The sequence below is a fragment of the Gordonia sp. BP-119 genome, assembly GCF_016924115.1.
GTDB classification, from domain to species: domain Bacteria; phylum Actinomycetota; class Actinomycetes; order Mycobacteriales; family Mycobacteriaceae; genus Gordonia; species Gordonia hongkongensis.
Genome location: NZ_JAFFZF010000033.1, coordinates 1 through 54,900 on the forward strand (window position 1 = coordinate 1; position 54,900 = coordinate 54,900).

The following is a 54,900-nucleotide window of genomic DNA, read 5'->3' on the forward strand; positions in this document are numbered from 1 at the left end:
ACCGAGCGGCTGCACTCATCGATCGGCTACTGCCCGCCCATTGAGTACGAGAGGCGCTACCGTGAGACAGCCACCTCCGAGATGGCGGTGGCCTAAACGAGGTCTCCATCCGATCCAGGACGGTTCATACACCCTGACCACCGGATGATTAACCGGTTGGCGCCGGTGAGGGTGGTGGCGGGTTGCGGTCGCCGGGTTGGGGTATCGGAAAGGTCATCGACGGGCTCGGTGGGGCCGGTGGTGCGAGCCGGTTTTGGGGGTTGGCGCGCAACGCGGCCTCAGCTGCGGCTAGGGGCGCGGAGGCTCTGTCGCGGGCTTGTTGTTCAGTCACAGGCTTGCGGCCGTCGACAGGGACGAGGGTGTACCACTTCTCTGACTCGAGGTAGCGGGTGGCGAACAGGTACCACTGGCCGACCTTGAGAGGTCTGTCGCCGTTGACGGAAATGTAGACACCGTCTTTGACTCCGCCTTGCTGGTTGACTACCACGCTCTCGGGGACTTCACCTTTGATCGCCGTTTTGGTGAGCACGCTGTACTGAGTTTCGGGGAGTGGCCCGAGTGCCTTGGTGCCGGCGGCTGATTCGACGCGGCCGGTGAAGACGTGCGTCGAGATCGCCATCAGGTTGCGTAGGTCAGAGGTGTCGGTGATCGAGTCCGCATGGGCGGTCGAGGTGGCCGTGGCCGATTCGAGGGGAGGGATGCCCTCATTGACGGTTTGTTCGCCGCACGCGGCCAGGGTGGCAGCGGCGAAGATGCCGACGATGCCGAGCGTGAGGGCCGCCGGTCGTGTTGCTCGGTGGTTGGTGGTCATCAGAATCCCCACTTGTTGTGGTAGAGGTCGCGGGTGAGCCCAGTGGGCGTGTAGGACGTTCCGCGGGCCCCGTCATTATCTGCCATCAGGTCGTTGGAGCAGGTGTGGAACAGTCCCAGTGCGTGCCCAATCTCGTGGGCGATCACCCCCGCTCTCCTCGCCGATGAGTAGCCCTGCACGTAGTGCATGTTGATCTGGATAGTGCTGGTCAGCGGCGCGTTGTAGCGCGTGTGCAGCCCAGACCAGCTCACATCGGATCGGTTTTCCGTCGAGATCGCCACATCGGCAACCTCGAACACACCTACCGGCGCGACCGTGATAGGACTGAGTTGGTTCCAGGAGTTCACCGCAGATTGCAGCTCGGCGCCGTAGAGGAAACCGCCGCCGGTGCTGTAGGCGAGGCGCTGCCCATCGACGTCGTTGTTGGGTAGGAAGTAGCCGCCGACGCCCGTGTCCTTGTAGAGCACAGTGCCGCCCTGGAAGTCTTGCGCCCAGACCGAGCAGGTGGTGGTGCGGGTGTCTTCAGTGGGAAACTTGAATCGCCCGTTCTCCCAGCCTGAATCGGCCCAGACGTCGCGGATTCCCAGCCACACGTTTTTAGCTCCGGTCGTGGCCGAGTAGTAGATCGACCCGGCCACCATGTGATTCGCGCGCCCGCCGTTGACGCCGAACTCGCGGGTGATCGGATAGCCCAGATACCCAGTCTCCCAACCTACTCGGCCCCACGCATCGCGAATAAGTCCACCGATCTGGTTGGCATGCCCGCCGGCCACGGCGGAGTGCCAGTAGATCGAGCTGTTCTTGACGAACTTCTGAAACTTGCCGCCGTTCTGGGTGTTTGACTCGGGGATGGTGGCGTTGCCGAAGAAGTTGTAACCACCGGCTTGTTCGTATTCCTCGTGGATCTTCCCGTAGATCCAGTAACCATGGAAGACGTCCGCGCGTACCGCGCCTGCGCCGATCCACATTAATGCGGCAATTACTAACGAGGCCAGGGCAATACCAAACCTACGCACCGTCACCACCTTCACTCGCCCCCCAAGACCAGCAAGTGGTGGACACGCTATCTGCAATGTGTGATCTACGTCAACGAAAATCGGGTACCGCAGATCACTTCGGCACTCCTGCCTCGCACCTACCTGCCCGACTGATGTAGCGGGACGCTGTGGTGACTTTGTCGGCCTCGAGGGCCCGGCCCGTCCAGGTGACCTGACGTGTGAGCGGGAGAGTGTGTCGAGGTTGAAGCTCATTTGCGCGCGGCAATATACGCAGTGGATACTTGTTAGAGTTGTATAATGTTGTATAGTTTTAATCATGGCTGAACAAGGTTTTCTGCGAGTCGCGGAGGCGGCTGCTTATCTCGGGGTGTCCGCCCAGACGCTGCGGCGATGGGATCGTGACGGCACCTTGCCTGCGCTGCGGCGCCCCGGCAGTGATTACCGGTATTACCGGCGCGCCGACCTGGAGCCGTTCCGGCTGGAGTATCGCCGTGCCCAGGAGGCCGCCGCGGCTGGCGCCAACAGCAGTGTGTTCGTCACCGCCAACGCGGACGTCGAGGCCAACGCGGCGTTGCGGGAGCCACAGCGCGAGGCCCACCGTGCTGTGCGCGAGCACTTCGCTGAGAACGCCACCCCGGCGATCGTGCAGATTCCAGTCGGGTGCGGCAAGACCGGCATCATGGCGACTCTGCCCTTCGGCATCGCCCGTGGTCGCACGCTGGTGATCACGCCGAACTTGACGATCCGTAAGGGGGTCGCCGATGCCGTGGACATCACCAGCCCGCAGTGTTTCTGGACCAAGTGTCGGGTGTTGTCGGATTTCACCGCAGGGCCGTGGATGGCCGTCCTGGACGGGCCAAACGCCAACGTCCACGACGCGATCGAAAGTGACTTCGTGGTCTGCAACATCCAGCAGCTGGCCAGCCAGGCCGACCGGTGGCTTCCGCAGTTCCCGGAGGACTTTTTTGACATGATCCTGGTCGATGAGGGCCATCACGCTGCCGCCGAAAGCTGGCAGAAGGTGTTCCGGCGCTTCCCCAATGCCAAGGTCGTCAGCCTGACCGCCACCCCGTTTCGCTCCGACCAGCAGCAGCTGCACGGCGACATCGTCTACCGGTACCCGTTCACCCGGGCGATGATCACCGGCTACATCAAGCAGATCCACTCCCGCAACGTCGCCCCCGCCGAGCTGTACTTCACCTACCGTGACGACACCCGCCGCCACACCCTCGACGAAGTCCTGGAACTGCGCGAGGAGGCCTGGTTCCGCCGCGGCGTGGCGCTGAGTACCGAGTGCAACCGCCACATCGTGGAGGCCAGCATCCAGGCGTGTGACCGGATGCGCGCCCAGACCGGTATCCAGCACCAGATCATCGCCGCGGCCTGCTCGGTCGACCATGCCCGCCAGGTCGCCGCGATCTACAACGAATGCGGATACCGCGCGGCCGAGATCCATTCCGACATGGACGAAAACGACCAGGACGCCGTCATCGCACGGCTGCGCCAAGGGCAGCTCGACTGCGTCGTGCAGGTGCAGATGCTCGGTGAGGGCTTCGACCACCCGCGCCTGAGTGTCGCGGCGATCTTCCGGCCCTTCCGCAGCCTGGCGCCCTACATCCAGTTTGTCGGCCGGGTGATGCGCGTGGTGCAGGAGGCGGCCCCCGAGCACCCCGACAACCAGGGCCACATCGTGTCCCACATCGGACTCAACAACGACGCCCGCTGGTCAGAATTCCGCGAACTCGACCTCGATGACCAAGCCTTGGTGCACGGATGGGTTGCCGGCACCACCGACGATGACGGCGATGGCAACGGTGATGGCGAACCGCGTGCCCGCCGATTCGACGAGGGCATGCTCGTCGACAACGAGATCCTCACCGACTTCGTCGAGCAGACCTACCTTGATCCCACCGACGACCGGGTCCTCGACGAGATCTTGAACCGCGAAGTCGCCCCCGGCATTCGTGTCGGCGACGTCGTTGACCGCGAGCAGCTACGCCAACGCCTGCTGGCGCAGCAGGCAGCAGCCGCACCCCCTGCGCCGCAGCCGATCCCGGTCTCCCCGCAGCGGGCACGACAATCGGCCAAGACCCGGGTCAACCAGCGCACCAAGGCGGTCGCCAACCGAATTCTGGCCGACCTCGACCTCCCGACCCGGGGTCACCAGCTGATGGCCGTCACGGGCGGCCCGCGTCAGCACAACACGGTCATCGCAATCCGCCGTCTGGCCGCGGCGATCAACGAGGCGGTGGGCATGCCCAACGGCACCCGCGGCGAGTGGTCGGGCGAGCAGTTGACCACCATCTTCGAACGCATCGACAAGATCGCCGACACCGTCCGCGACACGTTGAGATCCCAACTGTCCCAACGCGGGTAAAACCTCACCCGTACCGTGCCCCAAAGGAGTCAGCATGCCCACCACCAAAGCGATCCTGCGCCACGTCCGTGTCGAGACGCCCCGCACGAATCACGAGCGTCCGTGCGCCGCCCACCGCAAAGGCAAGAAGGCCCACTTCATCCTGGCCGGTGACACCCACCTGGTCATCACGGAAAACGACAAGGCGATCAGATACTGCCCGCCGGCGGCCGCCGAGATCCTCGACGTCGCTCAACAGGACCTCGCCACGCTGCGCCAGCAGCTCGGCCTGTGACGCCGACGGGCCTATGTCTATCTGGCTAGCTAAAGCCCTGTCCCCCAGCATTTTTCAACTGGTAACGGGACGTGTTGAACTAGGGCGAGTTGCAAGAAGCAGTCCTGATCGACAAGGTCTATCCCAAGCCCCAATCGGTCCATGCCCCGAGTAGCGCGATCACTCCGGCCGTTACGCCAGCCGCGAGCGAGTACGCCCAGCCAGCCCAACGGGTGCGTGCCGGGAGCATAACCGCGATCCCGGGAAGGAGTAGCACCGCCCATGCCAGCAACCACGGAACCCAGTACGTGGCGATGAGCGGCCTGTCCACCGGTGCATCCAGGGGCGCGGCGGTGGGTTCCGACAAGCCCAGCCAGCTCCGTGTCAGATGGGCGAGCGGGATCACGACGAACATCCCGACTACGAAGCCGATGATAGCGGCGGCGACGACCTGGGCCTTGCCTGCACGCGATACGGCGAAAGTGGCTACCATCGACCCACCTTACGGTGAGTCCCGGCTCAATCTATGGCACCGAGGGCCGGTTCGTAAGAGAACTTGTTTAGCGCGAAAATCTCATCCGCAACGGCGGGTTCGTCTCGCGGGAGTCGGTGTACCGGCTGGGCGACTACGGTCCCGATCGCCGCCTGAACAACTGGATCGCTCCGTTCAACTCGATCTACGAGGAGCTGGTCGAGGACCGCGGTCTGGAGTCGGAGACCCTTCCGGTCGCGGCGGTGTACGACCGAGCGGTGAGCGGGTACCAGCGGGCACGCGGGTACCGCGTGTTCCAGGGGATCGTGCGACTGGTCCGCGAGCGCGAGGACCGCCTCACGCAGGCATAACCACGTATGAGCGAAAGCCTCCCGCTGCCTGGGATGTCCGGGCAGCGGGAGGCTTCGTTCCTACTTACCGCTTGGTGAGGCTGTAGCCGAGGGTGTCGGCGAGCATCGTCAGGAGCTGGTGGGCGTTAGGCAGGTGGGCCTCGGCCATTCGTGCTGCAGCTCGTTCGCAGTCGGAGTCGTCGCCGCACAGGCATTCTTCGCTAAGAGGGTGCTCTGAACGACGCGTTGCTGTCGCTAAGCAAGACCAACCCTGGAGCTTTCGATGACGTGGCTTCCAGGTTGTGGAAGTCTTCAGGACTGGATATGGCCATTCGCAATGGCGGTTTCGGGCTCGGCGATGCCTTCGGTGGTGATCGCAGCTTGCTGCCCGACCCTTCCAACTGGCCGGACCGTCGCTCGGGACCCCCGGATAGCACCGATGGCGAGGCTGACAGCTCGCACAGCGGTGATGGATAGTGCGTGTTCCGCTTACGATCACTCCATCGTCACCACTACAAGTGGTCTTGAGGCGGCGATGATCATGCTGACCTGGCGTTGCAGCGCGATGATGAGGTCTTAGAGCTGGTCGACAGCCCAGGAATGCGGGTACTGACGACGAGCAGTGATTCAAACTGGTTTCCGTCAACCAATGTTGACGGATCGCGGAGACACGGGCACGCTGGTCTGCATGAGGACTGGACTGGACCGCGGCGACGACGACGAGACACCAATCGAGCAGCTTTCCCGAGTCGCAGATTGGCGACGGGAGATTGCCCGCGAGGAGGAAGTCGCGGTGCGGCGGGCACGCCTGGCAGGACTGTCGTGGGCAGAGATCGGCACGCTCCTTGGAACGACGAAGCAGGCAATGCACAGGAAGTACCGCCGGGTCGGTTGAGAATTCAACGCACCAGACTCAGGTGCGGTAGGCGTGGGCTCGGTGGTCGATTCTGACAATGACGATGGTGTGGTTGGGGTCGTCGATGCGGAGCAGGATGCGATAATCGCCGCGGCGGGCGCTGTGAAGGTCTGCGAGGTCGTCGCGCAGCGGCTTGCTAAGCCGGTGGGGGTTCTCGGCGAGCGGCCCGGAGATGAATTCGATGACGGCGTGGACGATCCGGGATGGGAGTCGTTGAAGGTCGCGTCGAGCTGGGGATGCGACCTCAACCCGGTACGGGGCGGACGAGTCTGTCGGAGCGTCGCTCATTTCGGCGGCATGCCGTGTTCGGCGCGCAGGTCGTCGATGGAGACGGTCTCACCGGCCGCGTACTCGGCGTCTGCGGTAGCGACGTCGTCGCGGACGCCGGCGCGTGAGAGCCAGTAGATCGTCTCGTGCAGCGATTCGAGGTCGTCGGCCGACATCAGCACCGCGGCGGGTTTGCCGTGCTTGGTGATCGTGATGATGTCGTGCGTGCTCTCGGCGCTGTCGACCAGCGCGGAGAGCTTGTCCTTAGCTTCACCGAGTGGCACTGTCGTCATGGCTACATGATAGCCGCAATACTAGCCTTCCACTAGCCTCGTTTTTAGCCGATAATAGATATTATGTCAAGTAGATGATTGCATACTCATCTGCTGTATTAACCCGCGCCGATCACCCACTACTGCGGGCCCTCGGGCACGACTCGTCCAGCCAGAGAGTCCAGAGCCATGTGGACAGCGGTTGTGGTTCGTCGGACGTCGCCGGTTGCCAGCAGGTCGAGGAGACCGCCACGGAGGACGGCGAGAACAGCCGTCCGTTCACTTTCGGCCTTCGACGTTTGCCGGACGCCTGTCGGTTGCGCCTCGGCGAGCATCGTCAGCCAGTCGTCGACAGTCCCCTGCGCGAACAGGCTCCACGGGCCGTCGGGGTCGGTGAGCGCTCGACCGTAAGCCTCGACCCACAATGCCAGTACCGGTCGTTGCGAAGGCGTGGACAGCCATTCCCACACCGCTCGTGCAACGGCGAAGATATCCCGTGCAGCAGGCTGTTTTGCGAGGACTACGCGCCCCGCCATCGATTCCATCTGGTCGGCGCGAGCGTGCTGCAGCAGTGCCTGGATGAGTCCATCCTTGCTGCCGAACAAGTACAGCAGCACACGCGGACTCGACCCGATCGCGGTCGCCAACGGTCGTAGCGACAGGGAGGCTGCCCCGTTGTCGACGATGTAGGCGTATGCGGCGTCGAGGAGCTGGACTCGACGGGCAGAGCCTGTCGCCAGCTCAGGCCGTGGCGCGCTCACAGAGTTTGTGACCAGGTCTGTTCGACCAGATCTTTTCCGAACAGGCGGCTCGACCACTCGGTGTCCAGCGCGAATCCGGCGTCAATGTAGACGCGACGAGCTGAAGTCAGGGAGTCGACCGTCCAGAGTTCCATCCGCTCATAGCCCGCTCGCCTCGCGAAATCGACGCTGGTCCCGACCAGACGTCGACCCAGCGAGTGCCCTCGCGCCTTCGGATCGACCACGAGCACTCGCAGCTTGGCGGTGCGCTCATCCTGTCCACGAGTGCAGAACACCGAGCCGACCCGCGCGCCGTCGAGTTCGGCGACCCAGCCGGCCTCGGTGTCTTCGTCGTGGTTGCGGGCAAAGGCGGCAACGATGTCGGCGACCAGCGTCTCGATCGTTATGTCCCAACCGAACTCGCGCGCGTACACCTCGCCGTTGGTCTGTACGACCCACCCGAGGTCGCCTGGCTTGCCGAACGGACGGAGCACGACACCACCGGACGGCGGGGTCGACCACGCCGCTGCTGTTCCCTGGGTCATCGCGACCTCCGAGTAATCTCACTGAAACGAGTGTTTCAGTACGGTAACACACGCTGCGCGAATTGAGCCGTGCGACGGCGTTCACCCTCTCTACGTCGGCGGCGACCACGCCGTCGTCACCCGGACGTACAGAGCCCTGGCTGTGGTGACGCGCAGTTCCGACGACTGCTACCTCGCGATCTGGGCCGGCCATTCAGCGTGTCGTGTCTCCCCCACCGGGTGGGCCTCGGATGTACACCCCGAGCTGCGACTACCACCTCTACACCAACAGCTCTCACCACGAGAACGTCTGTCGTGCAGAGTGATACGTGGCCGGTTGGCCGGAAACTGCCGTCAAGCTCTGAAGACGTGAAGGCTGACCGATCACATCCGGTGGTTTCCGTGTTCTACTGGTCACAGGTGACCTCATGCCCGACGGCGTCGACCGTCGGTTTGCCGAGTGCATGGGGATCGAAGTGAGTCTGTACCACGAGGACCGTCTCCTCGAATCCCGCTTGCACCGTGCTGTACCTCTCGCCCAGGTCGACCTGCTACGCCGGAGCGTCCCGTTTGCCCGTGACGTATTCGACCAATTCATCTATTCCGTCACCCAGTACTCAATCGTGGAGGGAACGTGGGACACGTTCGTCGGAGAGAGCCTCCGGTACCTCGCTTTCACCAGTGACGAGCCGGCGAACTCTGTCCCGCCGCTGATCCCCCCGGAGATCGCCGCCACGGTCGCCGACATCATGTCCAGATTTCGCCGCCGAGCACCCGGCGAACCGGTCATCGACGGGCATTCGATGACAACCGTTCATCAGCAGCAGCTCGGTGAAGAGTTGATGTTCGCCCTCGGCGGCGACCACGACGACGGAGTTCATGCTGCGGGCACGCGCGCCTACAGCAAGATGATGTCGGCCCGAATCGGTGACGGTTTTGTCCACCCAGTCGTCGGGAGTCATTTCTGGAGCGACGTATACGCTGCGGAGTCCCGCCACCCAACGATGGGTCCACACGTGACCGTGCTTCCCACGATCGCCGCCGCCGTCGAACGATGGCACGCCTCCCCCGCCGACCGCCCGCGATGCGAACGCATCATCTGCGACCGTGCCCACTCCCGCGGGTGGAAAGACCTACCACCCAGCGATGGCCGGTGGGTGGCCGTGACACCCAGTGGACTGCTCTCATGATGGCGTCGGTCCGGGGCACTGATATTGGGCGACGGTCGCTCGTACAGTGAGGCGATGACGGACTCGCGGCTTCTGCGCTCACTGTCGACACTGATCGGAATCCTCCTGGTCAGTGTTGCGGTCGCGGTACCGACAGCGGTCGCTCTGGCGTGGCCGCTGATCTATCTGTCCGAGTCCGTGCTGCACCTGGGCTGTTCCTCGACCACGATCGATGGGCAGCAGGTGTGGGTCTGCCCCGACGGGATAGGGTACGTGATTCCGGGGGTAGCCCTGGTCGTGCTCTTGACCATCGTCGGCGTCGTTGTCGGTATCTTCGTTCAGCGCGATGCCCTGAGGCCGCCGGCAGCGGCAATCGACTGACGCGGCGGGGCCGGTGTCATCACATCTCTGACGCAGCAGCGCCTTTCGAGGTCAGCTTCCGAGACCAGACGCGATCCGTTCGATCCGCGGCAACGCGATGGCCAGTACCGGCAGATACGGTACCGCCCAGACCGGCGCACCGAAGCTGAGAATGCAGCCACCCGCCACCGGGATCACCTCGTGCCGCGTCGCGTTCACACCCGCCACCTTCCACGCCCACAATCGTCCGTCGACGAACTCGGTGATCTCGAACGGCACGGGTACCCCCGCGACAGTCGTGATCGTTCCGCGTGTCCCAGAGGCCAACTCGACGTCACCGTCTACCTGCGCCCCGAAAACCGTGGGTCCCCATGACGGCCAGGCGTTCACATCGGTGATCGTCGCCCACACTGCGTCAGGAGCCAGATTCATCCGCAACTCTGTCGTCGGCATGCCATGCCGAAAACCAGTGCGAACTCGCAGCACCGACCTGAGCGATGCGGGAGTCGACAAGTTGTGCAACATCGGACCATCGTCGCAGAACAAGGCCCGGCGCGGCCCTCATCGCCTTGTTCCCGCATAGAAACGTGCCGGGTGAACGTCACCGTGCGATCGTTCGCGGTTCCTCGACCCCGGCGAGCTTGTCGGGATTGCGCATCGCGTAGATCTGGTCGATCACGCCGTCGACAATGTGGAACGTGAACACGCCCTGCAGTTTTCCGTCGAAGTACACGAGCATGCCGGGCTCGTGATTGAGCACCGCCACCTCCGCGCGATAGTCGTCGATCGTCGTCCCGAGTCGCGCGAATCCGGTGAGCAGGCGCGCCACCGGCAGCGAACCCTGAATGGGCCGTTTCACCGCCGTGGCCTTGCCGTCACTGTCGGCGGTGAACACGACGTCGGGCGACAGCAGCGCCATGAGCGATTCGACCTCACCTGACTGCGCGGCGGCGAGAAACTCCTCGACAACCGCTCCGGCGCGTTGGGCGTCGACCGGCTCGAACCGGGGCCGCCGCGACTCGACATGCGACCGGGCGCGGTGCGCGATCTGGCGCACCGCGGCCGACGACTTCGAGACCATCGATCCGATCTCGGCGTAGGAGAACCCGAACACCTCGCGCAACACGAACACTGCACGCTCGTCCGGACTCAGCGATTCCAGCACCACCAACATCGCCGTGGACACCGACTCGGCGAGTACGACGTCGTCGGCGAGGTCGCGGTCGTCGAGCAGGATCGGCTCGGGGAGCCACGGGCCGACGTACTCCTCACGACGCCGCGAGCGCGACCGCAGGGTGTTGAGTGCCTGGCGTGTGACGATCTTCGCGAGGTAGGCCTTCGGGTCGGCGACTTCGACGTCGTCGACCTCCGCCCACCTCAGGTAGCTCTCCTGCAGGACATCATCCGCGTCGGCGGCGGAACCGACGATCTCATAGGCGACGGTGAACAGCAACGGCCGCAGTTCTGCGAATCGTGCTGCGCGACGGTCGAGTTGACCGCCTGTCATAGCTACTCCGTTCGTCGACGGGCCGTTCGTCATCGTCCGACCGGTTCACGCTCGGCGGTCGCGCTCTTCGCTGCACCGAACCAGCTGAACTTACCGGGCCGCGCGGCCTCACGCCGGATGTTGGCCACGGTTTCTCGGCACACCAACTCCTTCGTCCAGGCTGCGAGACGACCGGTCACCACCGCCGGCGTCGGCGAATCGTCGCGGCGCGTGAACTGCAGGGTGGCCGCATGTCGGCCGATGCTGGCACACTGCGCGACGAAGCCCTGGTCGACAGGGCTCGGCTGCTCACCGGCGATCTTCGCGAGGACCGCGTCGGCGGCCTGGGCGCCCAGTGGTTCAGCGGCCTGACAGCTCATCCGCAGCGTCATGCCATCAACAGCCACCGCGTCACCGGCGCCGATGATCCGGTCGTCGTCGATGCTGGCCAGGGCGGCGTCGGCGCGCAGGCGGCCGATCTCGTCGGTCTCCAGGCCGCTGGCGGCCGCGAGTTCCGGCGCCTCGAAGCCGGTCGCGAGAACCGTTGCCGCGCTGGGTAGCACGATTCGTTGACCGTCGATGTCGACGGTGACGGTCCGCTCCCCGAGCTCGACCACACGTCCCTGGTCCATGACATCGACACCCAGTCGATTCAGCTGCGTCTCCGTGGCGCGTCGAGCCCGGGCGCTCACCGAAGCCGCGAACTCACCGCCGCCCACCAACCGGACGCTGTGTCCGCTCTCGGCGAGTTCTGCCGCAACCTCGATCCCGGTGAGTCCCCCGCCGATGACGGTGACCGTCTCGTGCGCCGCCAGATCCTCGACGCGTTCGCGCATGCGTTGTGCACTCTCCCAATCGGCGATGAACAGCGCATGGTCCGCGGCCCCTGGGATCTCGGGGGTGCGGTGGCGGGTGCCGATCGCGTAGATGAGGTAGTCGTAATCGAGGTGCGCGCCCGACGCCAGATGGACTCGCCGTGCGTCGGCGTCGATGCGCGTGGCGGTGTCGGCGAGAACGCGGATGTCGTCGGCCAGCACATCGTCGAATGCGATCTGCGGATCACCGGTCCCCGAAACGAACTGGTGGAGCCGTATGCGCTGTACGAAGAACGGCTGTGGGTTCACGACCGTGACGTCGACCGCACGATCACGCCGGAGCCGGTTGGCCGCCATCGCGCCGGCGTAGCCCGCACCCAGTACGACAACGTGCGTCCGCTCCCCGTCAGCCTTGTCGTCGCCGATCTGGTTGATGTCGGTGGTGTTCATGGTCCCGCCTTCCGTGGTGGTGTTCGATAGTGCTCGCCCTCGAGACACCGGCGGCGACGAGAATGTGACACCCGGGCCGAATCCGCTGGTCAGCGGCCACCCTCGGCGCCGACCTGCGCCCGACACGGTAGTGGCTCTCATCGGGGTGATCACCGGTCTCGTCGCAGCTGCCCTGGGATCGGCGGCGGTCCTGCGGCAACCGCCGTGGCCTCGGATGATCGTCCGGCCGGACCATCTTTCCGATCCGCCAATGCGGTCGACCACACCGCGCTGAGAACAAAGGCGTCTAGGCGGCAAACGCTCCATCCTGATGCGGATCGCCGACTGGACCCATCCAGCGCTTCCGTCGTCCGAGCGCCGATGGGTTCCCGCCGCGCCGGGAGTCTGCCCGGGTGGGACGAGACCGTCCGCACCGAGCCACCGATGCCTGCAGACATCGACGACGACAAGGCAGGATCACCATGATCGACACAACCGGAGCAACCCTCACCCACACCGTCGACGCCTCCCCCGACGCCGTCTTCGACGCGTGGACGACGCCGCAACTCTTCGCCGCCTTCTTCGGCGGTGCCACGAATGAGGTCCCCGTCGACTCGGTCACGCTGGACGCCCGACCCGGAGGCACCTGGACCGCAACCATGATCGCCGACGCGGAAATGCCCGAGTTCCATTGGCGCGGGGAGTACATCGAAGTGCAGCGACCGAGCAAACTCGTGCTGACGATGACCGACGAGCCGGGCGACGCACGTGAACTTCTCACCGTGGACCTCATCGCAGTCGACGCCGGCACCGAGCTCCGCTTCAGCCAAACCGGCGGAAACCTCACCGATGAGCAGTACGAGTACGCGACGGCCGGCTGGCACGCGGCGTTCGAAGCGCTGAATGCTGTGCTGTCCGGGTAGTCCCGAGGCGCTGTCGCATACGCGGAACGGAAAGCGCAACCGTCCCGACCGGAGCTATCCGGGCGAGGAGTTCACAAATACCGCCTATCGGGGCCACGAGCCCCCCATCGTCGCCAGGACGTGCAGAGCCCTGGCTGCGGGACGCGCAGCTCCGATGACTTTTCGGGCCCAGAGAAAGAAGCAAGGATCGTGAGCAGACTGATCATCAGCATGTGGACCACTCTCGACGGTTATGTCGCTGGCCTCGATGACTCCATGGACTGGCTACTCGCCGATTCCGACCTCATGAACTACGAACTCGCCCTCGTCGAGCACGCCGGCGCGCTCCTGCTCGGCCGGATCACGCACGCCGACTTCGCCTCCTACTGGCCGGCTGTCGCCGCCGGAACGATCGACGCCGACGACGGCAATCGGCGTTACGCCCGTCGCCTCGACCAGCTCGACAAGTTCGTCGCCTCCCGTTCCGGTGACATCGCCGCATGGCCGGTGACCCAGCACGTCACAGAAGTGACCGCCAGCGAGATCCAGCGCATCAAGGATCGCGCCAACGGCGATGTGGTCGTCTACGGCAGCCTCAGCTTGATCGCGACACTCAATGCGATGAACGCGGTCGATGAGTTCCACCTCATCGTCAACCCGATCTTGCTCTGCAAAGGCAAACCCGTCCTCGACGCACACCAGCCTTCAACCCGACTGGAACTGATGGAATGCCGACCCTTCTCCTCTGGCGCAGTCTTGCTCAGATACGCCGCCCTGACGACACCCGCGACTCATGAATGAAATCGAATCACCTCCCCGCAGGCACGGTGCTAATGGACACGAACGTAGGGTGGCACGGGAGGTGCAATCGACTGACCGGCGACGCGGCTGGTGACATCACATCGCGTTTTCCGAGGCCAGCTCTCCGAGACCGGTCGCAATTCGTTCAGTCAGCCGTTTCCTATCCGCTCTCGTGTGCGCGACGCCGCGAGAACCCGCCACGCCCGCGGACTGATCACGTACATCGCGCGGGATCGTCTACTGAAGTGCGACGGATTCGTGATGCACCAGCGCCGGGCGATTGCCGCGACCGGTTGATGAGCGGTCTCGGCGCGAGGTCATCATGCGCGCCCTCGAGTCGACTCGTGATGATCCACTGCTCGAGACTCGTGCCGGCATCGGCGAGGAGCTGGAACAGTTTTCGGACGGTGATGCCGTGCGCCCGCGCGATCGACACCGGCGACAAGTCCGGATCGCTGAGGTGCATGCGAACGTGTCCGCGGGTCCTGGGAAGCAACACAGCAGCTGACCGACGCCGGCCTGTCGGCCGAGACGATCGCCGCGGCCCACAACGTGTCGACCCGGGAGCTGTACGCCGACTGGCCCAGTTCCGAAAGGCGGCTGATGGATCACGTCATCCGACGCCGCCTCGACCGTGCCCGTGACGCCATGATCGCCCGCGCTCATGGGTTCAGCGACTCAACGCATTTCACCAAGCGGTTCCGAGCCGCTTCGGGGTGACCCCGTGACAGTCGCGGCGCGACAATCTGAACTCGTGACGACAAGCCGCCCGGTTGCACGGCGCCGCGACCTCGTGACCACCCACCGAACGCTAAGGAAACTGATGCCGCGCTGGCATCGCCTGCGGTCTCGCGTCGACCACCGCGGCCGCGGATGACCCCGGGCCGGATTACTTTCCCGGCCACTGATCACCACTCAGAGTCACGCCCCCCCGTTTGCGGGAAAATGCCATGCGAGTACTGCTGTGAGTCTTTAACGTCCCACGAATGATTGCGCAACAGAACGATGACTGGCGCCCGGCGCCGGCTGACTGCCCGGTCGATCTGGTCGTCGACGGAGAACTGTTTCAAGTGACAGTCCGTGCCGACGGTGGGTATTCAAGCAAGTGGACGTCGGGCCCGAACCCTGGGTACGGCTTCGGCTCCAGCGGGCCGCGAGTTGCGTGGCAGAGCGACGACGGGCTCCCGCCCGCCCCGCTGCCACTCCCCCTGCCGACGATTCGCGACCACCGCGAGTCGATCAGGGAGTTCCTCTCGAACATCAACCCGGAGACCGGATATCTCGATTGAGCGGGATACCGGACCCGCGGTGATCTCAACCTCCGTGGGACGAGCGTGTCTGCGCCAACGATCGTTCGAGAAGCGTTGTCAGCACTGCGAGATCGACATCTCGGAGCCGAGTGACGTGGAGGCACGACTTGGCGACGCGACACTTTCCCAGCCGGTCGATGAGATCTGGCCACTGCGTGGCGAAGTCGCTGACCAGGTAGATGGTGTGATTCTTCGGGCCGGGCGCGAAAGCGAGTTCCGGCGCCCGACCGCCATGCCCGCTGGCGTAGCGGTACTCGTACTCGCCGAAGCCGATCATGCGGCCGGCCCAGAGGACGGGCCGGTGTCCGGAGATCTCACCGAGCAAGGCGACCAGTTCATCGGCCTCGTCCCGACGTGGACCGACTGCTCGGTCGAGCACTTCCTCGATCGGCGCCTCGGACGGCCTCATCGCGGGCGCCTTGCCGCCGGCTCGCGGTTCTTCGTTCACAATCGATACCCACCGGTTCTCTTCGCCTGGAATGGCACGTCGCCGAGAAACTAGCAGACCTGATTGGTAGATCGGCACCGATCAGGACTCGCCCGACTGCTTCTGCCCAACCGCACCCTCCCCGCCGTGAGCCCGATGAGTTCTGCGAGCAACGAGGGTCTGCCCTCCTGCGGACCGAGCCGTCCGCGGCGAAACATCGATGTCGGCCGACGTCGACGACCAGAAGGCAGTCACACCATGACGGACGCAACCGGGGCAACCCTCACCTACACACTGAACGCTTCTCCCGCCGCCGTGTTCGACGCGTGGACGACGCCGGCTCTGTTCGCCGAGTTCTTCGGCGGCAGCGCGAACCAGGTCCCCGTCGAATCGGTATCGCTCGACGCCCGACCCGGGGGCACCTGGGCAGCAACAATGATCGTTGGGGGCGATTTCCCCGAAGTCCATTGGCGCGGTGAGTACGTCGAGGTCAGCCGACCGAACAGACTCGTACTGACGATGACCGACGAGCCGGGTGATGAACGTGAACTCCTCACCGCTGACTTCATGGCAGTCGACAACGGCACCGAGATCCGTTTCAGCCAAACCGGTGGCAACCTCACCGACGAGCAGTACGAGTACGCGGCCGCCGGCTGGCGCGCGGCGTTCGAAGCGCTGGACGCTCTGCTCGCCGGATAGGCTCGGGGGTTAGGTGGCGAGCGGCGCCGCTGAGCGAGATTGCAACCGGCCAGGACGAACGATGAACAGACCTCGACGTCTGGACGTCGGAAACGTCCGCCGCCGGCTCGCGTCTAGTCCCAGCCCGCCGTCTCCGCCGCCGCTCGATGAGTCTGCTCGAGGAACTTCAGGACCACGGCGTCCGGGTCCGGCGATTGGCGTACAAGCTGATACGGCAGGATGTACTCGCCCAGTGCGGCATCCCACCGCGCCGGAGCCTCGACCGCCGGGTGCGTGTCGTAGCCCTCGGGATGTGGGTAGGCGTAGGCGTAGAAGGCCCCCTCCTCGGCGCCACCCGGCCAGTAGCCCGCGCTCGACACCTCGTCGCTGTAGGCCTCGTGCATCACCCAGTCGGGGCAATTCGGCACCCCACCCGGATGCTGGGGTGCACTGCGTCCCGAGAACCGTGTGACGGCCAGATCGAAAGCGCCCCAAAAGAAGTGGACCGGTGACGACTTGCCGCGGAAGCGGCCGCGGAACTCCGACAGCACGCGGTGCGCACTGACGAGAGACCGCCAGAACCGAGACACGGCGTCGGCGTCGTACGACGAGTGGGCGGTGTCCTCGGCGAACGGGGTCGCATCAGGCAGTTCGACGGGGGTACCGACGATGGCGATGTCGAAGCCGAGGTCGGCGAGGTGAGCGGTGTACTCCGCGTAGAAATCGGCGACCGTCCGCGGTTCCAGCTTCATCTGACGGGTGCTGCCATCGGTGACGAGGAAGAGCAGCTGGTGGTCCAGAAAGTCGAAGCGGATCTCGAGGCCGCGGTCTCCGACGGCCATCAGGGACGTGGTCAGGCCACGCGCGTCCACATACAGCGGTACGCCCCACCAGTGGTTGACCTCGGGTCCGAGAGCGAGACGCGTCTTGCCGACGATCTGGGTCCACAACTGGACGGTGTCCCTTGTGTCGACCCACGACTCCACCGGTAGTGCGGGCCAAGCCTCGTATTTGGTTTCCATGTCGCCAATGATCCCGGACGCGTCAACTCGAACGTGCCGATGAGCCGTCGGCCCTGTGAAGTTTCGACGGAGACACCGACGAACACCTGCGTAACCTGTCGCGGAGACGGCAGTCGGACACGACCTCGACGTCGCTATCAAGGAGGAGCATTGCCGCGCATCACGCTCGGAACGGTCTTGATGTTCGTCGCGATCGGAACCACCATCGTCACCGCGTTACTCGGGGCGCCGGATTGGCTGATCGTCGTCGTAGCCGCCTTGCTCTTCGTGCTCGCCCTGGTGCTCCCGATCGCAATACGGGACTTCGGGGCGAACAGGCACGTGCAAGGCCGAGGGGCCGAGAGGCCAGCGGGGGCTCCGTCCCGGCCGCCGCACAGTCGTCATACGGGAAGCTCCGACTCGTCCTCGAGTTGGTTCGGTTTCGATGGCGGATGGTCAGGCGACGGCGGCTCCGATTCCTCTGGCGGAAGCTCGGGTGGCGGCGACTAGTGGGTCGACCACCCGGTCCATTGCGAGACGTCGACGAATGGCTGGTCCACTCCCCCCGCACCTCCTCACGGTGACCTGGCTCTACGTCCCGACGCCGACGAGTGGCCTAGCACCAGTGAAGTGCGGGTGCGCCTCTCCCCCGGCCAGGCAGGCGGCACCGAGTTGGAGCTCATCCATGCAGCATTCGTCGGAGAACCCTTGTTCGCGACGTACGGACCAGGTGCCGGCGGGGTCGGTTGGGATCTATTGCTCCTCGGTCTGACCCGGCTGCTCGTCGATGGCGAAACCGCTGACCACGAAGCAATCGAGAAGTCTCCCGAGGGACGCGAGTTCATCCGCCGTAGCGCGGCGGCCTGGGGAGAGGCACACCTCGCGGCCGGAGGTGAACCCGCGCAGGTCGCGGCCGCGGCTGCGGCCACCGCGAAGTTCTACGCACCCGATTCGGTGTGATTCCGGGTCTATTCGCGATACAAATCGGCAAACAACAGCGTTAAACGCCTATCGTCGGACCGCCGTCCCTTTTCTCGCATCCCCCCGGCGAGATTTGCGATGTGATAGACATTCGTCAGACCTCTGAGGCGGCTTAGAATGAAGCAATATTCGCGAATAGTCCTGGTGCTCATTGTGGCAATCGGAATCGGGCAATGGACACCGAATGTCGCAGGTGCAGCGCCGGGCCCGGGTGGGGCGACAGTGCTGACACTGGACCCGGCCTTCCGCTCGCTTCCGATGAACTGGCTGCGCGGTGAGCTGTTCGCACCACCCAATCGAGTGGTGAACGTGCCGTACAACAACTTTCCCGGCGCGACGAACACCCACCGCGGACGCGACAAGTTGAACGAGATGCTGCACGAGATCCCCGGGCGGAAGATCGTCGTCGGACACAGTCAAGGCGCGCAAGTTCAGGATGATTGGCTGCGCACCTACGGTCCCACCAGCGACATCGACCCTGCCACAGTGACGTTCGTCCTGACCGGTGATCTCGAATCGAAATACAACGGTTGCGCCAACCAGGGAGGATGCCGCGCGGACTACGGCGGCAACAACTTTCCCGATGACACCCGATACACCGTCAAGATAGTTGCGCGACAATACGATTTCTGGGCCGATGCACCCAACCGCGACCTCATGAACGACGCCGCCCGACGAAACCACAGTGCGTCGGATTCGGTCGGCGGACGTGGTGAAGGCCGCCCGGTACACAACGACTACAGCATGATCGGGCTCGACGATCCGGCCAACAAGACGTTCGTCGAAGGCAACGCCACCTACATTCTCGGCGCCCCGGCAACCTATTACCTGCCCATGGTCACCCAGATGTGGACGACTGCCGCCCGCAAGGCCGAAGAGGACGCACGACTTCGTCCGGAGGTCGAGAAAGCCTACGACCGGCCGATGGGTTCGCCGCCGGCCCCCTCTGACACCTGAGCCGGTTCATCTGACCCGAATCGGACAGAACCGAAGTTCGAGCGCGCGCCGGCACCTAACATCAGGACTGCAACGTGACGGCATGACGAGCGAGGACCGGCATGAAAAAGACCCTGAATTCCCTGTCCGAAAGCGAATATGTACTCGTCCGCGAGACCAAGAAATCACAGATGGCCGGCCTCGACGAGGACGGACTGATCGATCTGCACTCGCGAATCCGGCGCGCACGGAACAAGCACGTCACCCTCTACCGCCGTGCGGGTGCTGAGAAAGTCAAGACCAAAGGCGGCCGTGGGAGCGCGAAAGCAGCAAATGCCCGGAACGCCGCTAAAGCCGAGGTCTTCGAGGACGCCTTGAGCCGCGTGAGCCGTCGACTGGCCAGGGTTTCTCGAGACGCCGCTCTCGAATTGAAGGCCGAGCGACTGGTCCGGGCGCGTACCGACAGCCCGACATCTCAAAAGGACACCGGCAAGGGCAGAGGCAAGGACAAGGGCAAGGGCAAAGTGGCGTCGTCGGGACGAATCCGGACCGACGACACCCGCGAATCACCCGGTCGAAAGAAGTACGAGGCCTCGACCATCGCCGCCGGTGCGCGACGTCAGACCAAGAAAGACCGGAGGCACGAATCCTGACCGGCGGACCGACATCGCCCCTGACCGCTTCACCGGAAGCGCTGCCCACCTGTCGGTAACCTCACGTCATGTTGATCTGGATCAACGGCGCCTTCGGCGTCGGTAAGACACAGACCGCACACGAGCTTCACCGCCGGCTGACTGCGTCGCACGTGGCCGATCCCGAACTCCTCGGATTCGCGATGCACAAGATGCTGCCGCCCGCCCGGCGCGACGATTTTCAGGACCTACCGCAGTGGCGCACGGGCGTCACCCAAACCCTCTTGGATGCCGAACAATCCAGCGACTCCCCGGTGATCGTTCCCATGACGCTCGTCGACGCTGAGTACTTCGACGAGATCGTCGGTGGACTCAAAGAGCATGGCGTCGATGTCAGGCACTACACCCTGACCGCTTCCGTCGAAGTGATCCATCGACGTCTCAGAGCCCGCCTTGCTCACCGTCTCGGCCCCATCCTCGGCGCCGATGAGACCTGGGCGATGAAACAGACTGGGAGGTGCGTCGCCCGGCTTGGCGAGGACCGATTCGCAAGCCATGTGCCAGCAGACGAACGCAGTGTCGACCAAGTTGTCGAGCACATCGCCGACGATGCCGGACTCGAACTCTCCCGTCCCCGTTTGTCTTCGGCGCGTTATCAGCTGCGTAGGGCAGCAGTCGCAGTTCGACACATCCGAACGTGAGCCGACACTCGTCCGCGAGACTTCTAGAGGCCTCGAATGGCCGTGGTGACGGTGAACAAGTTCTGCACCCGCGATTCGCCGCGGCGTGAAACTAGGTCTCACGGGACCCCGGCGCGCCGAAAGTGCAGCAACGGAAACGGCCGGCCGTCGGAATCCACCGGCGAGCGGCCCACCTGCTCGAACCCCCTGCGCCGATAGAACTCCACGGCGCCCGGGTTCTGTTCGTTGACGTCGAGTTCGTCGACGCCGCCGTGCGCGACCGCGTGATCGAGCAGCACCGTGCCGATGCCCCGCCCGTGGGCGGCCGGATCGACGAACAGCATCTCGAGCCGATTCTCTGCGGTTCCGCTGAAGCCGACGACCACTCCGTCGGCCTCCGCGACGACCAACTCGACCGCCGGAAAGTAGTCACGTGCGAGCCGATCCGCGTAGCCGTAGATGTCGGCAGGAGTCAGGAAGTGATGCGTAGCCTCGACCGCCGAACGCCACACGGCCACGAGGCGGTCCGTGTCGGCGTCGTCGGCCTGCCGAAGTCTCACCTCAGCCACGGGTCGCCGAACGAGCGCGGGCCCAGCAGGTCGGTGTATGCACGATCGGCACAGTAGTGCGCGCCGGCGTCGAAGGGCAACGGTGTTGTGATCTGCCGCAAACCCCGGCATCGCCGTTCTCGGCGGATATCGTGATCACGACACAATCCGCAGGGCGAGGGGTAGCACGTGCTCGAGATCCATGGTCTGTCGAACGAAACGGTCGTACTCGATGGCGAGTGGTTCGAGAAACTCCGCGGCGGCACGTCCAAGACCCGGTTGCCGGCAGCATCGTTCGTCTCCGCGGAGGTCACCGAGACCAACCGACGGAAGAAGCTGTTCGGCGGTGAACGCGAACAGCTCCTCCAGGTGACCCTCACCTTCTCGCGCCCGCCGTTCGTCGGGCTGATGACGTCGGCGGAGAACCGGGCGAAGGTCGACGCACTCGTCGCCGGACTCGAAGCAGCCCGCGACGCGGGTTGAGCAACCGACGCGACGCTATGACGGCCCCGAGCTCCGATCCTGTTGCACGCGAATCAGTTCGAGCAACAATCGACGGAGTTCCGGTTCTGACGCGCCGATGGACGCGATCAGCGCCGGGTCGGTTCGCTCCCGTTCCAGCAATGCGCGGTAGACCTCGGCACCGGCCGGAGTCGCGCTCACGTGCTTTCTCCGCTCATCGTCGGGATCGACCTGACGCCGCACGTAACCCATCCGTTCCAGTCGCTCGATGGTGCGGCTCGCAGTTTGATCGGTCACCCTGGCCTTCTTGGCGACCTCGCGCTGGGTGGCCGGTCCCGTGCTCACCACATGGAGGACGACGAGTCCAGCGCTCGAGATGTCGTACTCCCGCAGTACCGCCTCCCAGGCGTGCTCGACGAGCCGTGCCGCCACCGACAGCAGCCGACCGGTCGGCCACCCGTCCATCCCGTCGTTTCCGTCGTCCACCTTGTCCTGCCGATTCTCTACGTCACACCCCGCAGACTTGCAATTGTTCAGCCTGCTGAACATCATGGTGCTCACGCACTCCACCCGCAACCGACGAACGGAAGCCCGTGAACCCACCCACCTCTGCTCGACGAGTCAGTCGCTTGCGATGGATTCTGCCAGCCCTCTTGGTCATCGGATGGCTGGCCCTGGGTTCTGTCGGCGGACCGTTCGCCGGAAAACTCGGTGACGTACAGGCGAACGACAACACGTCGTTCCTGCCCGCATCCGCCGAAGCCACCGAGGTCTCCCGCCTGGAAGCGGACTTCGTGGACTCCTCCGAGATCCCGGCCGTCGTGGTGGCCGAACGTACGAGCGGCATCACCGACGCCGACCTCGCGTTCGTGTCCGAGGCGGTGGGCAAGGTCGCCGGCACGGACGGGATCTCCGAGCGAACGTCTCCGCCGATCCGCTCGCAGGATGGTCAGGCGATCCAGATGATCGTGCCCGTCGACTCCTCCGGGGAGATCTCGGAAAGCATCGAGGCTCTGCGTGCGGAACTCGCGAACGGCCCGCCCGAGGGACTGTCGGTGTATGTGACCGGACCCGCAGGCATCGCGGGCGACCTCACCGAGGCGTTCGGCGGGATCGACGGCTTGTTGCTACTGGTTGCCGGCGCGGTCGTCATCCTGATCCTCATCGTGGTGTACCGCAGTCCGATCCTGCCGTTCGTCGTGATCGTGTCCGCCGTGTTCGCGCTGGGGCTCGCCAGTCTGCTGGTCTACGTGCTCGCGTCGAACGACGTGCTCACCCTCAACGGCCAGAGCCAGGGCATCCTCTTCATCCTCGTGTTCGGTGCGGCGACGGACTACGCCCTGCTCCTGGTGTCCCGCTATCGAGAAGAACTGCGACTCACCGCCGACAAGTACGACGCCATGCGGGCCGCGTGGCGCGCGACCCTCGAACCCGTCGCCGCCTCCGCCGGCACGGTCATCGCCGGTGTGTTGTGCCTCCTGCTGTCGGATCTGAACTCCAACCGCGGTCTCGGTCCCGTTGCCGCGATCGGTATCGCGGCGTCGTTCCTGGCGTCGATGACGTTCCTCCCCGCGGCACTGACCCTGCTCGGACGCAGTGCCTTCTGGCCGAAGCGACCGGTCGTCGACCCGGCGTCGGCGCAGCGTGAGGACAGCAGCAACCATCGCTTCTGGGGCGCCTTGGCGAACCGGATCGGACGGCACCCCCGGCGCTTCTGGGTGGCAACGACGTTGCTCCTCGTGCTCTTCGCGTTGTTCCTCCCCCAGTTCAAGGCCGACGGTGTCGCGCAGTCCGACACCTTCCTCGTAGCGGTGGAGTCGCAGGAGGGCCAAGAAGTCCTCACCGCCCACTTCGACGCCGGGGACGGTTCACCCGCGGTCATCATCGCCGACGCCGCATCGCTGCAGCAGGTGCAGAACACGGCGGCGAATGTCGACGGCGTCGCCGAGGTCGTCCCGGTCACCGATCCGGGCGGCGCCCCCAAGACGGTCGACGGACGGGTCGCTCTGCAGGCGACCCTGACCGATCCGGCCGATTCCCTGGCCGCCGAGGAGACCATCGAGCGTCTTCGCGACGCGGTGGGGAACGTCAACGGCGCCGACGCGCTCGTCGGCGGTCCTACCGCGGTCGACCTTGACACCAAGACGACGGCCATCCACGACCGGAACCTGATCATCCCGATCGTCAGCATCGTCGTGCTGCTCATCCTGTGCGCGCTGCTCCGGGCGATCGTCGCCCCGATTCTCCTGATGGCCACCGTCATCCTGAGTTTCGCGGCGACTCTGGGAATTTCGTCGATCGTGTTCAACCACATACTCGGATTCCCCGGCGCCGACCCGGTCGTGCCGCTGTTCGCGTTCGTGTTCCTGGTCGCGCTGGGCATCGACTACAACATCTTCCTGATGACCCGCGTCCGCGAGGAAGCACTGCAGATCGGTACGCGCCGAGGTGTTCTCCGTGGGCTCACGGTCACCGGCGGAGTCATCACCTCGGCCGGCGTGGTCCTCGCGGCGACGTTCTCCGCCCTGGCGGTCATCCCGCTGATCTTCTTGGCGCAGATTGCGTTCATCGTCGCCTTCGGCGTCCTCCTCGACGCGTTGATCGTCCGGACGCTGCTGGTCCCGGCGCTCGTCTACGACATTGGCCGTCCCGTGTGGTGGCCCAGCGCGCTGGCGAACAAGGAAGATGTCCCGGAGGACGACGAGTTGGTGGAGGCAGGACCAAGGCAGGACTAGGAAAGTCCGGACTCTTCATACCGAACAGCCGACGGTCCCGGCCCTCAGGAGCCGGGACCGTTCGACCGCCGGCCGGACCAGCACTCGACCTGGCCGATGACGGCGATGCTCGCGATAGGATCGGTGCCGATGAGCCGGAAGAACAAGCAGTCCCGCGGCGCCAAGCGGACCGAAAAGACGAAGAAGCGGGCCGCGCGCCGAAGTAGCAATGTGATCCCGATTCGCGGTCGCGACACCTCGGAGATCGACATGCTGATACGCGAGTTCGAACGTTGGCTGCCCAGTGTGGAATTCGAAGACGATCCGGACAAGCAGGCAGCCATCGTCGACGCCGTCAGAGCGCTGGACTTTGCCGTCGGCTACGCATTGCCAGACCATCGGCCCACCGAGTGGTCGCTCGAGGAGGTCGATGCGGCAATCGACTTCGCCGAGTACATGGAAGAGGAAGAGGACGACGCCTTACCGGCAAGCATTGCGGTCTTCGCACTGCGCTTGTTCATCGATTTCCTCGTCACCACTTCCAGGTGGACTGCAGCCATCAGCGCCGATGTCGTAATGGGGGCTTGCCAGCAATACCTCCTCGACTCCATGGGCGGGCTGAAGGTCGATGTAGACGACATCGACAGCTCCACCGAGCGCGATGCATTGGAATCGGTTCGGGTTTTGCAGCGGCTCGATGTGTTGATGGACTGGATCGGCCACAAACGGCCGGTGACGCCAAGTGGATGGCTCAAGCCGGCACTGCTTCCGGACCTATTGCATGCGCTGGAGATCGAGCCACCAGCAGCAGCACTCAAGGCAATGAAACATCATCGCGTTCTTGCTGAGATCTGGGAGCTCGCCCGGGATGCCCAGTTGATCGCAATCACTCCATCCCATGTCTACCCGGGCCCGGCGGCCGCGTCCTGGCGTGGATCAGAGTCGTTGACGACGCGACGCAGCACGCTGGCTGCGGCCGTCGGCAGAGCGTTGACCTCTGATTCGAGTGCAATGGCACAGTTTGTGGACGGAATCGTCGCGCGCGTCGTATACCACGGTCTGACGATCATGCCGTTTGCCGCCGATCGCTTCGCCGCCCTGCGCGATGACGGGCTGATCTCACCGGAGATGCCCAGGGCCCATTCTCGCATCGAGCACATCATCGAGGACGGGTGGCTCGTCCTCAACGAGGACGGTGACTACGTCGTCCCCGAGGGGTTGCGACCCGCTGTGTGGGACGGATTTCCGGAACGTCACATTCCGGAAAGCGGGGAGGCGACGACCATGATCACTGTGCGCGCCGAACTCGCCGGCGTCCGACCCAGAGTCTGGCGACGGATTCGAATACTCGCGTTGGTTCCATTGAACGAACTCCACGAAGTGCTGCAAGCTGCATTCGCCTGGAACGATGCGCATCTCTACGCGTTCACGACTCCATGCTTCGGCCACGAGCACCGGTATCTATCAGACGAGGCGATGGGCACCGCACGGGCCGGCAGGTACACGGAGTCCGTCTTCGACTCGACTCTGGGTGAGCTGGTCGACGAGCCCGGCGACGTGGTGTCCTATGAGTACGACTTCGGGGACGGCTGGGAAGTGAGCATTGTCGTCGAGGCATTCACCCCGATGAATGACGGCGAACCGCCGGTGTCGATCGTCGCCGGCGGCGGAACCGCCCCTTTCGAGGATGTCGGCGGAGTTCCCGGATGGGCGGATTTCATCGAGGCCGTCAACGATGAGACGCACCCGCGCCATCTGGAATTACGCGAGTGGGCGGGCCTGACACCTGGTTCGGCCTTCGACCCGACGTCGTTCGACATCGATGTGGTCAGGCGCCGATTAGGCGTGTGATCCACAGCGGGCTTAAGCCGACGCGGCGGACCGGTTGGTTCGGCGTCGGACAGCAGCACCGATGACCGTGATCGGGTGATTGAGCAGCGTGGCGATCCGGCCGACGAGGGTGTTCGGATCCCGCGCGACCCCGAGCTGCATGAACATTTCCAGACGGTCGAAGTAGGCGCGCTCCGCAACCAGATCTGAGCCCGCGAAGGTGAACACCGCGACGATGGGCAGGTAGAGAGCCGACCCGTCGGGGCAAGTCCGCGGTATGGGCCCAGATGTGTTCCGCGAACTCGCGTCTCACAGATGACTCGATCGTCGTGATGGCACAGCGTCTCGGGATCGACATCGAAATGCATGTCCGGCAATGCGGTGAACAGTTCGTGATATGAGGCCGATACCGCGTCGTGGCCATCGGCGATCTCACCAGGCAACTCGGTACGTGCCGCGCCGTCTTTGAACGTCGCCAGCGTGGCAGCGACGTCGTGCCGATTCTCGGTCTCGAGATGCGCCAGAACGGTGGCCTCCCGCGTCGCGACGAGCGCTGCTGCATTCGGGTCGGTTGGGTTCATGAGGTCCCCGCAGTCATCGGCCCCGCCCCGAACAGCGGGTATGCGCAATCACGGTACCGGGCGGACGCAACGTGTGCGACCGAGATACGCCGAATGGACGACGAGCACGCCCGCCCGGACCGCCGACGGCTCAGCTGAGTCGCTCGTAGATCGTCGCGTTGGCCAATCCGCCTGCCTCACACATCGTTTGCAGGAGGTAACGACCGCCGCGCTGTTCCAGCGCGTTGAGTCCCGTGGTCGCGAGGCGGGCACCGCTGGCACCAAGCGGGTGGCCGAGCGCGATCGCACCGCCGTTGACGTTGACTCGATCCACGTCCACCCCGAACTCCCGCGACCACGCCAGGACCACCGGCGCGAACGCCTCGTTCACCTCGAACAGGTCGATGTCCTCGACACGCAAACCACTGCGTGACAGTGCCTTCCGCGTTGCCGGGATGATGCCGGTGAGCATCAGGAGTGGGTCGTCGCCGGCGACCGCGATGGTGTGCACCCGTGCGCGCGGACGCAAACCGAGTTCGACGGCCTTCTCCTCGCTCATCAGCAGCACCGCCGACGACCCGTCGCTGATCTGACTCGCACTCGCCGCGGTGATCCGCCAGTCGATCTCGGGGAACCGACGCGCGATCGCCTCGTCGTAGTAGGCCGGCCGCAGCCGGGCGAGGTCGTCGAGGTTGCCCCCGAGACGAATTCCCTCGTCTGACGTCAGCCCCGCGATGGGCGCGAGTTCGTCGTCGAAGAGTCCGTTCTTGGTGGCAGTGGCGGCGAGATCGTGTGACCGCAAGGAGAATTCATCGATCTCACGTCGCGAGATGGCCCAGCGGGCGGCGATCAGTTCCGCCGAGATGCCCTGACCCACGAGGCCCTGCGAGTATCGTTCGCCGAACGCCCGTCCGTTGAGATCGGCGGTACCGGCAACGGCCGAGCCCATCGGGATACGGGACATCGATTCGACACCCGCGGCGACCGCGATGTCGTACGTGCCCGCGATGATGCCCTGCGCGGCGAACGCGATGGCCTGTTGCCCGCTTCCGCATTGGCGGTCAACGGAGACCCCCGGCACGGATACGGGGTAGCCGGCGGCCAGGAGCGCGCGCCGCGCGATGTTGAAACTCTGCTCCCCCACCTGACTGACAACACCGGTGATCACGTCGTCGACGAGTTCGGGATCGACACCCGAACGGTCCACGACTGCTCGGAGGCTGTGCGCGAGGAGGTCGACGGGATGAACGTCATGGAGGGCGCCGGTGGGCTTGCCCTTGCCGATGGGTGTGCGAACAGCGTCGACGATGACCGCAGATCTCATGACTGATCCTCCGTCAGTGTGCGGATCGGAACGCAACCCGATCCGGATGATGGCTGACTTTTGTCTGCCAAAGTCAGGTCTACGCTCTGGCTATGATCTTGTCAAGTCAGGGTAGGCTGGGGGCATGATGCACCTGAAGGGCCCGCTGGCCGAACGCGACAGCTGGGAGGCGAGCGGCTGCTCGATCGCGAAGGCGATCGACCTGGTGGGCACCCGGTCGGCGATCCTCATCCTGCGGGAGGCCTTCTACGGCGCCACCAGGTTCGATCAGTTCAGCCGGCGGGTCGGGATCAGCGACGCGGTCGCGTCGGCCCGCCTGCGCGAACTCACCGAGGCCGGGATCTTCACCAAGGTCCCTTACCGCGACGCCGGGCAGCGCGAACGGTTCGAGTATCAGCTCACCGACATGGGCCGCGATCTGTTTCCCGTGGTGATGTCGTTGATGCAGTGGGGCAACGACCATCTGCAGCCCGACGGCCCGCCGCTCACCGTCACCGACCGAGCCCAGGCGCCCGTACGCGTGGGCGTCGTCGCCGAACCCACCGCGGTTCTCACACCCGAGGACGTCGAGGTGCAAATCGCCCGGCGCCGCCGCTGAGTCCGTGCCGGCAGAGAGGTCGCGATGATCCTCCCCACAGTGTTCGACCCCCGCTTGGTCACCATCCGTCGTGGCGGGACACTCACCGACGCCGATCACCACTTGCTGGCGCTCTGGGCGGCACGGTGTGCGGAGCACGTTCTGCCCTTGTTCGAGTCGGCACGGCCGGATGACGCTCGCCCCAGGGAGGCAATCGCGGCGGTCCGCGCGTGGACCCGGGGCGAACTGGCGATGATGGAGTCGCGCGCCGCCGGCGGACACGCCATGGGTGCCGCCCGCGATCTACGTGGCGCACCGCGGTTCGCCGCCTACGCCGCCGGGCAAGCGGCGGTGACCGCGCACGTCGCATCGCACGACCTCGGTGCCGCGGCGTACGCGATCAAGGCGGTCCGGTCCGCACACGGGGTCGACGCGGGTAGACACGAATGCGCTTGGCAGCGAAGACATCTCCCTGTTCGGGTACGCGAGTTGGTGCTCGACGACCAACGTGCCCGCAATTACCTGTGCTGGCAGGTCTTCATCGACGATCGACATCAGGTCGGCAATCGGTGATTCGCGTTCACCGGGGTGTTCCTGTTACTGTCGCAGTCACGCTCCTGCGGTGCTGTAACCCGCATGTCGAGCCAGAGGCCGGGGTGATTACAGAAACCCCCGGTCTTGTCCAAACTTCGAAGGTCGTCCCGGTTTGCTGCCGCGACCACCGGGTACGCGTCTCGTCATGACCTTCCATCGTGACGTCGTCCCCGGCATCCACTGGCTCGAGTACGCCTACACGAATCAGTACCTGATCGAGGACCAGGACCGGCTGATCCTCGTCGACTGTGGACTCCCCCGTTCGTACGAACCCCTCGTCAAGGCCATCCGGGAACTCGGCCGTGACACCGATGCCGTGACCGACCTGATCATCACGCATGGTCATTTCGATCACGTCGGCACCGCGCGCCGCCTGGCGCGCGAGTGGCGGATCCCGGTCCACGTCCATCGCGACGATGCGTGGCTGGCGTCCCATCCCTACCGCTACGCGCATCAGAACGCGACCAGATTCGGAGTGCCCCTTCGTCATCCGCGTTCGCTACGCCTGCTCGGACGCATGGCGGCGGCCGGTGCGTTCACGGTGCGCGGCGTCGATCACCTGGATGTGACGCCTTTCGGCGATGATGCCCTGCTCCCCGGTGGCGCGCAGGTGGTGCCGACTCCCGGTCACACCTACGGCCATGTGTCGCTGCACTTTCCATTGCGCGACGCGGTCATCGCCGGCGACGCGCTCGTCACCCTCGATCCGTACACCGCGGCGACCGGCCCGCGCATGATCGCCGGTTCCGCAACCGCCGACCTCGATCGCAATCGGGCGTCGCTCGACGCGCTGGCAGCGACGGACGCGAAGTCTCTGCTTCCCGGGCACGGGGTGCCGTGGCATCACGGGGTGGCCGTCGCGGTCGACCGGGCGCGTCAGACCAACGGCTGACACGTCGGACAACCGGCCGCCAGATCACGAGCCGGACAGCGAGACGGGCCGACGCTTCCGCATCGGCCCGTCCGGCCATCGCCGATCGTCCGGCTACTCGGAGGCGGTGCGACGCAGCTTGGTGTTGACGAACTCGCCCATGCCCCAACGCCCGAGTTCGCGACCGTAGCCGGACCGTTTCACCCCGCCGAACGGAAGGCCGGGCAGCGTGGTGCCGTGTTCGTTGACATACGCCATGCCGACCTCCAGCTGATCGGCGACCTCCTCGGCCTTGCCGATGTCACCGCTCCACACCGATCCGCTCAATCCGAACTCGACATCGTTGGCGAGCGCCACGGCGTCCTCCGGAGAGGACACCTTGTAGACCATCGCGACCGGCCCGAAGATCTCCTCGGAGTAGGCGTCCATGTCCGGGGTGATGTCCGTCAGCACAGTGGGTTCGAAGAAGGCTCCGTCGCGCTCCAGCGGCTTTCCACCCGTCCGCAGGGTGGCGCCCTGTTTCACCGCGGTCTCGACCTGTTCGGCCACCGTGTCGCGCGCCGACAGGGACGACAGCGGACCCATCTGAGTGGAATCGTCGGATGGATCACCGACCACCGTCGACTCGAACTGCTTGACCACACCGTCGACGAAGTCGTCGTACAACTCGTCGAGAACGATGAACCGTTTCGGCGAATTGCACGCCTGGCCCGCGTTCGACAGCCGTGCGCCCGCCGCGATCTTCGTCGTGCGTTCCATGTCGGCGGAGTCGAGCAGGATGAACGGGTCCGAACCGCCGAGCTCGAGCACGGACTTCTTCAGGTTCTCCGCCGCAACCTTTGCCACGGCTGCACCCGCTTTCTCACTGCCGGTGAGCGATACGCCGCGTATCGCGTTGTGCGCGAGCAGGTCTGCGATCTGATCACTGCTTGCATACGCGTTGATGTACGCGTCGGCAGGGACACCCGCGTCGTGCAGGATCTCTGCCATCAACGCCGACGAGGCCGCGCAGATCGACGCATGCTTGAGAATGACGGTGTTGCCGGCCAACAGGTTCGGCGCGACGAAACGTGCGACCTGGTAGTAGGGGTAGTTCCACGGCATCACGCCCACCAGTGGTCCGATCGGCGCGACCTGCACGATCGACGCGTCCGCGCCCTGCGGGTCGAGGACCTCGGTCTCGAGCAGATCCGGTCCGTGCTCGGCATACCAGCGATAGATGTCCGCGGCCAGCTGAACCTCTCCCGCCGCCTCCTTGGCGGGTTTGCCCATCTCGGTCGTGATGACGGCCGCGAGCTCATCGGCTCGCCTCTCGTACTCGTCAGCGGTCCGGGAGAGAATTGCGGCCCGTTCGGATGCCTCGGTCGCTCGCCACTCCTGGTATGCCGCGAGTGACCGTTCGGCCACGCCGGCCACCTCGTCGTCCTTCAGTCCGGGAAATTCCCGATCGGTCGTACCGGTGGTCGGATTCGCGGTGACATATGTGCCCACCAGAGCACCTACCTTCCTCTGTCGTGTGAATCCCGACTGTCCACAGCCCGGGATCATTCGGGTACCCGGGTCCCTGTACGCAAAACCTCGGTCGTCGGCGCGCTTCGGTCACACGGCGGCCCCAGACCTGCTCTAATGGGTCCGCGGTCCGTGTCCGGACCCGTGATCGACCGACACGCGGCGAATGCCGGACGTCGACCTGGGGGTGGGTCGCCGGTCGTGACGGCAGTGTCCGAGGGGGAACGAAGAGTGTCACGCTGGCAGCGAGCCGCAGGGCTCGGTTGTGCATTTCTGATCGCGGTCGTCGCGAGCGTCTCGACGGGGCAGCCGGCGGGAGCGACCCCGCCGAGGCTCGGCGACTCGGCGCGGATCCTTGCGGTGTCCTCGGAGACGGCGACACGCACGACGATGACCGTGTATTCCGCCGCCATGAAGCGGCCCGTTCGAGTGAGCGTGCTCGCCCCCCGCGAGCGGACCGGCCCACGGCCGACCGTGTACCTCCTCGACGGGATCGACGGTGGGGTCTACACCAGCTACACGCAGAGCGGGTGGACCTTTCAGACCGACATCGCGCGCTTCGTCGCCGACAAGAAGGTCAACGTGGTTCTGCCCATCGGGGGTACGGGCTCGTACTACACCGACTGGCGCCGAATCGATCCCGTCCTGGGTCGGAACATGTGGGAGACCTTCCTGACCGAGGAACTCCCTCCGCTGGTCGACGGACGCTTCCGGGGCAACGGACGGAACGTGATCGGCGGGCTGTCGATGGGGGCGCTGGGCGCGATGTCCATCGCGGTCCGCAACCCAGATCTCTACCGGGGTGTGGTCGCCTTCAGCGGGTGCCTCGATCAAGGGTCGCCGGAGTTCCGGCAGGCGACCGCCACATCGGTCACGACGAGAGGCGGGAACCCGGAGAACATGTGGGGCCCGCTCGATCACGACAACTGGGATGCCCACAATCCCGCCGGTCACGTGTCCGCGCTACGCGGTAAGCCCGTGTATGTAGCGGTCGGCAACGGTCTGCCCGACCCGGCCCTAGGGCTGGCCGGGCTGGCCTCACCCGTCGGAGGCGTGCTCGAGGGCATCGTCGCCCGATGCACCGAGAGCTTCAAGCGTCGCGCAGACCGAGCCGGGGTCGACATCACCTACGACTTCCGTGCCGGTCTCCACTCGTGGGGCTACTGGAACCAGGATCTGCACCGAGCCTGGCCCACGATCGCCCGGGCACTGAAAAGCGCGGGCTGACGCGAGCGTCGGCGTCAACGCGCGCTTTTCCTCTTCCGAATCAACGAGACATCCTCGAGTGCCCGTTTTCGCTCACGACGTTCCTTGAGTTCTTGCCGCCGCTTTTTCGAGCTCGAATTCTTTTCCGCCATTTATCCTCGAATCGGTCGTGGTCTACAACGGTTCGCTCCCGCTCTCCTTCGTGACCATAGCCCAGAAATGGCAGAAGTCCAGCCCGTCCGATCTGATGCCGACTTGCCGACTTCATACGTTGTCACACAGTACGTTTCATTTACTGTGGGCCTGCGAAATGCGCCGGACTGGCTTTTATTTTTTTCTGGGCTAGAGTCCATGGCACCGGTCGCAGATGGCCGGTAGCAGCGAAAGGAAGAGTGGCCGTGAATGCGGTTGTGATGGAGTGCCGAATACGCGTGTGTGGCTCCCCCGGTCGGGTCAGAGAATTCGTCGAGCAAGCGTCGACTCGCGCGCACGACGCCTTTTCCCACCCCGCCAGGTGTTCGGTTGTCGTCGAGGAGTCGGAGTCGTTGCTCCTCCGACGGCAATGGCACCGCGAGAACGACGCGGACGTGTTCGGAATACCCGAGGGGCGGGATGTGTGCTTCGGTTTCGCGGACTCGTCCGGACGACTGACCGTCGCGAGACCCGAGAGCCTGTCACGCGACATCCTGGCCCACCTCGAACTGGATCCGTGGGTGTCCGACGACGCCGAGTCGGTGCCTTGGATCCTGACGCTCACCACTGGTGCCGATCCGACGTCCAGGCATGAGATCGTGACCCGACATCCGTCGCTCCAGGTGCGACGACCTGTTCTGGCCCGCGCGTGATCCGCGCATAGCGGTGCCCGACCGGACTGCTCCGCAGGTGAGCGGGTCCGACCACCTCACTGCGGACACACCGCGGTCGTCGTCCGACGGACCGGTCTGCGGTCGAATTCCTGTCACTCGATAGGGTGCGGGTGGCGGCGTGCTCGCCTGGGCACGTCGCCGTCCCACACCTACGGAGAAGGAAGTGGTCGCCATCGTGCTCGACGAGAAGATCAGCGATCTGTACGCGCAGGTTGTTGCGCGGAACCCTGGGGAGGCCGAGTTCCACCAGGCCGTCCGGGAGGTCTTCGACAGTCTGGGTCCGGTCTTGGCGAAACATCCCCACTACGCGGACGCCGGGATCATCAAGAGACTGACGGAGCCCGAGCGCCAGATCATCTTCCGAGTGCCGTGGGTCGACGACCAGGGACAGGTGCAGATCAACCGCGGGTTCCGGGTCGAGTTCAATTCCGCACTCGGTCCCTACAAGGGCGGGTTGCGCTTTCACCCGAGCGTCTACCTGGGCGTGGTCAAGTTCCTCGGGTTCGAGCAGATCTTCAAGAACGCACTGACCGGGCTCCCGATCGGCGGCGGCAAAGGCGGCGCCGACTTCGATCCCAAGGGACGCTCCGACGCGGAGATCATGCGGTTCTGCCAGTCGTTCATGACCGAGCTCTATCGTCACATCGGCGAGTACACCGATGTGCCCGCGGGTGACACCGGCGTCGGCGGTCGGGAGATCGGTTATCTCTTCGGCCAGTACAAGCGCATCACCAACCGTTACGAGTCCGGCGTGCTCACCGGCAAGGGACTCGCCTGGGGTGGGTCGCAGGTCCGCACCGAGGCGACCGGGTACGGCGTGGTGTTCTTCGTCCGCGAGATGCTCGCCGCGGCCGGCGACGACCTCGACGGCAAGACCGTGGTGGTCTCGGGCTCGGGCAATGTGGCGATCTACGCCATCGAGAAGGTGCAACAACTCGGCGGTCGCGTGATCGCGTGCTCGGACTCCGGGGGCTACGTCGTCGATGATGCCGGTATCGACCTCGAACTGCTCAAGGAGATCAAAAACGTTCGGCGCGGCCGTATCTCGGATTACGCCGACGCCCGCCGCGGGTCCGCCCGTCACGTCGACACCGGATCGATGTGGAGTGTGCCCACCGACATCGCCATCCCCTGCGCGACGCAGAACGAACTGAACGGGGTCGACGCCACTCAACTGGCGAAGAACGGATGTCGCATCGTCGCCGAGGGCGCGAACATGCCCAGCACCCCCGAGGCGGTGCGCATCTTCGCAGACGCCGGCGTCGGCTTCGCCCCGGGTAAGGCCGCGAACGCGGGCGGCGTCGCCACCAGCGCACTCGAGATGCAGCAGAACGCTTCTCGGGATTCGTGGACGTTCGCGCACACCGAGGACCGATTGTCGGAGATCATGACGGCCATCCATGACCACTGCCTGCACACGGCAGACGAATACGGGGCACCGGGCAACTACGCGACCGGCGCCAACATCGCGGCGTTCACTCGCGTGGCCGACGCCATGCTCGCACTCGGTCTCATCTGACCCGATTCGGACGCCGACTCGCTTCCTCTTGACCTTCAGGTTGGTCGAAGCCGGATGATCTGCGATATGCCCTCCGTTCCCGAAGTCAGCGAACTCGTCCCGATCGGCGCGTTCGCGCAACGCACCGGTTTGACCGCGTCCGCGCTGCGGTTCTACGACGACTCGGGGTTGCTCACCCCGGCCGCCGTCGACGCGTCGACCGGATATCGCCAGTACAGCGCGTCGCAGGAGCGGCACGCGATCGCACTCCGGCGACTCCGCGAGATCGGGATGTCGCTCGCCGACATCCGCACGGTCCTCGCCGCCGAGCCGGGTACCGCCGGCGGACTGATCGACGAGCACGTGCGGACCGTCGCAGCCGATGCCGATCGGATTCGGCGCGAGGCCAGGACGATCAAGATGTCGATCGCCGCGGAGTCGACGACCATGCTCGCCACTGTGCGTGGTCCGATCCTGGCAGCCGCGCTCGGCCAGGTGCTCACCGCGGCCGCCCGTGACGCGGCCCATCCCGTCCTGGACGCTGTCGAACTCCGGCTGGAAGACGGGGCCGTGACCCTGACCTCGACAGACCGCTACCGGCTCTCTTCCCGGTCGCTACCGACCGTCGAGCCGTGCGGCACCCGGTGGTCGGGAACGCTGTGTGCGGCCGACCTCCGTGATGGTCTGTCCGACCTGGCACGGGGCGGCGTCGTCGTCATCGACGCCGTGGCCGGCGCAGTTCGATTCCGGCTCGACGGTCGGGACGATCTATGGTGCCGCCTACTCGACGGGCCGTTTCCCGCGCACCAGGTGATGATCGAAGCCCTGCCCACGGTGACCATGCGCGCGAGTGTCGCGAAAACCGCTGTGTTGCAATCGTTGGAGCGCTGTGCAACCGACCGGGTGCACCTGGACTTCACGTCGGCGGCGCTCACACTGAGCGACGCCTCGTCGGCACAACTCGCCGTCGTGCCAGCCGAGACCTGCGGCCCCCCGATCGCACTGTGGTTCGAGGTCTCGACGCTCTACCCCGCGGTCCATGTGTCGATTGGGGCCGAGATGATGATCGACGTCCGCAATCGGGACCTCCCGATGACGATTCGGTCCGCAGACGGCGGCGACCTCACCTTGGTCGTCATGCCGGTTTCCCACAGCCGCCACAATGACTGAGCAGAGGATCTGATTGATTTGACCGACGTCGGCACGGACCCAACGATGGACGCACTCACCGAGGCGGTGACCCTCGGACGCAGCGGCGAGACAGTCCTGGCCCGTGAGATCCGAGGCCTGAGCGACGGGGCAACGAGCAGCCGCTCAGGTCACGGCGATCTGCGCCGTACCATCTCGGCGATCCAGACCGGCGCATACGGCGAAGTACAGCCCGGGGAGGTCGGGTAATCCTCCAGCACTCGCAACCGCTGACCGATGTCGATTGCACGGGAACGGAAGTCGGGATTCTCGATGCCGATGGTCGCCAGGCATGTGTTCATCGCCCACTGCAGGCGTGGCGGTGCGTTCCCCATGTCGGACTCGATGGTGTCGAGCAACCCGGCCATGTCGAGGTCACCGGGCTTCTTGACCACTCGATCAGCGGTCAGGGCCCATCCCGCCGCGGCGACACCGGGCTCGGTGTCGGCCATCCACGACCTCCGCAACTCCTCGGCATGCGGACTCTTCTTGACGACGTAGTTGACGAGCCAATCGTGGACCTTCGGCCGGTCGGCCTCGCGGATCATCGTGTCGAGCTGCGCGGCGTCGAACGCCCGCGGGCGACAGATCAACAGTGCGAGCAGACGCGGCGCGGTGTCGCCCGTCGCCCACAGCTCCGCGGACAGTTCGGGCTGCGTTCGCAGTCGTTTCGCGATCGCCCTGAGCTTCGTGAGATTGACCCCGTGGTCGTCGCCGTGTTTCTCGTTGACCGCTCGGATCCGCGGGTCGTCGAGACTGCGGAGCTCGCCGAGGACGTCGGCGAGAGTCTGTTGGATGTCGGACATTCCGGTCATGATCCCCTCTGGAAGTGCGCACACAGCCTACGACGCTCGATGTCGCCGCGGGTTGTGTGCTCATCAATCCGGAGGGCCCGCCAGTATCCGCACGTCGGCGACGTCGTACTCGGCAACGAACGCCGACCGGATCGCCCGTGACTGGTCCTCGCTGACCCCGTCGCCACGGAAAGCCTCGACCGCCGACTGCGAGTCCCAGCGCTCGAAGATGTTGATCCGGCCGGGGTCCATCGAGTCCGCGGAGATCGCGAAATCGAGACACCCCGGTGCCCGACGGGCGGCACCGACCACCTCGTCGCAGCCGGCGATGTACGCCGCGCGCTGGTCCGGGTCCACTCGCAGACTGCCGGCAACGATCACCACTGGTTGCTCCTCCATCGATACTGCGGTGCACCGGTGTCCCGGCGCGAGACGTCACCGCTGTGGTGAGGGCGACAGGAGTGCAGACCGGCACGACCGGGCGAACTCATCGCTCACGATCGACGTGGCCGCGCGACGCCGCGCCACGGCCTACTCTGATCGAATGGCTTTGGTTCTGGGTCCGATCCTCCGGCACGTCGACGAAACCTCCGCGCTGATCTGGGTGCAGACCGACGAACCCGGCGAGGTCGAAGTCCTCGGCTGTGCGACCCGGACGTTCGAGGTGTCCGGTCACCACTACGCGCTGGTCGAGGTCAGCGGCCTGGTGCCCGACACGGTCTCCGAGTATCAGGTCCGCGTCAACGGCGCCCTCGAGTGGCCCCTCCCGGACACCGAGTTCCCGCCCAGCGTGATCCGGACCCGGGGACCGGACACCGCGGACCGGCACCGGTTCGTCTTCGGGTCCTGCCGGTATCCGCGGGCCGAGGACCCCAAGCTCGACGAGAAGCTCGGACTCGACGCATTGGACTGCTACGCGGTCCGGATGCGCCACCTCCCGGTGGAGGAGTGGCCGGACACCCTCATTCTGCTCGGCGATCAGGTGTACGCGGACGAGCTGACCCCGCAGGTGAAGGAGTCGCTGGAGTCGAGCCGGGCCTCGACCGCCGGACCGTCCGACGAGGTCGTCGACTTCGAGGAGTACGAGGGACTGTATCGGCACACCTGGGGAGACCCCGAGATCCGATGGATCCTCTCGACCGTGCCGACGGCCATGATCTTCGACGATCACGACATCCGTGATGACTGGAACACCTCGGACACCTGGCGTCGGCAGATGAGTGAGAAGCCGTGGTGGCAGGACCGGATCCGCGCCGGCCTCGCGTCGTACTGGGTGTATCAGCACCTCGGCAACCTCTCCCCCGCCGAACTCGCCGAGTCCGAGGACTACCGCCGCGTCCGCGAGATCGACGGTGACTGCTGGCCCCACCTGGTCGAGGTCGCGGATCGCGCCGACCGGGAAACCGACGGAACCAAGGGTGTCCGGTTCAGTTTCCGGTGGAACCTGGGCAACACCAGGCTGGTCATGATCGACTCCCGCAACGGTCGCATCCTGTCCGACGGAACACGAAAGATGGTGAGTGACAACGAATTCGATTGGGTAGAGAGCCAGGTCGACGACGACATCGAGCGACTCGACCACCTGGTCCTGGGTTCATCACTGCCGTGGTTGCTCCCGCCGGTCATCGGTGATGCGGAAACCGTGAACGAAATCGGTGCCCGGCGGCCGGGCCGTCGTGGACAGCTGGCCGAGAAGATCCGGCAGGGTGCCGACCTCGAGCACTGGCCGGCCTTCTTCGATTCCTTCGTCCGGCTCAGCGAGATGATCCGGCAGGTTGCGGCGCGCGACCCCGGGCCTGCGACCGTCAGCGTGCTGTCCGGCGATGTCCACCACAGCTATGCCGCACGTGCGGTTTTCCCGGACACGACGAGCGCCGACGTCCACCAGCTCGTGTGTTCGCCGGTGCACAACGCGATCCCGCCGTACATCAAGGTGGTGTTCCGGTTGGGGTGGTCGAATCGGCTCGCCTCGGTCGTCCGGCGTTGGGCGCGTCGTGGTGGCTCACCCGAACTGCCCGTCGCCTGGCGGAACACCCTGGGCCCGCTGTTCGGCAACACCATCGCGACGCTCTCGGTTCAGGGACGCTTCGCCGAGGTCACTTTCGAGCAGCCCGACCTGGACGGGACGCTCGGTAGAGCCGGAAACATCTGTCTGACACCGGAATTCGTGGCAACAGAGCGCACATAGCGCGCATTGTCGCCACGAAATCCCTAGTCCAGACAGAACTCGTTGCCCTCGGGGTCGTGCATCACGATGTGTCCCTCGCCGAGCGGAGGTGCGGGGTCGTGTCGTTCGACCCGGGTCGCACCGAGTCCGACGAGCCGGTCGGCTTCGGCCTCGAGGGCGCGCATCCGGTCGTCGCCACTCAGGCCAGGGGCAGCACGGACGTCGAGGTGCACCCGGTTCTTCGCCGTCTTGCCCTCGGGTACGCGTTGGAAGAACAACCGTGGCCTGCGCTCCTCCGGGTCGATAACGGCCGAGGCGTCGTTCCGACGCTCCGGAGGCACACCGAATGCGTCGAGCGCCGACTCCCAGCTGTCGAATCCGGTAGGCGGGTCCTGGAGCCGGTAACCGAGCACCTCGGCCCAGAATGCGGACAGAGCAGCCGGGTCACCACAGTCGAAGGTCAGTTGAAAGTCGGTTGTCATGAGTCCACTGTGCGACACGACGAGGACAACCCGGGTCCTCGATCGTGAAAATCAGCGCAGACGTTCGCCGTACACCCGGTCCACGGACATGACCATCAGGACGCGGCGATCGGCGACCATGACCCTGCGGTATTCGTCCCAGTCCGGGTGCTCGCCTGCCGCCTTGCGGTAGTAGTCGACGAGCGCCTCGACCTCGGGCCCGTCCGGTTCGGTGCCCGGTCCGATCAACGTCACAGTGCCCTCGGCGGTCGCCCACGTGTAGCGATCGGGCCCGGTGATCTCCAACGCGGCGCGCGGATCGCGTCGGAGGTTGGCGGTCTTGGCCCGGCCCTCGGTCATCGAGACGTAGATGGTCCCGGCGTCGCGGTCGTAAAAGGGGGTCACCGGGGACAGCTGTGGTAATCCCGAGGACTTGATCGTGGCGAGGACACCGACTCCGCCTTCGGCGAGAAGATCACGAGGGTCATACGCGGGTTGGTTCATGCCTGCGGCAACCCGGCGTACGTACAGGCTATTCCGGACGGGCCGCACACCCCGGGCATGGCTCCGCGATGCGTTGCGACATTCTTCAGATCCTGTGTCTTTACACGTACGATCGTCGACATGCATGTGCGCGAGATCCTGACCACCACGCCTACGACGACCGCTGAGGCCCTCGACCTGTTCGACTCCGCCCCCGCGGTCGAACCGGACTTCATGATCGGCACCTGGCGTGGCGCCGAGCTGCCCACCGACCACCCGTTGGACGGCTTCCTCGCGGCCAGCGGCTGGTGGGGCAAGCAATTCGTCGACGCCGAGACCGTCCACCCCCTGCTCTTCCCGACCCGCGACGGTTCGGCACTGTGGGCCATGAACCCGGCGATCGCTTTCGGCGGACTGGGGATCGCCGAGAAGGCACCCGGGGTCAAGTCGTTGTCGCTGGGGACGCCGATCGCCGCGACCAGGCTTCTCAGTCAGACCCGACGAGCACGGGCCCGGCTGCGCACCACTCGGTACCGCGGCACGGACACCGCGACCATGTCGTACGACCAGCTGCCGATCAACGACGTCTTCCACCGGATCTCCGATGATGCCGTCCTGGGCGCCATGGACCTGAAGGGGTCGCCGAAGCCGTACTTCTTCGTGCTCCGCCGCGACGACTCACTCCGCCTCGTCGGCCACTGATCCTCGTCGGCCACTGATCCTCGTCGGCCACCGATCCTCGGCGACGCGAGGACGGCGCCGACGAACCACGAGCCGGCGAGCCGGCGGAGGCGTTCAATGGGTAGATGGACACCTCACCCACCGCCCACCTCCGCCGGGGTGCCGTCGCGGTCGCTGCGGGCGCCCTCGCGGGCGCCGTGACACTGGCCGCACCCGGGACCACCCAGGCTGCACCGCCGATGCCGTCCGGGTATTACCGCGGCGACGTCACCAGCGCCCCGATCGCCGACACGGTGTGGTTCGGCAAGAACTTCACGGGTTCGCGAGTCGTCAACAACACCGCGATCGGGTGGGCCTTCCCCGGCGCGGTGTACCCCGGGCGTTCCGTGCAGGACGGTGCACCGGTCATCGTCGTCGACTACTCGGGAACCGCCGTGGGATTCGTGCGTGACGAGCTCCGAGCCGACGGCCGTGGCGGCTATTGGGGCCGCGCGCTGAACGGCACCACCGAGCTGCTGCGTTTTCACTTGACACGCTGACCGTGGGCGACGGGCAACCATGGTGGAGACTTCGGGTTCGACCCCTTCGTCGGCTCACAGCTCGGCGAGCGCCGAGCGGATCTCATTGGTGGCCGCGACGGCTTCACGGAGCGCGATCCGCGCCTCGGCCCGGCCCTGTTCCGCAGTCGAGAGTCGTTGCCGCGCGAACCGCAGCGATTCTTCGCAACGAGCCAGCTCGGCCCGCAACTCCTGAGCCCGCCGGACGATCTCGTCGACCTCCGACGAAGCCCCGTCCACAGTTCGGGAGGCGGCGTCGAGGTCGGATCGGGCCGTTCGCTCCCCTGTCTCGGCCTCGGCCAGTCGGGCTTCGAGGTCACGTCGACGACGCTCCGCTTCGTCAGACGCTGTGTGGTCCGAGTCGTCGGCGTCATCCCTGTCGGCACCCTCTTCGTCGGCACCGTCTGCGTCCGCGCCGCTTGCCTCGGACTCGTCCGCGACTGGTTCCTGCAACGGCTCCGGGACGACGAACACGCCGGCGGGCCCGAAGCCGCTGTATTCGGCGGATGCGGTGAGGTTTCCCCGCAACACCTGCTCGAGCACTTCCGGGTCGGCCACCGCGGCTCGCAATGTCTGCGTGACCTCGCGAATGGTACTGTCTCCCAGCGTCACTCGCAGATCTGCGGCCGTGGCGGCGACCGCGGTCACCGAATCGTTGATCAGATCCTGACGGCGTCGCGACAACGTCTTCATCTTGTCGACAGCCGAGCGGCGCTGGGCCGCAGTCAAATCCGACGCCAACCCAGCGATGAGGGCACTGTCGTCGGGGTGCGCGCGAACCCATTGGTTGATGGCCCATGCAGCTTGCGTGGGCCGACGCAATTTCGCGATCCGCCCCGCCAGGTCACGGTCGCCGTCCGCTTTGATCTCCCGAGCGAGTTCGTTCCGGCGTGTCACGAACGCCGCCGGCGCCAGACCGTACAGCTCGTCGACGATCTCGTCGTACGGGGTCATAGGGCTGCCCGAGCGGTGGTCGGCGTCACTGTCCGCATGAGCAGATACTACGACGGCGCCCGTGACGGCCACCTCACTTCGCCTTCTAAACTTGAATCATTCCAGATAAGACTGCACGATGGTCACCATGCTCACCGACGAGGACTGCGCCCGGCACCTGCGCGCCGCCGGACTGCGGGTGACCCGTCCGCGGGTCGCGGTCATGCAAGCCGTCCGAGCACATCCTCATGCGGACACCGACGAGGTCCTCCGAACCGCTCGCGAACGGTTGCCGGAGGTCTCGCAGCAAACGGTGTACGACGTTCTGGGCGTACTGACTTCGGCCGGCCTCGTGCGACGCATCCAGCCGTCCGGCCACGTGTCTCGATATGAGTCACGCGTCGGGGACAACCATCACCACGTGATATGCCGTACATGCGGATCCATCGGGGACGTCGACTGCGCAGTCGGCGAGGCCCCGTGCCTGACCCCGTCCGACGACCGGGGTTTCGTCATCGACGAAGCCGAGGTCATCTACTGGGGTCATTGCCCCGACTGCATCCCCGAACCCAACCGACCCGCTCCGGGCGCCGGCCCCGACCGATAGACCCCGACCCACGACGCCTCCCTCCCCTGCGATCACCGACCCGGCGATCGCAGTTCTCACCGTGCCCGAAAGGAAACCCCGCATGGCGCAGCAAGACCACGAGCCCGTCCGTGACGCGAAGGAACATCCCCCATCGCCGAGGCGAACACCGAGCCCGCCGCGGGCGGTTGCCCGGTCGCGCACGGTCGGCTCACGCCGCCCACCCAGGGCGGCGGCAACCGCGACTGGTGGCCGAACCAGCTGAATCTCAAGGTGCTTCAGCACAATCCGGAAGTCGCGAATCCGATGGACGCCGACTTCGACTACGACTCGGCGCTCGAGGATCTCGACGTCGAGGCGTTACGCGCCGACCTGACCGCCCTGATGACCGATTCGCAGGACTGGTGGCCCGCCGACTTCGGCCATTACGGAGGCCTGTTCGTCCGTATGTCCTGGCATGCCGCGGGTACCTACCGGGTACAGGACGGACGCGGTGGTGCCGGAGCCGGGATGCAGCGATTCGCCCCGCTCAACAGCTGGCCGGACAACGCGAACCTGGACAAGGCGCGCCGACTCCTGTGGCCGATCAAGAAGAAGTACGGTACGGCACTGTCCTGGGCCGACCTCCTGGTCTTCGCCGGGAACGTCGCCCTGGAGTCGATGGGGTTCACCACCGCCGGCTTCGCCTTCGGGCGCGTGGACGAGTGGGAGCCCGACGAGGTGTACTGGGGCCCCGAACTCGAGTGGCTGGCGGATCAGCGGTACCCGGGCGACCGCGAACTCGAAACACCGCTTGCGGCAGTGCAAATGGGGCTCATCTATGTGAATCCGGAAGGACCGAACGGCAATCCGGACATCCTCGCGTCCGCGGTCGACATCCGCGAGACGTTCGCGCGGATGGCGATGAACGACGTCGAGACCGCGGCTCTGATCGTCGGGGGCCACACCTTCGGCAAGACCCACGGCGCCGGTGACGCCGGCCTGGTGGGTCCCGAACCCGAGGCCGCCGCCGTCGAGGACGCCGGTCTCGGCTGGACCAGCTCGCACGGCTCCGGCAAGGGCGCGGACACGATCACCAGCGGCCTCGAGGTGATCTGGAATCCGACCCCGACCCGCTGGGACAACGCTTTCCTCGAGACTCTCTACGGCTACGAGTGGGAGCTCTACAAGAGTCCGGCCGGAGCCAACCAGTGGCGTCCGAAGGACGGCGCCGGGACCGGTACCGTCCCCACGGCATTCGGCGACGAGAAGACCCACCCGTCGATGCTGACCACCGACCTCGCGATGCGCTACGACCCCGGTTTCGAGAAGATCACCCGGCGGTGGCTCGATCACCCCGAGGAACTGGCGCACGAGTTCGCCAAGGCCTGGTTCAAGCTCCTGCACCGCGACATGGGACCCGCCGTCCGGTATCGGGGTCCGCTTGTTCCGACCGAGACGTACCTGTGGCAGGACAATGTCCCGGCGCACGAGGGCCCACTCGTCACCGATGCCGACGTGGCAGCCTTGAAGGCGACGCTCCTCGACTCGGGACTGACTGTGGCGCAACTCGTGAAGACCGCGTGGGCGGCGGCGTCGAGCTTCCGTGGCAGCGACAAGCGCGGCGGCGCCAACGGCGGCCGGATCCGCCTGCAGCCGCAGGCATCCTGGGAGGTCAACGAGCCCGACGAGTTGGCCACCGTGATCCGCACCCTCGAAGGCATCCGGGGTGCGTTCACCGGCGAGGCCGGCGCGAAGGTCTCCTTCGCCGACCTCGTGGTCCTCGGCGGCACGGCAGCAGTCGAGAAGGCGGCGCGGGATGCCGGAGTCGAGATCACGGTACCGTTCACCCCTGGACGTACCGACGCCACCCAGGACGAGACGGACGCCGATTCGATGGCACATCTCGAGCCCACCGCCGACGGGTTCCGCAACTACGTCGGCAAGACCAGTGGCCTTCCGGCCGAGTTCACCCTCGTCGACAAGGCATCGCTGCTGACCCTCAGCGCCCCCGAGATGACGGTGCTGGTGGGTGGCCTCCGGGTGCTGGGCAACAACTTCGGCGGCTCGGCGGCCGGCGTCCTGACCGACCGTCCCGGCGTCCTCACGAACGACTTCTTCGTGAATCTGCTGGACATGTCGACAGCCTGGTCGGCGTCGGAAGACGAGAACCTGTACGTCGGGCGCGATCGCGCCACCGGCGAGCAGACCTGGACCGGCACTCGCGCCGATCTGGCGTTCACGTCGAACTCACAGTTGCGCGCCCTGGCCGAGGTCTACGCGGCCGACGACGCAGCGGAGAAGTTCGTGAACGACTTCGTCGCGGCCTGGGACAAGGTGATGAACCTGGACCGGTTCGTACTCTGAGCAAATCGGTTCATCGTCGAACCGATCAGATGCGGCGGCGGCACCCTTCGTGGGGTGCCGCCGCCGTGGCGTTTCGCATCACCCGGCGCACAGGGACTTCCGGAACTATGCTGGCGCTTTCCCTCCGTGGCGGGTGACCGCCTCGAGACGAAGGTGAGGACGACGACGATGTCCGGCGAACACAGGTCCCTGGGCCATATCCGACTGACCTCACACAGCGGCGGGGTCGACGCTCCGCCCATCCACTGGGGGGCGGCCACCGCGGCGGAACGCGGTCCCGTCATCGGGACGACGGGCACACGTGCGCATCGCAATGTCATCGGCACCCACAGCGGCTCCTACAGCGTCTATCGCGCACTGGCCGTCGCCGCCGGCGCCCTTGCACGAGAGCACCGAGCCGATCTCACCAACACCTCGCCCACCGACCACATCGGACCGTATCCACAGTGGGGCAATCCGCGCGCGATCGTCTCGCTGGATCCTTGGGGTGCGACAGTCGCCGAGAGTTTCCCCGACGAGATCGCTCGCGGTTACGACATCCGGCCGACCATCGCGGTGACCAAGGCGCACGTCATCCTTCCCGAGATCGCCGAGGCGATCGAGAAGGGCCGTCTGGTCCCCGACGGTGAGGTTCTGCTGCCGAGTGGCGCGGCTCTGGTCACCAAGGCGGCCGTGGAACCGGTGTGGCATCTTCCCGGCGTCGCCGAGCGGTTCGGCTGCTCCGAGGCCGAGCTGCGCCGGGTGTTGTTCGAGGAGACCGGCGGCATGTATCCCGAACTCGTCACGCGGTCGGATCTCGAGGTGTTCCTCCCGCCGATCGGCGGGCAGACGGTCTACATCTTCGGCAACGCCCGCGACCTCGCCGACCCCTCGGTGGAACTCACCGCACGGGTGCACGACGAGTGCAACGGCTCCGACGTGTTCGGCTCCGACATCTGTACGTGCCGCCCATATCTGACGCATGCAATCGAGGAGTGCATCCGCGGCACCCAGCGCGGCGGCGTCGGCTTGGTCGCCTACTCCCGCAAAGAGGGACGCGCCCTCGGCGAGGTCACCAAGTTCCTGGTGTACAACGCCCGTAAACGCCAACTCGGCGGTGACACCGCGGACCAGTACTTCGCCCGCACCGAATGCGTTGCGGGCGTACAGGACATGCGGTTCCAGGAGCTCATGCCCGACGTCCTGCACTGGTTCGGCATCACCAGGATCCATCACCTGGTGTCGATGTCGAACATGAAGTACGACGCCATCACCGGCTCGGGTATCGAGGTCGGCGAACGGGTCAACATCCCCGACGAACTGATCCCCGCCGACGCCCGCGTCGAGATCGACGCGAAAATGGCTGCCGGTTACTTCACGCCCGGACCCGTGCCCGATGCCGAACAGCTGCGTCAGGTCAAGGGCCGGGGGTTGTGATGACCGGAGCACCAGAGGTGGAACTCTCCGCCTCACAGGCCGCCCGGCTGCTGCGCTCCACCGCCACCGTCCGGAGCCGGTCGCGACAACTCCTCGAACGGGCGCGGGCCGGCGAATCGTCGTGGTTCATCGTCCACGACGATGCGCGGGACGCGGCAGCTGACATCGTCGTGGAAACGACTCGGTTGCGATATCCCGACGGAGACATCCCTTTTCACAGCAGGTGGCGACATTTCGAGGCAGGCGGTATCGACCGCCTCGGCGCTCTCGACGCCGCCTTGCCCCCGGCCGGCTCGGCGGAGCGAACCCGCGCGCTCATCGACGTCGTGCTGGTCAGCGTCCTCCTCGATGCCGGCGCGGGACCCGAGTGGTCGTTTCGGGAACGGTCGAGCGACCTGGTTCTCACCCGTTCCGAGGGGCTCGGCGTCGCGAGCTGGGTGGCGTTCTGCGAGGGGGTGTTCTCGAGCGACCCGGCCGATCCCCTGCGGGTCGACGCCACCGGTCTGGGCCGCGTCACGGCGGACACTCTCGGCGCGGCCTTCCAGGTGGGTCCCGACAACCCGCTCACGGGCCTGCCCGGGCGGGTCGATCTCCTGCGCCGCCTGGGCGAGGTGTTGTCGAGCCGCCCCGAGATCTTCGGTCCGGACGCCCGGCCGGGCGGCCTGTTCGATCACCTCACCCGCGGTGGTCGTGCGGAGGTGCCCGCGGTCGACATCCTGAGCGGGGTACTCGAGTATCTGGGCCCGATCTGGCCGTCGGACAACACGATCGACACCCACCCACTGGGCGACTGCTGGCATCACGACGCCGTCGTCGGCCCGGGCCTCACCGCCGGCTGGGTGCCGTTCCACAAACTGTCCCAGTGGCTGACCTATTCGCTTCTCGAACCGTTTCGCTGGGCCGGTGTCCAGGTGACCGGACTCGACGAGCTGACCGGCCTCCCCGAATACCGCAACGGTGGCCTTCTCCTCGACTCGGGTGTGCTCGCGCTGCGTGAGGAGGCCTGGGCGGACCGGGAGTGGGAGGTCGGCGACGAGCTCGTCGTCGAATGGCGGGCGCTCACCGTCGCCCTTCTCGACGAGATCGCCGACCTCGTACGCGATCGCCTCGACGCCGATGCGGCCTCGATGCCCCTGGCCTGCGTGCTCGAGGGTGGCACGTGGGCGGCCGGCCGCGTGCTCGCGAGCCGACTTCGCGATGGGTTGCCGCCGTTGATGATACGCAGTACCGGCACCGTTTTCTGAGCCGACCACCGACCGAGAGGAACCCATGGGCAGCGTCGCCGTCATCGACCATCCGCTGGTACAACACAAACTGACCCTGATGCGTCGCAAGGAGACGTCGACAAACGACTTCCGCCGTCTGCTCGACGAGATCTCGATCCTGATGGCGTACGACGTCCTGCGTGACATCCCGATGCACGAGATCACCATCGACACACCGCTCGAGACCACCACCGCCCGGGTCATCGACGGCAAGAAGCTGGTGTTCGCCGCGGTTCTGCGGGCCGGTGCCGGTATCGCCGACGGCATGCTGACCGTTGTTCCCGGCGCGCGCGTCGGACACATCGGCCTCTACCGCGACCCGAAGACCATGGTCGTCGTCGAGTACTACTTCAAGATGCCGTCGGAGCTGTCCGAGCGTGATGTCGTGATCGTCGATCCGCTTCTGGCGACCGGGCATTCGGCGGTCGCCGCGATCGACCGGATCAAGGAGTACGGTCCGAAGTCCATCAAGTTCGTCTGCCTGCTCGCCTGCCCGGAGGGCATCGAGGTGCTGCATCGCTCACACCCCGACGTGCCGATCTTCACCGCGGCGGTCGACCGCGAACTCGACGACAACGGCTTCATCCGCCCCGGACTCGGTGACGCCGGCGATCGCATCTTCGGAACCGCCTGACCTCGAGAACAGGAAGGAACCCTGCTCCCGGAGGTGCGAGCGAAGCGAGCCGCGAAGGGTGTAGCAACACGTCTCACCAGGCCCTTCGAGGCTCGTCGCTTGCGCTCCTCACACCTCAGCCTGAATCTTTCACGGGTGGGTAGGGTTTCGCCGATCGGTTGTCGGTGTCGCCTTTTGATGGTTGGTGCTGGTGTGTGGGCAGGGTGGATCGCCAGCGTTGGGTTCGCTGGTTGTTCGGGTTCTGAGGTGGGGTGGGCGGCGGTGACGGGGCGCGGTGACCGAGGGGCTGGTTAGGCGGTGAGGCGTTGCCAGCCGTGGCGTATGTGGTGGTTGTAGGGCCAGTCGGTGGGTAGTCGCAGGGTGGTGGTGCGGGCGTGGGTGATGATCTTGCCGCCGACGGTGAACAGGCGGTGGCGCAAGCGTTTGGGTTCCCAGCGGCGGATGGGGTCGTGGCGGTGGTAGCCGAGGGTTTGAGTCCAGGCAATGAGGTCGGAGGCCAGGGCGACGATATCGAGCCACAGTTGGTTTTTGGCGAATGAGTCGAACGGTAGGTTGGCCATGCCGGTGTCTTTGAGGCAGCGGATACGGTCTTCGGCGCGGGCACGTTGACGGTGACGCAGTTCCAGGATCGGCAGTGTCCAGCCGCGGCCGCGGGTGTTGGTGGCGAACACGGTGTAGCGGCGGCCCTCGATGTCGGTGATGAGGTGTTGGGCTCCGTTGTGGGGATATTCGCGGCGCGCGATCAGCCGCATCCCGGGTGGCCAGGGCTCGTAGGCGGTTTCGGTGTCACGGACCGAGCGCGGCATGTGGTCGGTGATCTCGGCGACCTGGGCATCAGCTCGTGGATCGGCGTCGTCGGTGTTGATCGCGGTCACCCAGGCGGCCTCAGGCAGCACGTCCAATGCGTCTTTGACCAGTTCGGAGATGGTGAACCCGACCGAGTACTGCAGGCGTTGCTCGGCCAGGTGGGCCAGGAACTTTTTGGCACACCCGGCCGAATCGGTACGTATGAGCACCTGGGCGCGTTCAGCGGCGGGCAGCTGGGCCAACGCCGCCTCGAGGGCCGCGATGTGCATGTCCGCACCTTTGGGTGAGGCACCTCCACGCCGCAGGTCCAGGTTCAGTGTTTCCCCGGTGCCGAAGGCGCCGTGGTCGACGAACGAACACATCGGGGAATGCCCGAACACCCGCTTATACGTTTTCTGGGCCTGTTCTTTGGCCGAGCCGGCGGTCACGGTCGTGGCATCGAGATCAACGATCACCAGCCCGCCATCGATGCTGCCCGCAGTGCCCTCCAACGGGCGGGCAATGCCCCACACCCGCTCCCGCGCCGCGGCGCGAGCCGCGCTGATCGCGGTACTGACCGCCTCGACATCGGTAGCCAGCCTGCTGATCACCCGCGAAATCGTCGGATCAGAGGCCACCTGCCCGTACAACTGTGGCTGAGCCCGGACTGTGGCCACATCGGCCACACAGTCACCACCGGTCGCCAAGGTGAGCGCCAGATCCAGCACGATCTTGGCCGGATCATGGACCGTCGCCGCGGTCCGCCACGGCGCCATCGCCGCGGTCAGCTCGGCTCCCAGGCCCGAGACCTGCACGGTTTTCGTCAGCAACACCCCGCCCGAGGTCGTCAGCACCGACTCAGTGCGCGTAGGGTCCACCATCAACTCGGGATACACGTTATTCTTCACCTGCGAGGTGCCTTTCTTCTTGTGACTATTTGTTTGTGGTGAATCAATAATCACAAGGCAGACAGGCACTTTCGCGTATCACACGCCGAACACCAGCAACATCAGTGAAATATCCAGGCTCAGGGAGCAGGGGTTATGGGCTTCTTTCGGATTAGGGAGCAGGGTTCGTGGTGCTGTGGCGCGCCGGAGGTGTTCGGTCTACGACACCTGCCAGGCCACCGCGGCACCGATCGCCCCGGTGGCGTTCAGTGCCCAGTGCAAGGCGATCGGTGCGAGGAGGCTCGTGGTGCGTTGCCGTAACCACCCGAGCACGAAACCCGCGGCCCCGGTTGCCACGACCGCGCCTGCGATGCCGGCGATCTGTGCAACCGTCCCGGCACCCAGTACGCCGCTCAGGCCTTCGTTGCCCGCGGTGAGACCGGTCGAGGACAGGATGTGCCACAAACCGAAGGCGATCGCACCGACGACCAGCGTCGTCAACGGGGCGAACAACCGGCCCAGAACCCCTTGCAGCACACCGCGGAACAAGACCTCCTCCGGGAGAACGGTCTGCAGCGGGATGATCACGAACGCCGCCAGGAGGGCCTCGGAGGTGTCGTCGTAGCGGTCGGACAGGAAGAACTCACGCGTCGCCGGGATCGCGACCGCTGTCGAGACCACCGCCGCGACCACGAGGACCGCGGCCACGGCGACCGGGATGCCGGCGCGCAGTTCCGCACGGCTCAGGCCGAGGTCCCGCCAGCCGAGGCCGGCGAGGCGGGCGATGCCCACGGCCACGACGGCGGCAACCGGGACGATCGCCACCGACAGCGGGCCGTCCGCGAGATGCGCACCGATGTTCACCGCGACGAGGAACACGATCACCACGACCAGTAGCGCGACGTCGGTGCGACGGGACGGGGTGATCACCCGGTCGAGTCTGCCGTACCGCGCCATGGCGGTGTCGGTGAACGCGGCCGCGGTGTCGCAGAATGATTCGGTGCCAAGACCCGCGACCGTCGTCGACCGCCTCGAACGTCACCAGGTCGCCCTCTACCTCGGCGCGATACTCGCCGGACTGTGTGCGGGACTGGCCGCACCCGGTCCCGCCGAGGGCCTCGAGTCGGCGATCACGCCGCTGCTCGCCGCGCTGCTCTATGTCACCTTTCTGCAGATCCGCCGGTCCGATCTCCTGGAATCGCTGCGTGACCGACGGTTCCTGGTCGCGGTGCTGTTCCTGAACTTCGTCGTGGCGCCTCTTGTGGTGGCCGTGTTGTCCTCAGCGCTGCCCGCCGACGACGCGATCCGTCTCGGCGCGCTACTGGTGCTGCTGTGTCCGTGCGTCGACTACGTCGTCGTGTTCGCCGGGCTCGGCGGCGGGGACGCCCGACGACTCCTTGCCGCGACGCCGCTGCTGCTCCTCGCCCAGATGCTGCTGACACCGCTGTATCTGGTGCTGCTGCTCGGTGACGGACGGTCGGTGATCGAGCCGGAGCCGTTCCTCTGGGCGTTCGCTGTCCTCATCCTCTGCCCGCTGGCACTGGCGTGGCTCACCCAGGCGTGGGCGGAACGATCCGAGGCGGGTCGTCGAGCCTTGGTCGGCGCCACGATGACGATGGTCCCGCTCATGGTGGCCGTACTCTTCGTCGCCGTGAGTTCCCAGGTACCTCTCGTCGGTTCGCGTTTTGCCGACATCGTCGGGGTGATCCCGGTCTACGCCGCGTTCCTCGCGATCATGGTGGCGGCCGGTGTCGCGGTGGCACACATGTTCCGCCTGGCCCCGGAGCCGTCGACGGCGGTCGTCTTCTCCGGAGCCACCCGCAACTCGCTCGTCGTCCTGCCACTCGCGCTGGCGCTGCCGGTCGGGGCGGAACTGGCCGCGGCGACGGTGATCACGCAGACACTCGTCGAACTGATCGGGATGGTCGTCCTGGTGTGGGCGTTCACTTGTGTGGCACGTCGGCGCTGAGGCCGCCGTCCATCACGAACTCGGCACCGGTCGCGTACGAGGACTCGTCGCTGGCCAGGAACACCACGAAGGTCGACACCTCGCGTGACTCCGCGGCCCGACCCATCGGCACGGTCACCATGTCGTCGGGGATCCCCTCGGTCATCGGCGTCCGGATGAGACCCGGGTGGATGGAGTTCACCCGCACGTTGTGCGGAGCCAGTTCGAGCGCAACCGATTTCGCCAGACCACGCACGCCCCACTTGCTCGCGACATAGCCGTGCGCCCAGGGACTTCCGCGCAGGCCCTCCACCGACGAGACGTTGATGATCGAGCCACCGCCGGCGTCGATCATCAGGTCCGCGACCGCCTGGATTCCGAGGAACGTGCCCGTCAGGTTCACGTCCAGGATCTGCTTCCACTTGTCCAGCCGGAACTTCTGGATCGTCGAACCGTTCACGATGCCGGCATTGTTCACCAGGACGTTGACCTTGCCGAACTCGTCTACCGCGGTGGACACCGTCGTCTGCCAGTCCTCGGGCGAGGTGACATCGAGGTGGACGTAGCGCGCCGCGTCCCCCAGTTCGGCGGCCAGCGCCTTGCCCTCATCGTCGAGGATGTCGCCGATCACCACCTTCGCCCCCTCGGCCACGAGGGCCCGGGCGTGCTCGGCGCCCATGCCCCGCGAACCACCGGTGATCACTGCAACCTTGTCGTCTACGCGTCCCATGGGCGGCAACGCTACCGCGACGAGCGCGAAAATAGAACAGGTTCCACCGAAAAATGGTCTACTGAACAGACAAACGTCCGGACAGGTGTACACCACGCCCCACCGGCGCCGATCGAACACAAGGAGTTCCACGCCATGTCCTTCCGGGTAGCTCTCGTCGGAACCGGCAACGTCGGCCGGTTGTGCCTCACCCAGCTGATCGAGGACCCGCGGTTCGAACTCGTGGCCGTCTGCGTGTCCACCCCTGAAAAAGTCGGTGTCGACGCCGCGACGCTCGCCGGGCTGGAGACACCCACCGGAGTCCTGGCGGTGGGCGACCTCGACGAGGTGATCGCGACGAAGCCGGATTGTGTCGTGTACTGCGCCATGGGTGACACACGTCCCGTCGAGGCCTTCGACGATGTGGTGCGCATCCTCGCCGCCGGGATCGACGTCGTCGGGTCCTCCCCGAACACGCTCCAGTACCCCTGGGACGTGATGCCCGCGAAGGCGATCGCCAAGATCGACGAGACCACCGCGGGCAGCGGCGCCAGCCTGTTCGTGACCGGGGTCGATCCCGGTTTCGCCAACGACCTCATCCCGTTCGTCTTCGCAGGCACCTGCCAGCACATCGAGCAGGTGCGCTGCATGGAGATCGCCGACTACGCGACCTATGACGGGGCGACCGTCATGTTCGACGTCATGGGCTTCGGCAAACCGCTCGACGAGACCCCCATGCTGTTCCTGCCGGGGGTACTGGGGTTGGCATGGGGCACGACGATCCGGCAACTGGCCGCCGGTCTCGGCGTCACCGTCGACGACATCGAGGAGATCTCCGAAAGCGAGCCTGCGCCGGAGGATTTCGACATCGCGGCCGGTCACATCGCTGCGGGCACCCGCGCGGCCGTGCGTTTCGAGATCATCGGCAAGGTGGCCGGCGAACCCGTGATCGTCATCGAGCACGTGACGCGGCTTCGAGGTGACCTGCGGCCGGACTGGGCGCAGCCGGCTCAGCCCGGCGGGTGCTACCGCGTCGAGATCACCGGCGAACCGTCGTACACCGTCGACATCATGCCGACGAGCCGCAAGGGTGACCACAACCACGCCGCCATCGTCGCCGCGGCCGGCCGGATCGTGAACGCCATCCCCGCGGTGGTCGACGGGCCCGCGGGACTTCGCACCACACTCGACCTTCCGCTGGTGACGGGCCCGGGGGTTTCGACAGGCTCAACCGGCGGGTAGGCGGCTCCGCGCCCACGGAATTCGCAAACCCACCCCTTTTCCGTAAACGCACCACGCTCGGACCGGGTGGGTTCACGAAAAAGGGGTGGGTGTGTCGACGTCACACCATCCCGGCGTCGTGCATCAGGATCGCGACCTGGACCCGGTTGCCCGCGTCGAGTTTGGTGAAGATGTGCGAGATGTGCGCCTTGACCGTCGCAAGACTCATGTAGAGCCGTTCAGCGATCTCGGCGTTCGACGCCCCGCGGGCGAGCTCGACGGCCACATCACGCTCGCGTGCGGTGAGTCGGTCGACACGTTCGACCGCGGACGAGGTTCGGTGACCGCCGCTGGTGACGACCTGCTTGATCAACGCGGCGGTCACCGAGGGACTCAGGGCAGGTCGACCGTCGAGCACTTGGTGGATGGCCGCGACGATGTCGTCGGGTGGCGTGTCCTTGAGCAGGAATCCGTCGGCACCCATCGCGAGTGCGCGGACGACGTAGTCGTCGGCGTCGAAGGTCGTGAGCACGATGATCGCGGGTGGCGAGGCCAGTGCCTTGAAGCGGCCGGTGGCCGCGATCCCGTCGAGCACCGGCATCCGCAGATCCATGAGGACGAGATCCACGGGCGCCGTGGCATGGGTGTCGAGGGCCTCCTGCCCGTTGCCCGCCTCGGCGACGATGTCGAGG

Annotated in this window: 60 protein-coding genes and 2 pseudogenes (1 of these 62 only partly in view); 35 read left to right on the forward strand and 27 right to left on the reverse strand. The window is 65.8% G+C overall.

What is annotated here, in order from left to right; genetic code table 11:
* Positions 1-148: 148 nt before the first annotated feature.
* Positions 149-811, reverse strand: a complete 663-nt coding sequence (locus JW364_RS17655) for a hypothetical protein (RefSeq protein WP_055477302.1) — start codon at positions 809-811, stop codon at positions 149-151.
* Positions 811-1,827, reverse strand: a complete 1,017-nt coding sequence (locus JW364_RS17660; protein WP_165630005.1) for a reprolysin-like metallopeptidase — start codon at positions 1,825-1,827, stop codon at positions 811-813. Before JW364_RS17660 ends, JW364_RS17655 begins: the two co-directional genes overlap by 1 nt.
* 298 nt (positions 1,828-2,125) lie before the next feature.
* Between JW364_RS17660 and JW364_RS17665 the strand changes: the two genes are divergently transcribed.
* Together JW364_RS17665 and JW364_RS17670 are read left to right on the forward strand one after the other, a co-directional pair.
* Entirely contained in the window at positions 2,126-4,186 is a 2,061-nt protein-coding gene (locus tag JW364_RS17665) for a DEAD/DEAH box helicase (protein WP_068970440.1), read from the forward strand.
* A gap of 34 nt (positions 4,187-4,220) precedes the next feature.
* On the forward strand, positions 4,221-4,460 hold the full coding sequence (locus JW364_RS17670; protein ID WP_055477305.1) for a hypothetical protein: 240 nt from the start codon (positions 4,221-4,223) through the stop codon (positions 4,458-4,460).
* A 118-nt stretch (positions 4,461-4,578) separates the two neighbouring features.
* Here JW364_RS17670 and JW364_RS17675 read toward each other — a convergent pair whose 3' ends face one another.
* Positions 4,579-4,932 (reverse strand): hypothetical protein, encoded by a 354-nt coding sequence (locus tag JW364_RS17675; RefSeq protein WP_055477306.1) that lies wholly within the window; start codon positions 4,930-4,932, stop codon positions 4,579-4,581.
* A gap of 116 nt (positions 4,933-5,048) precedes the next feature.
* On the opposite strand from JW364_RS17675, the gene JW364_RS17680 reads away from it, so the two are divergent.
* Positions 5,049-5,282, forward strand: a complete 234-nt coding sequence (locus tag JW364_RS17680) for a hypothetical protein (RefSeq protein WP_055477307.1) — start codon at positions 5,049-5,051, stop codon at positions 5,280-5,282.
* Positions 5,283-5,949: 667 nt separating this feature from the next.
* Entirely contained in the window at positions 5,950-6,156 is a 207-nt protein-coding gene (locus JW364_RS17685; RefSeq protein ID WP_055477311.1) for a hypothetical protein, read from the forward strand.
* An 18-nt stretch (positions 6,157-6,174) separates the two neighbouring features.
* On the opposite strand, the gene JW364_RS17690 is transcribed toward JW364_RS17685, so the two are convergent.
* From JW364_RS17690 to JW364_RS17705, 4 genes are all read right to left on the reverse strand, one after another.
* Positions 6,175-6,465, reverse strand: a complete 291-nt coding sequence (locus JW364_RS17690; RefSeq protein WP_055477308.1) for a type II toxin-antitoxin system RelE/ParE family toxin — start codon at positions 6,463-6,465, stop codon at positions 6,175-6,177.
* Entirely contained in the window at positions 6,462-6,737 is a 276-nt protein-coding gene (locus JW364_RS17695; protein ID WP_055477309.1) for a type II toxin-antitoxin system Phd/YefM family antitoxin, read from the reverse strand. Before JW364_RS17695 ends, JW364_RS17690 begins: the two co-directional genes overlap by 4 nt.
* Positions 6,738-6,856: 119 nt before the next feature.
* Complete coding sequence (locus tag JW364_RS17700) at positions 6,857-7,477, reverse strand: TetR/AcrR family transcriptional regulator (RefSeq protein WP_223258858.1); 621 nt, start codon at positions 7,475-7,477, stop codon at positions 6,857-6,859.
* On the reverse strand, positions 7,474-8,001 hold the full coding sequence (locus tag JW364_RS17705) for a GNAT family N-acetyltransferase (RefSeq protein ID WP_065631669.1): 528 nt from the start codon (positions 7,999-8,001) through the stop codon (positions 7,474-7,476). Before JW364_RS17705 ends, JW364_RS17700 begins: the two co-directional genes overlap by 4 nt.
* Before the next feature lie 407 nt (positions 8,002-8,408).
* Here JW364_RS17705 and JW364_RS17710 point away from each other — a divergent pair, with 407 nt between their 5' ends.
* A complete protein-coding gene (locus JW364_RS17710) occupies positions 8,409-9,170 on the forward strand; it encodes a hypothetical protein (protein ID WP_068970441.1) in 762 nt (253 codons plus the stop codon).
* 54 nt (positions 9,171-9,224) lie between these two features.
* Entirely contained in the window at positions 9,225-9,530 is a 306-nt protein-coding gene (locus tag JW364_RS17715) for a hypothetical protein (RefSeq protein WP_068970442.1), read from the forward strand.
* 51 nt (positions 9,531-9,581) lie between these two features.
* Here JW364_RS17715 and JW364_RS17720 read toward each other — a convergent pair whose 3' ends face one another.
* From JW364_RS17720 to JW364_RS17730, 3 genes are all read right to left on the reverse strand, one after another.
* A complete protein-coding gene (locus tag JW364_RS17720; RefSeq protein ID WP_065631666.1) occupies positions 9,582-9,962 on the reverse strand; it encodes an SRPBCC family protein in 381 nt (126 codons plus the stop codon).
* A 148-nt stretch (positions 9,963-10,110) separates the two neighbouring features.
* Positions 10,111-11,016 carry an RNA polymerase sigma-70 factor gene (locus JW364_RS17725; RefSeq protein WP_065631665.1) on the reverse strand — a complete coding sequence of 302 codons (906 nt, stop codon included), beginning with the start codon at positions 11,014-11,016 and terminating at the stop codon, positions 10,111-10,113.
* Positions 11,017-11,045: 29 nt separating this feature from the next.
* Positions 11,046-12,260, reverse strand: coding sequence for an NAD(P)/FAD-dependent oxidoreductase (locus JW364_RS17730; protein WP_065631664.1), 1,215 nt, complete (start codon positions 12,258-12,260; stop codon positions 11,046-11,048).
* 94 nt (positions 12,261-12,354) lie between these two features.
* Between JW364_RS17730 and JW364_RS24655 the strand changes: the two are divergent.
* From JW364_RS24655 to JW364_RS17745, 4 genes and pseudogenes are all read left to right on the forward strand, one after another.
* Positions 12,355-12,534, forward strand: a pseudogene (locus JW364_RS24655) (hypothetical protein); the annotation flags it as partial.
* A 187-nt stretch (positions 12,535-12,721) separates the two neighbouring features.
* The gene (locus tag JW364_RS17735; protein WP_068970444.1) at positions 12,722-13,162 is read left to right on the forward strand and encodes an SRPBCC domain-containing protein; all 441 of its coding nucleotides are present in this window, start codon (positions 12,722-12,724) and stop codon (positions 13,160-13,162) included.
* A 189-nt stretch (positions 13,163-13,351) separates the two neighbouring features.
* Complete coding sequence (locus JW364_RS17740) at positions 13,352-13,942, forward strand: dihydrofolate reductase family protein (RefSeq protein WP_065631663.1); 591 nt, start codon at positions 13,352-13,354, stop codon at positions 13,940-13,942.
* A gap of 986 nt (positions 13,943-14,928) precedes the next feature.
* Positions 14,929-15,231: a hypothetical protein gene (locus JW364_RS17745; protein WP_068970445.1), complete on the forward strand. Its 303-nt coding sequence runs from the start codon at positions 14,929-14,931 to the stop codon at positions 15,229-15,231.
* Between the two features lie 25 nt (positions 15,232-15,256).
* On the opposite strand, the gene JW364_RS17750 is transcribed toward JW364_RS17745, so the two are convergent.
* The gene (locus tag JW364_RS17750) at positions 15,257-15,661 is read right to left on the reverse strand and encodes a DUF1801 domain-containing protein (RefSeq protein WP_068970457.1); all 405 of its coding nucleotides are present in this window, start codon (positions 15,659-15,661) and stop codon (positions 15,257-15,259) included.
* Between the two features lie 276 nt (positions 15,662-15,937).
* Here JW364_RS17750 and JW364_RS17755 point away from each other — a divergent pair, with 276 nt between their 5' ends.
* On the forward strand, positions 15,938-16,378 hold the full coding sequence (locus JW364_RS17755) for an SRPBCC domain-containing protein (RefSeq protein WP_065631660.1): 441 nt from the start codon (positions 15,938-15,940) through the stop codon (positions 16,376-16,378).
* Positions 16,379-16,491: 113 nt separating this feature from the next.
* On the opposite strand, the gene JW364_RS17760 is transcribed toward JW364_RS17755, so the two are convergent.
* Complete coding sequence (locus JW364_RS17760; RefSeq protein WP_065631659.1) at positions 16,492-17,379, reverse strand: DUF5996 family protein; 888 nt, start codon at positions 17,377-17,379, stop codon at positions 16,492-16,494.
* A gap of 615 nt (positions 17,380-17,994) precedes the next feature.
* Here JW364_RS17760 and JW364_RS17765 point away from each other — a divergent pair.
* The 4 genes from JW364_RS17765 to JW364_RS17780 all read left to right on the forward strand — a co-directional run bounded on the left by JW364_RS17765 (position 17,995) and on the right by JW364_RS17780 (position 20,608).
* Positions 17,995-18,318: a hypothetical protein gene (locus JW364_RS17765; protein WP_203235851.1), complete on the forward strand. Its 324-nt coding sequence runs from the start codon at positions 17,995-17,997 to the stop codon at positions 18,316-18,318.
* A 279-nt stretch (positions 18,319-18,597) separates the two neighbouring features.
* A complete protein-coding gene (locus tag JW364_RS17770) occupies positions 18,598-19,296 on the forward strand; it encodes a PE-PPE domain-containing protein (protein ID WP_223258861.1) in 699 nt (232 codons plus the stop codon).
* A 101-nt stretch (positions 19,297-19,397) separates the two neighbouring features.
* A complete protein-coding gene (locus tag JW364_RS17775; RefSeq protein WP_065631656.1) occupies positions 19,398-19,928 on the forward strand; it encodes a hypothetical protein in 531 nt (176 codons plus the stop codon).
* Between the two features lie 68 nt (positions 19,929-19,996).
* On the forward strand, positions 19,997-20,608 hold the full coding sequence (locus JW364_RS17780; protein WP_068970446.1) for an AAA family ATPase: 612 nt from the start codon (positions 19,997-19,999) through the stop codon (positions 20,606-20,608).
* A gap of 98 nt (positions 20,609-20,706) precedes the next feature.
* Here the strand turns inward: JW364_RS17780 and JW364_RS17785 are convergent, their stop codons facing one another.
* Positions 20,707-21,156, reverse strand: coding sequence for a GNAT family N-acetyltransferase (locus JW364_RS17785; RefSeq protein WP_238994896.1), 450 nt, complete (start codon positions 21,154-21,156; stop codon positions 20,707-20,709).
* Between the two features lie 168 nt (positions 21,157-21,324).
* Between JW364_RS17785 and JW364_RS17790 the strand changes: the two genes are divergently transcribed.
* Positions 21,325-21,618, forward strand: a complete 294-nt coding sequence (locus JW364_RS17790) for a hypothetical protein (RefSeq protein ID WP_065631654.1) — start codon at positions 21,325-21,327, stop codon at positions 21,616-21,618.
* A gap of 15 nt (positions 21,619-21,633) precedes the next feature.
* Here the strand turns inward: JW364_RS17790 and JW364_RS17795 are convergent, their stop codons facing one another.
* The gene (locus tag JW364_RS17795; RefSeq protein WP_083207431.1) at positions 21,634-22,149 is read right to left on the reverse strand and encodes a MarR family winged helix-turn-helix transcriptional regulator; all 516 of its coding nucleotides are present in this window, start codon (positions 22,147-22,149) and stop codon (positions 21,634-21,636) included.
* 41 nt (positions 22,150-22,190) lie between these two features.
* On the opposite strand from JW364_RS17795, the gene JW364_RS17800 reads away from it, so the two are divergent.
* Complete coding sequence (locus JW364_RS17800) at positions 22,191-24,332, forward strand: MMPL family transporter (protein ID WP_065631653.1); 2,142 nt, start codon at positions 22,191-22,193, stop codon at positions 24,330-24,332.
* A 129-nt stretch (positions 24,333-24,461) separates the two neighbouring features.
* Positions 24,462-26,162 (forward strand): plasmid pRiA4b ORF-3 family protein, encoded by a 1,701-nt coding sequence (locus JW364_RS17805; RefSeq protein WP_165630004.1) that lies wholly within the window; start codon positions 24,462-24,464, stop codon positions 26,160-26,162.
* A gap of 12 nt (positions 26,163-26,174) precedes the next feature.
* Here the strand turns inward: JW364_RS17805 and JW364_RS17810 are convergent, their stop codons facing one another.
* The 3 genes and pseudogenes from JW364_RS17810 to JW364_RS17820 form a co-directional block, all read right to left on the reverse strand.
* Positions 26,175-26,369, reverse strand: a complete 195-nt coding sequence (locus JW364_RS17810; RefSeq protein ID WP_065631650.1) for a hypothetical protein — start codon at positions 26,367-26,369, stop codon at positions 26,175-26,177.
* 35 nt (positions 26,370-26,404) lie between these two features.
* Positions 26,405-26,722: pseudogene (locus tag JW364_RS24660) on the reverse strand (nuclear transport factor 2 family protein); the annotation flags it as partial.
* Between the two features lie 130 nt (positions 26,723-26,852).
* Positions 26,853-28,025, reverse strand: a complete 1,173-nt coding sequence (locus JW364_RS17820) for an acetyl-CoA C-acyltransferase (RefSeq protein ID WP_065631648.1) — start codon at positions 28,023-28,025, stop codon at positions 26,853-26,855.
* Positions 28,026-28,149: 124 nt separating this feature from the next.
* Between JW364_RS17820 and JW364_RS17825 the strand changes: the two genes are divergently transcribed.
* From JW364_RS17825 to JW364_RS17835, 3 genes are all read left to right on the forward strand, one after another.
* On the forward strand, positions 28,150-28,623 hold the full coding sequence (locus JW364_RS17825; protein WP_065631647.1) for a helix-turn-helix domain-containing protein: 474 nt from the start codon (positions 28,150-28,152) through the stop codon (positions 28,621-28,623).
* 24 nt (positions 28,624-28,647) lie between these two features.
* Positions 28,648-29,175, forward strand: coding sequence for a putative immunity protein (locus JW364_RS17830; protein ID WP_068970448.1), 528 nt, complete (start codon positions 28,648-28,650; stop codon positions 29,173-29,175).
* 166 nt (positions 29,176-29,341) lie between these two features.
* Positions 29,342-30,088, forward strand: a complete 747-nt coding sequence (locus JW364_RS17835) for an MBL fold metallo-hydrolase (RefSeq protein ID WP_068970458.1) — start codon at positions 29,342-29,344, stop codon at positions 30,086-30,088.
* Between the two features lie 93 nt (positions 30,089-30,181).
* Here JW364_RS17835 and JW364_RS17840 read toward each other — a convergent pair whose 3' ends face one another.
* Complete coding sequence (locus JW364_RS17840) at positions 30,182-31,558, reverse strand: NAD-dependent succinate-semialdehyde dehydrogenase (protein WP_068970449.1); 1,377 nt, start codon at positions 31,556-31,558, stop codon at positions 30,182-30,184.
* A 249-nt stretch (positions 31,559-31,807) separates the two neighbouring features.
* On the opposite strand from JW364_RS17840, the gene JW364_RS17845 reads away from it, so the two are divergent.
* The 4 genes from JW364_RS17845 (at position 31,808) to JW364_RS17860 (ending at position 36,316) form a co-directional block, all read left to right on the forward strand.
* Positions 31,808-32,803 carry an alpha/beta hydrolase family protein gene (locus JW364_RS17845; RefSeq protein ID WP_058253487.1) on the forward strand — a complete coding sequence of 332 codons (996 nt, stop codon included), beginning with the start codon at positions 31,808-31,810 and terminating at the stop codon, positions 32,801-32,803.
* A 566-nt stretch (positions 32,804-33,369) separates the two neighbouring features.
* The gene (locus tag JW364_RS17850) at positions 33,370-33,627 is read left to right on the forward strand and encodes a hypothetical protein (RefSeq protein ID WP_307814804.1); all 258 of its coding nucleotides are present in this window, start codon (positions 33,370-33,372) and stop codon (positions 33,625-33,627) included.
* 184 nt (positions 33,628-33,811) lie between these two features.
* Positions 33,812-35,167, forward strand: a complete 1,356-nt coding sequence (gene gdhA / locus JW364_RS17855; RefSeq protein ID WP_065631644.1) for an NADP-specific glutamate dehydrogenase — start codon at positions 33,812-33,814, stop codon at positions 35,165-35,167.
* Between the two features lie 66 nt (positions 35,168-35,233).
* Positions 35,234-36,316 (forward strand): MerR family transcriptional regulator, encoded by a 1,083-nt coding sequence (locus JW364_RS17860; protein ID WP_068970451.1) that lies wholly within the window; start codon positions 35,234-35,236, stop codon positions 36,314-36,316.
* A gap of 149 nt (positions 36,317-36,465) precedes the next feature.
* Here the strand turns inward: JW364_RS17860 and JW364_RS17865 are convergent, their stop codons facing one another.
* Together JW364_RS17865 and JW364_RS17870 are read right to left on the reverse strand one after the other, a co-directional pair.
* Positions 36,466-37,149, reverse strand: a complete 684-nt coding sequence (locus tag JW364_RS17865) for a DNA alkylation repair protein (RefSeq protein WP_137810589.1) — start codon at positions 37,147-37,149, stop codon at positions 36,466-36,468.
* Between the two features lie 63 nt (positions 37,150-37,212).
* Positions 37,213-37,512 carry a putative quinol monooxygenase gene (locus JW364_RS17870; protein ID WP_137810588.1) on the reverse strand — a complete coding sequence of 100 codons (300 nt, stop codon included), beginning with the start codon at positions 37,510-37,512 and terminating at the stop codon, positions 37,213-37,215.
* Positions 37,513-37,672: 160 nt separating this feature from the next.
* On the opposite strand from JW364_RS17870, the gene JW364_RS17875 reads away from it, so the two are divergent.
* The gene (locus JW364_RS17875) at positions 37,673-39,316 is read left to right on the forward strand and encodes an alkaline phosphatase D family protein (RefSeq protein ID WP_137810587.1); all 1,644 of its coding nucleotides are present in this window, start codon (positions 37,673-37,675) and stop codon (positions 39,314-39,316) included.
* A 23-nt stretch (positions 39,317-39,339) separates the two neighbouring features.
* Here the strand turns inward: JW364_RS17875 and JW364_RS17880 are convergent, their stop codons facing one another.
* Positions 39,340-39,777, reverse strand: a complete 438-nt coding sequence (locus tag JW364_RS17880) for a VOC family protein (protein WP_137810586.1) — start codon at positions 39,775-39,777, stop codon at positions 39,340-39,342.
* A gap of 51 nt (positions 39,778-39,828) precedes the next feature.
* On the reverse strand, positions 39,829-40,260 hold the full coding sequence (locus JW364_RS17885) for a PPOX class F420-dependent oxidoreductase (protein WP_058253495.1): 432 nt from the start codon (positions 40,258-40,260) through the stop codon (positions 39,829-39,831).
* 120 nt (positions 40,261-40,380) lie between these two features.
* Between JW364_RS17885 and JW364_RS17890 the strand changes: the two genes are divergently transcribed.
* Together JW364_RS17890 and JW364_RS17895 are read left to right on the forward strand one after the other, a co-directional pair.
* On the forward strand, positions 40,381-40,941 hold the full coding sequence (locus JW364_RS17890; RefSeq protein WP_137810585.1) for a GXWXG domain-containing protein: 561 nt from the start codon (positions 40,381-40,383) through the stop codon (positions 40,939-40,941).
* Positions 40,942-41,045: 104 nt separating this feature from the next.
* Positions 41,046-41,459 carry a hypothetical protein gene (locus JW364_RS17895; protein ID WP_240199260.1) on the forward strand — a complete coding sequence of 138 codons (414 nt, stop codon included), beginning with the start codon at positions 41,046-41,048 and terminating at the stop codon, positions 41,457-41,459.
* A gap of 54 nt (positions 41,460-41,513) precedes the next feature.
* Here JW364_RS17895 and JW364_RS17900 read toward each other — a convergent pair whose 3' ends face one another.
* Entirely contained in the window at positions 41,514-42,431 is a 918-nt protein-coding gene (locus JW364_RS17900; RefSeq protein ID WP_137810584.1) for a hypothetical protein, read from the reverse strand.
* 127 nt (positions 42,432-42,558) lie between these two features.
* Here JW364_RS17900 and JW364_RS17905 point away from each other — a divergent pair, with 127 nt between their 5' ends.
* The 5 genes from JW364_RS17905 to upp all read left to right on the forward strand — a co-directional run bounded on the left by JW364_RS17905 (position 42,559) and on the right by upp (position 48,657).
* Positions 42,559-43,017: a Fur family transcriptional regulator gene (locus tag JW364_RS17905; protein WP_058253521.1), complete on the forward strand. Its 459-nt coding sequence runs from the start codon at positions 42,559-42,561 to the stop codon at positions 43,015-43,017.
* A gap of 132 nt (positions 43,018-43,149) precedes the next feature.
* Entirely contained in the window at positions 43,150-45,342 is a 2,193-nt protein-coding gene (gene katG / locus JW364_RS17910; RefSeq protein ID WP_137810583.1) for a catalase/peroxidase HPI, read from the forward strand.
* A gap of 168 nt (positions 45,343-45,510) precedes the next feature.
* On the forward strand, positions 45,511-46,758 hold the full coding sequence (locus JW364_RS17915) for a GTP cyclohydrolase II (RefSeq protein ID WP_137810582.1): 1,248 nt from the start codon (positions 45,511-45,513) through the stop codon (positions 46,756-46,758).
* Positions 46,758-48,002: a URC4/urg3 family protein gene (locus JW364_RS17920; RefSeq protein WP_137810581.1), complete on the forward strand. Its 1,245-nt coding sequence runs from the start codon at positions 46,758-46,760 to the stop codon at positions 48,000-48,002. Before JW364_RS17915 ends, JW364_RS17920 begins: the two co-directional genes overlap by 1 nt.
* 25 nt (positions 48,003-48,027) lie before the next feature.
* The gene (gene upp / locus JW364_RS17925; protein ID WP_058253501.1) at positions 48,028-48,657 is read left to right on the forward strand and encodes a uracil phosphoribosyltransferase; all 630 of its coding nucleotides are present in this window, start codon (positions 48,028-48,030) and stop codon (positions 48,655-48,657) included.
* Positions 48,658-48,947: 290 nt separating this feature from the next.
* Here upp and JW364_RS17930 read toward each other — a convergent pair whose 3' ends face one another.
* A complete protein-coding gene (locus tag JW364_RS17930; protein ID WP_275892326.1) occupies positions 48,948-50,324 on the reverse strand; it encodes an IS1380 family transposase in 1,377 nt (458 codons plus the stop codon).
* A 225-nt stretch (positions 50,325-50,549) separates the two neighbouring features.
* A complete protein-coding gene (locus tag JW364_RS17935) occupies positions 50,550-51,260 on the reverse strand; it encodes a CPBP family intramembrane glutamic endopeptidase (protein WP_078114053.1) in 711 nt (236 codons plus the stop codon).
* Between the two features lie 25 nt (positions 51,261-51,285).
* On the opposite strand from JW364_RS17935, the gene JW364_RS17940 reads away from it, so the two are divergent.
* Positions 51,286-52,299, forward strand: a complete 1,014-nt coding sequence (locus JW364_RS17940) for an arsenic resistance protein (protein ID WP_171011708.1) — start codon at positions 51,286-51,288, stop codon at positions 52,297-52,299.
* On the opposite strand, the gene JW364_RS17945 is transcribed toward JW364_RS17940, so the two are convergent.
* Complete coding sequence (locus JW364_RS17945; RefSeq protein ID WP_055475422.1) at positions 52,274-53,008, reverse strand: glucose 1-dehydrogenase; 735 nt, start codon at positions 53,006-53,008, stop codon at positions 52,274-52,276. The genes JW364_RS17940 and JW364_RS17945 overlap by 26 nt on opposite strands.
* Before the next feature lie 135 nt (positions 53,009-53,143).
* Here JW364_RS17945 and JW364_RS17950 point away from each other — a divergent pair, with 135 nt between their 5' ends.
* Positions 53,144-54,229 (forward strand): diacylglycerol kinase, encoded by a 1,086-nt coding sequence (locus JW364_RS17950; RefSeq protein WP_055475421.1) that lies wholly within the window; start codon positions 53,144-53,146, stop codon positions 54,227-54,229.
* A 100-nt stretch (positions 54,230-54,329) separates the two neighbouring features.
* Here the strand turns inward: JW364_RS17950 and JW364_RS17955 are convergent, their stop codons facing one another.
* Positions 54,330-54,900: the 3' portion of a response regulator transcription factor gene (locus JW364_RS17955; RefSeq protein WP_055475420.1), read on the reverse strand. 80 nt of this gene lie beyond the right edge of the window; the window shows 571 of its 651 coding nt (coding positions 81-651); its start codon lies off the right edge, out of view; the stop codon is at positions 54,330-54,332.

What these genes read in the sequence shown, in the direction of transcription:
- JW364_RS17780 (WP_068970446.1), top strand. Translation starts at nt 19,997, where the DNA reads ATGTTGATCTGGATCAACGGCGCCTTCGGCGTCGGTAAGACACAGACC.
- JW364_RS17865 (WP_137810589.1), bottom strand. Translation starts at nt 37,149, where the DNA reads ATGACCGGAATGTCCGACATCCAACAGACTCTCGCCGACGTCCTCGGC.
- JW364_RS17750 (WP_068970457.1), bottom strand. Translation starts at nt 15,661, where the DNA reads ATGAGGCCGTCCGAGGCGCCGATCGAGGAAGTGCTCGACCGAGCAGTC.
- JW364_RS17940 (WP_171011708.1), top strand. Translation starts at nt 51,286, where the DNA reads ATGGCGGTGTCGGTGAACGCGGCCGCGGTGTCGCAGAATGATTCGGTG.
- JW364_RS17795 (WP_083207431.1), bottom strand. Translation starts at nt 22,149, where the DNA reads ATGATGTTCAGCAGGCTGAACAATTGCAAGTCTGCGGGGTGTGACGTA.
- JW364_RS17915 (WP_137810582.1), top strand. Translation starts at nt 45,511, where the DNA reads ATGTCCGGCGAACACAGGTCCCTGGGCCATATCCGACTGACCTCACAC.
- JW364_RS17895 (WP_240199260.1), top strand. Translation starts at nt 41,046, where the DNA reads ATGGACACCTCACCCACCGCCCACCTCCGCCGGGGTGCCGTCGCGGTC.
- JW364_RS17805 (WP_165630004.1), top strand. Translation starts at nt 24,462, where the DNA reads ATGAGCCGGAAGAACAAGCAGTCCCGCGGCGCCAAGCGGACCGAAAAG.
- JW364_RS17725 (WP_065631665.1), bottom strand. Translation starts at nt 11,016, where the DNA reads ATGACAGGCGGTCAACTCGACCGTCGCGCAGCACGATTCGCAGAACTG.
- JW364_RS17730 (WP_065631664.1), bottom strand. Translation starts at nt 12,260, where the DNA reads ATGAACACCACCGACATCAACCAGATCGGCGACGACAAGGCTGACGGG.
- JW364_RS17715 (WP_068970442.1), top strand. Translation starts at nt 9,225, where the DNA reads ATGACGGACTCGCGGCTTCTGCGCTCACTGTCGACACTGATCGGAATC.
- JW364_RS17880 (WP_137810586.1), bottom strand. Translation starts at nt 39,777, where the DNA reads ATGACAACCGACTTTCAACTGACCTTCGACTGTGGTGACCCGGCTGCT.
- JW364_RS17860 (WP_068970451.1), top strand. Translation starts at nt 35,234, where the DNA reads ATGCCCTCCGTTCCCGAAGTCAGCGAACTCGTCCCGATCGGCGCGTTC.
- JW364_RS17930 (WP_275892326.1), bottom strand. Translation starts at nt 50,324, where the DNA reads ATGGTGGACCCTACGCGCACTGAGTCGGTGCTGACGACCTCGGGCGGG.
- JW364_RS17735 (WP_068970444.1), top strand. Translation starts at nt 12,722, where the DNA reads ATGATCGACACAACCGGAGCAACCCTCACCCACACCGTCGACGCCTCC.
- JW364_RS17655 (WP_055477302.1), bottom strand. Translation starts at nt 811, where the DNA reads ATGACCACCAACCACCGAGCAACACGACCGGCGGCCCTCACGCTCGGC.
- JW364_RS17775 (WP_065631656.1), top strand. Translation starts at nt 19,398, where the DNA reads ATGAAAAAGACCCTGAATTCCCTGTCCGAAAGCGAATATGTACTCGTC.
- JW364_RS17665 (WP_068970440.1), top strand. Translation starts at nt 2,126, where the DNA reads ATGGCTGAACAAGGTTTTCTGCGAGTCGCGGAGGCGGCTGCTTATCTC.
- JW364_RS17835 (WP_068970458.1), top strand. Translation starts at nt 29,342, where the DNA reads ATGACCTTCCATCGTGACGTCGTCCCCGGCATCCACTGGCTCGAGTAC.
- JW364_RS17770 (WP_223258861.1), top strand. Translation starts at nt 18,598, where the DNA reads ATGAACTGGCTGCGCGGTGAGCTGTTCGCACCACCCAATCGAGTGGTG.
- JW364_RS17675 (WP_055477306.1), bottom strand. Translation starts at nt 4,932, where the DNA reads ATGGTAGCCACTTTCGCCGTATCGCGTGCAGGCAAGGCCCAGGTCGTC.
- JW364_RS17720 (WP_065631666.1), bottom strand. Translation starts at nt 9,962, where the DNA reads ATGCCGACGACAGAGTTGCGGATGAATCTGGCTCCTGACGCAGTGTGG.
- JW364_RS17950 (WP_055475421.1), top strand. Translation starts at nt 53,144, where the DNA reads ATGTCCTTCCGGGTAGCTCTCGTCGGAACCGGCAACGTCGGCCGGTTG.
- JW364_RS17905 (WP_058253521.1), top strand. Translation starts at nt 42,559, where the DNA reads ATGCTCACCGACGAGGACTGCGCCCGGCACCTGCGCGCCGCCGGACTG.
- JW364_RS17875 (WP_137810587.1), top strand. Translation starts at nt 37,673, where the DNA reads ATGGCTTTGGTTCTGGGTCCGATCCTCCGGCACGTCGACGAAACCTCC.
- JW364_RS17745 (WP_068970445.1), top strand. Translation starts at nt 14,929, where the DNA reads ATGATTGCGCAACAGAACGATGACTGGCGCCCGGCGCCGGCTGACTGC.
- JW364_RS17755 (WP_065631660.1), top strand. Translation starts at nt 15,938, where the DNA reads ATGACGGACGCAACCGGGGCAACCCTCACCTACACACTGAACGCTTCT.
- JW364_RS17690 (WP_055477308.1), bottom strand. Translation starts at nt 6,465, where the DNA reads ATGAGCGACGCTCCGACAGACTCGTCCGCCCCGTACCGGGTTGAGGTC.
- JW364_RS17695 (WP_055477309.1), bottom strand. Translation starts at nt 6,737, where the DNA reads ATGACGACAGTGCCACTCGGTGAAGCTAAGGACAAGCTCTCCGCGCTG.
- JW364_RS17685 (WP_055477311.1), top strand. Translation starts at nt 5,950, where the DNA reads ATGAGGACTGGACTGGACCGCGGCGACGACGACGAGACACCAATCGAG.
- JW364_RS17945 (WP_055475422.1), bottom strand. Translation starts at nt 53,008, where the DNA reads ATGGGACGCGTAGACGACAAGGTTGCAGTGATCACCGGTGGTTCGCGG.
- JW364_RS17830 (WP_068970448.1), top strand. Translation starts at nt 28,648, where the DNA reads ATGATCCTCCCCACAGTGTTCGACCCCCGCTTGGTCACCATCCGTCGT.
- JW364_RS17705 (WP_065631669.1), bottom strand. Translation starts at nt 8,001, where the DNA reads ATGACCCAGGGAACAGCAGCGGCGTGGTCGACCCCGCCGTCCGGTGGT.
- upp (WP_058253501.1), top strand. Translation starts at nt 48,028, where the DNA reads ATGGGCAGCGTCGCCGTCATCGACCATCCGCTGGTACAACACAAACTG.
- JW364_RS17920 (WP_137810581.1), top strand. Translation starts at nt 46,758, where the DNA reads ATGACCGGAGCACCAGAGGTGGAACTCTCCGCCTCACAGGCCGCCCGG.
- JW364_RS17820 (WP_065631648.1), bottom strand. Translation starts at nt 28,025, where the DNA reads ATGAGATCTGCGGTCATCGTCGACGCTGTTCGCACACCCATCGGCAAG.
- JW364_RS17710 (WP_068970441.1), top strand. Translation starts at nt 8,409, where the DNA reads ATGCCCGACGGCGTCGACCGTCGGTTTGCCGAGTGCATGGGGATCGAA.
- JW364_RS17890 (WP_137810585.1), top strand. Translation starts at nt 40,381, where the DNA reads ATGCATGTGCGCGAGATCCTGACCACCACGCCTACGACGACCGCTGAG.
- JW364_RS17900 (WP_137810584.1), bottom strand. Translation starts at nt 42,431, where the DNA reads ATGACCCCGTACGACGAGATCGTCGACGAGCTGTACGGTCTGGCGCCG.
- JW364_RS17885 (WP_058253495.1), bottom strand. Translation starts at nt 40,260, where the DNA reads ATGAACCAACCCGCGTATGACCCTCGTGATCTTCTCGCCGAAGGCGGA.
- JW364_RS17825 (WP_065631647.1), top strand. Translation starts at nt 28,150, where the DNA reads ATGATGCACCTGAAGGGCCCGCTGGCCGAACGCGACAGCTGGGAGGCG.
- JW364_RS17760 (WP_065631659.1), bottom strand. Translation starts at nt 17,379, where the DNA reads ATGGAAACCAAATACGAGGCTTGGCCCGCACTACCGGTGGAGTCGTGG.
- JW364_RS17670 (WP_055477305.1), top strand. Translation starts at nt 4,221, where the DNA reads ATGCCCACCACCAAAGCGATCCTGCGCCACGTCCGTGTCGAGACGCCC.